Annotated in this window: 49 protein-coding genes and 1 riboswitch (1 of these 50 running past the window's edge); of the genes, 31 read left to right on the top strand and 18 right to left on the bottom strand. The window is 34.8% G+C overall.

Features of this window, described 5'->3' with window-relative positions:
* A protein-coding gene (locus A9G08_RS07870) for a hypothetical protein (RefSeq protein WP_065563156.1) crosses the window boundary here: on the top strand, positions 1-530 show its 3' portion. 619 nt of this gene lie to the left of the window's left edge; 530 of the gene's 1,149 nt are visible here — the last part of the coding sequence; its start codon lies off the left edge, out of view; the stop codon is at positions 528-530.
* A 313-nt stretch (positions 531-843) separates the two neighbouring features.
* Entirely contained in the window at positions 844-2,025 is a 1,182-nt protein-coding gene (locus tag A9G08_RS07865) for a sugar efflux transporter (RefSeq protein ID WP_065563155.1), read from the top strand.
* A gap of 54 nt (positions 2,026-2,079) precedes the next feature.
* Here A9G08_RS07865 and surE read toward each other — a convergent pair whose 3' ends face one another.
* Together surE and ypfJ are read right to left on the bottom strand one after the other, a co-directional pair.
* The gene (gene surE, locus A9G08_RS07860) at positions 2,080-2,856 is read right to left on the bottom strand and encodes a 5'/3'-nucleotidase SurE (RefSeq protein ID WP_065563154.1); all 777 of its coding nucleotides are present in this window, start codon (positions 2,854-2,856) and stop codon (positions 2,080-2,082) included.
* Between the two features lie 23 nt (positions 2,857-2,879).
* On the bottom strand, positions 2,880-3,728 hold the full coding sequence (ypfJ, locus tag A9G08_RS07855) for a KPN_02809 family neutral zinc metallopeptidase (RefSeq protein WP_065563153.1): 849 nt from the start codon (positions 3,726-3,728) through the stop codon (positions 2,880-2,882).
* A gap of 272 nt (positions 3,729-4,000) precedes the next feature.
* On the opposite strand from ypfJ, the gene proP reads away from it, so the two are divergent.
* Positions 4,001-5,479 carry a glycine betaine/L-proline transporter ProP gene (proP, locus tag A9G08_RS07850; RefSeq protein WP_065563152.1) on the top strand — a complete coding sequence of 493 codons (1,479 nt, stop codon included), beginning with the start codon at positions 4,001-4,003 and terminating at the stop codon, positions 5,477-5,479.
* A gap of 792 nt (positions 5,480-6,271) precedes the next feature.
* Positions 6,272-7,978 carry a D-lactate dehydrogenase gene (gene dld, locus A9G08_RS07840; RefSeq protein ID WP_065563150.1) on the top strand — a complete coding sequence of 569 codons (1,707 nt, stop codon included), beginning with the start codon at positions 6,272-6,274 and terminating at the stop codon, positions 7,976-7,978.
* A 58-nt stretch (positions 7,979-8,036) separates the two neighbouring features.
* On the opposite strand, the gene mutS is transcribed toward dld, so the two are convergent.
* A complete protein-coding gene (gene mutS, locus A9G08_RS07835) occupies positions 8,037-10,589 on the bottom strand; it encodes a DNA mismatch repair protein MutS (RefSeq protein WP_065563149.1) in 2,553 nt (850 codons plus the stop codon).
* A gap of 568 nt (positions 10,590-11,157) precedes the next feature.
* On the opposite strand from mutS, the gene gapA reads away from it, so the two are divergent.
* The gene (gene gapA / locus A9G08_RS07830) at positions 11,158-12,156 is read left to right on the top strand and encodes a glyceraldehyde-3-phosphate dehydrogenase (RefSeq protein ID WP_065563148.1); all 999 of its coding nucleotides are present in this window, start codon (positions 11,158-11,160) and stop codon (positions 12,154-12,156) included.
* A gap of 133 nt (positions 12,157-12,289) precedes the next feature.
* Here gapA and cspE read toward each other — a convergent pair whose 3' ends face one another.
* The 3 genes from cspE to yjgA all read right to left on the bottom strand — a co-directional run bounded on the left by cspE (position 12,290) and on the right by yjgA (position 14,021).
* Entirely contained in the window at positions 12,290-12,499 is a 210-nt protein-coding gene (cspE, locus tag A9G08_RS07825) for a transcription antiterminator/RNA stability regulator CspE (RefSeq protein WP_025315032.1), read from the bottom strand.
* Between the two features lie 391 nt (positions 12,500-12,890).
* Positions 12,891-13,415, bottom strand: a complete 525-nt coding sequence (ppa, locus tag A9G08_RS07820) for an inorganic diphosphatase (protein ID WP_065563147.1) — start codon at positions 13,413-13,415, stop codon at positions 12,891-12,893.
* A gap of 69 nt (positions 13,416-13,484) precedes the next feature.
* Positions 13,485-14,021, bottom strand: coding sequence for a ribosome biogenesis factor YjgA (yjgA, locus tag A9G08_RS07815; protein ID WP_065563146.1), 537 nt, complete (start codon positions 14,019-14,021; stop codon positions 13,485-13,487).
* A 77-nt stretch (positions 14,022-14,098) separates the two neighbouring features.
* Here yjgA and pmbA point away from each other — a divergent pair, with 77 nt between their 5' ends.
* The 6 genes from pmbA (at position 14,099) to recG (ending at position 23,135) form a co-directional block, all read left to right on the top strand.
* Positions 14,099-15,451, top strand: a complete 1,353-nt coding sequence (gene pmbA, locus A9G08_RS07810; protein WP_065563145.1) for a metalloprotease PmbA — start codon at positions 14,099-14,101, stop codon at positions 15,449-15,451.
* A gap of 6 nt (positions 15,452-15,457) precedes the next feature.
* Positions 15,458-17,194, top strand: a complete 1,737-nt coding sequence (locus A9G08_RS07805) for a SulP family inorganic anion transporter (RefSeq protein ID WP_218058448.1) — start codon at positions 15,458-15,460, stop codon at positions 17,192-17,194.
* Positions 17,195-17,229: 35 nt separating this feature from the next.
* Positions 17,230-18,444, top strand: coding sequence for a CinA family nicotinamide mononucleotide deamidase-related protein (locus tag A9G08_RS07800; protein WP_065563144.1), 1,215 nt, complete (start codon positions 17,230-17,232; stop codon positions 18,442-18,444).
* Positions 18,445-18,617: 173 nt separating this feature from the next.
* Positions 18,618-18,908 (top strand): DNA-directed RNA polymerase subunit omega, encoded by a 291-nt coding sequence (gene rpoZ, locus A9G08_RS07795; RefSeq protein ID WP_065563143.1) that lies wholly within the window; start codon positions 18,618-18,620, stop codon positions 18,906-18,908.
* Between the two features lie 19 nt (positions 18,909-18,927).
* Positions 18,928-21,036, top strand: coding sequence for a bifunctional GTP diphosphokinase/guanosine-3',5'-bis pyrophosphate 3'-pyrophosphohydrolase (spoT, locus tag A9G08_RS07790; RefSeq protein ID WP_065563142.1), 2,109 nt, complete (start codon positions 18,928-18,930; stop codon positions 21,034-21,036).
* Positions 21,037-21,041: 5 nt separating this feature from the next.
* Entirely contained in the window at positions 21,042-23,135 is a 2,094-nt protein-coding gene (gene recG / locus A9G08_RS07785; RefSeq protein WP_065563141.1) for an ATP-dependent DNA helicase RecG, read from the top strand.
* Positions 23,136-23,262: 127 nt separating this feature from the next.
* On the opposite strand, the gene ulaG is transcribed toward recG, so the two are convergent.
* Together ulaG and ulaR are read right to left on the bottom strand one after the other, a co-directional pair.
* Positions 23,263-24,330, bottom strand: a complete 1,068-nt coding sequence (gene ulaG / locus A9G08_RS07780; protein WP_065563140.1) for an L-ascorbate 6-phosphate lactonase — start codon at positions 24,328-24,330, stop codon at positions 23,263-23,265.
* 27 nt (positions 24,331-24,357) lie between these two features.
* Positions 24,358-25,119 (bottom strand): HTH-type transcriptional regulator UlaR, encoded by a 762-nt coding sequence (gene ulaR / locus A9G08_RS07775; protein ID WP_065563139.1) that lies wholly within the window; start codon positions 25,117-25,119, stop codon positions 24,358-24,360.
* A 440-nt stretch (positions 25,120-25,559) separates the two neighbouring features.
* Here ulaR and A9G08_RS07770 point away from each other — a divergent pair, with 440 nt between their 5' ends.
* The 12 genes from A9G08_RS07770 to uvrD all read left to right on the top strand — a co-directional run bounded on the left by A9G08_RS07770 (position 25,560) and on the right by uvrD (position 37,576).
* Positions 25,560-27,326, top strand: coding sequence for a PTS ascorbate-specific subunit IIBC (locus A9G08_RS07770; protein ID WP_065563138.1), 1,767 nt, complete (start codon positions 25,560-25,562; stop codon positions 27,324-27,326).
* Positions 27,327-27,361: 35 nt separating this feature from the next.
* Positions 27,362-27,835: a PTS sugar transporter subunit IIA gene (locus A9G08_RS07765; RefSeq protein WP_065563137.1), complete on the top strand. Its 474-nt coding sequence runs from the start codon at positions 27,362-27,364 to the stop codon at positions 27,833-27,835.
* Between the two features lie 3 nt (positions 27,836-27,838).
* Positions 27,839-28,531 (top strand): L-ribulose-5-phosphate 4-epimerase, encoded by a 693-nt coding sequence (locus A9G08_RS07760; RefSeq protein WP_065563136.1) that lies wholly within the window; start codon positions 27,839-27,841, stop codon positions 28,529-28,531.
* A gap of 20 nt (positions 28,532-28,551) precedes the next feature.
* Complete coding sequence (locus tag A9G08_RS07755) at positions 28,552-29,196, top strand: 3-keto-L-gulonate-6-phosphate decarboxylase UlaD (protein WP_065563135.1); 645 nt, start codon at positions 28,552-28,554, stop codon at positions 29,194-29,196.
* A gap of 65 nt (positions 29,197-29,261) precedes the next feature.
* Positions 29,262-30,152: an L-ribulose-5-phosphate 3-epimerase gene (locus tag A9G08_RS07750; RefSeq protein ID WP_065563134.1), complete on the top strand. Its 891-nt coding sequence runs from the start codon at positions 29,262-29,264 to the stop codon at positions 30,150-30,152.
* Positions 30,153-30,400: 248 nt separating this feature from the next.
* Entirely contained in the window at positions 30,401-30,541 is a 141-nt protein-coding gene (lptM, locus tag A9G08_RS11885) for an LPS translocon maturation chaperone LptM (protein WP_141673954.1), read from the top strand.
* A gap of 12 nt (positions 30,542-30,553) precedes the next feature.
* Entirely contained in the window at positions 30,554-31,807 is a 1,254-nt protein-coding gene (gene lysA, locus A9G08_RS07745) for a diaminopimelate decarboxylase (protein WP_065563133.1), read from the top strand.
* A gap of 106 nt (positions 31,808-31,913) precedes the next feature.
* Complete coding sequence (dapF, locus tag A9G08_RS07740) at positions 31,914-32,738, top strand: diaminopimelate epimerase (RefSeq protein WP_065563132.1); 825 nt, start codon at positions 31,914-31,916, stop codon at positions 32,736-32,738.
* Positions 32,739-32,786: 48 nt separating this feature from the next.
* Complete coding sequence (locus A9G08_RS07735; RefSeq protein ID WP_065563131.1) at positions 32,787-33,521, top strand: DUF484 family protein; 735 nt, start codon at positions 32,787-32,789, stop codon at positions 33,519-33,521.
* A gap of 9 nt (positions 33,522-33,530) precedes the next feature.
* Positions 33,531-34,454 (top strand): tyrosine recombinase XerC, encoded by a 924-nt coding sequence (gene xerC / locus A9G08_RS07730; protein WP_065563130.1) that lies wholly within the window; start codon positions 33,531-33,533, stop codon positions 34,452-34,454.
* The gene (gene yigB / locus A9G08_RS07725; protein ID WP_065563129.1) at positions 34,454-35,167 is read left to right on the top strand and encodes a 5-amino-6-(5-phospho-D-ribitylamino)uracil phosphatase YigB; all 714 of its coding nucleotides are present in this window, start codon (positions 34,454-34,456) and stop codon (positions 35,165-35,167) included. The genes xerC and yigB overlap by 1 nt, the downstream gene beginning before the upstream one ends.
* Before the next feature lie 180 nt (positions 35,168-35,347).
* Positions 35,348-37,576 (top strand): DNA helicase II, encoded by a 2,229-nt coding sequence (uvrD, locus tag A9G08_RS07720; RefSeq protein ID WP_065563128.1) that lies wholly within the window; start codon positions 35,348-35,350, stop codon positions 37,574-37,576.
* Positions 37,577-37,636: 60 nt separating this feature from the next.
* On the opposite strand, the gene cyaY is transcribed toward uvrD, so the two are convergent.
* The 6 genes from cyaY to A9G08_RS07690 all read right to left on the bottom strand — a co-directional run bounded on the left by cyaY (position 37,637) and on the right by A9G08_RS07690 (position 40,873).
* Positions 37,637-37,945, bottom strand: a complete 309-nt coding sequence (gene cyaY / locus A9G08_RS07715; RefSeq protein WP_065563127.1) for an iron donor protein CyaY — start codon at positions 37,943-37,945, stop codon at positions 37,637-37,639.
* A gap of 91 nt (positions 37,946-38,036) precedes the next feature.
* Entirely contained in the window at positions 38,037-38,555 is a 519-nt protein-coding gene (locus A9G08_RS07710; RefSeq protein ID WP_065563126.1) for a surface-adhesin E family protein, read from the bottom strand.
* On the bottom strand, positions 38,556-39,326 hold the full coding sequence (locus A9G08_RS07705; RefSeq protein WP_065563125.1) for a hypothetical protein: 771 nt from the start codon (positions 39,324-39,326) through the stop codon (positions 38,556-38,558).
* Positions 39,327-39,405: 79 nt separating this feature from the next.
* Positions 39,406-40,020 (bottom strand): thiamine diphosphokinase, encoded by a 615-nt coding sequence (locus A9G08_RS07700; protein WP_065563124.1) that lies wholly within the window; start codon positions 40,018-40,020, stop codon positions 39,406-39,408.
* A 21-nt stretch (positions 40,021-40,041) separates the two neighbouring features.
* Positions 40,042-40,497: a ribosomal protein S18-alanine N-acetyltransferase gene (gene rimI, locus A9G08_RS07695; protein WP_065563123.1), complete on the bottom strand. Its 456-nt coding sequence runs from the start codon at positions 40,495-40,497 to the stop codon at positions 40,042-40,044.
* Entirely contained in the window at positions 40,472-40,873 is a 402-nt protein-coding gene (locus tag A9G08_RS07690) for a DNA polymerase III subunit psi (RefSeq protein ID WP_065563122.1), read from the bottom strand. The genes rimI and A9G08_RS07690 overlap by 26 nt, the downstream gene beginning before the upstream one ends.
* A 93-nt stretch (positions 40,874-40,966) precedes the next feature.
* On the opposite strand from A9G08_RS07690, the gene rsmC reads away from it, so the two are divergent.
* Positions 40,967-42,001 carry a 16S rRNA (guanine(1207)-N(2))-methyltransferase RsmC gene (rsmC, locus tag A9G08_RS07685; RefSeq protein WP_065563177.1) on the top strand — a complete coding sequence of 345 codons (1,035 nt, stop codon included), beginning with the start codon at positions 40,967-40,969 and terminating at the stop codon, positions 41,999-42,001.
* Between the two features lie 41 nt (positions 42,002-42,042).
* On the opposite strand, the gene hemN is transcribed toward rsmC, so the two are convergent.
* Together hemN and yihI are read right to left on the bottom strand one after the other, a co-directional pair.
* Positions 42,043-43,413: an oxygen-independent coproporphyrinogen III oxidase gene (gene hemN, locus A9G08_RS07680; protein ID WP_065563176.1), complete on the bottom strand. Its 1,371-nt coding sequence runs from the start codon at positions 43,411-43,413 to the stop codon at positions 42,043-42,045.
* Between the two features lie 240 nt (positions 43,414-43,653).
* Complete coding sequence (gene yihI, locus A9G08_RS07675) at positions 43,654-44,118, bottom strand: Der GTPase-activating protein YihI (protein ID WP_065563121.1); 465 nt, start codon at positions 44,116-44,118, stop codon at positions 43,654-43,656.
* Between the two features lie 162 nt (positions 44,119-44,280).
* On the opposite strand from yihI, the gene coaA reads away from it, so the two are divergent.
* The 7 genes from coaA (at position 44,281) to pbpC (ending at position 55,518) form a co-directional block, all read left to right on the top strand.
* Positions 44,281-45,216, top strand: a complete 936-nt coding sequence (coaA, locus tag A9G08_RS07670) for a type I pantothenate kinase (protein WP_065563120.1) — start codon at positions 44,281-44,283, stop codon at positions 45,214-45,216.
* A gap of 16 nt (positions 45,217-45,232) precedes the next feature.
* Positions 45,233-45,688: a DUF1090 family protein gene (locus tag A9G08_RS07665; RefSeq protein ID WP_065563119.1), complete on the top strand. Its 456-nt coding sequence runs from the start codon at positions 45,233-45,235 to the stop codon at positions 45,686-45,688.
* A 146-nt stretch (positions 45,689-45,834) separates the two neighbouring features.
* Positions 45,835-45,879, top strand: a riboswitch (PreQ1 riboswitch).
* Between the two features lie 4 nt (positions 45,880-45,883).
* Positions 45,884-46,357 carry a preQ(1) synthase gene (gene queF, locus A9G08_RS07660; RefSeq protein ID WP_065563118.1) on the top strand — a complete coding sequence of 158 codons (474 nt, stop codon included), beginning with the start codon at positions 45,884-45,886 and terminating at the stop codon, positions 46,355-46,357.
* 16 nt (positions 46,358-46,373) lie between these two features.
* Positions 46,374-47,051 carry a 7-cyano-7-deazaguanine synthase QueC gene (gene queC, locus A9G08_RS07655; RefSeq protein WP_255305740.1) on the top strand — a complete coding sequence of 226 codons (678 nt, stop codon included), beginning with the start codon at positions 46,374-46,376 and terminating at the stop codon, positions 47,049-47,051.
* A 38-nt stretch (positions 47,052-47,089) separates the two neighbouring features.
* The gene (locus A9G08_RS07650; protein ID WP_065563116.1) at positions 47,090-47,761 is read left to right on the top strand and encodes a 7-cyano-7-deazaguanine/7-aminomethyl-7-deazaguanine transporter; all 672 of its coding nucleotides are present in this window, start codon (positions 47,090-47,092) and stop codon (positions 47,759-47,761) included.
* Positions 47,762-48,020: 259 nt separating this feature from the next.
* Positions 48,021-53,126, top strand: a complete 5,106-nt coding sequence (locus tag A9G08_RS07645; RefSeq protein ID WP_065563115.1) for an alpha-2-macroglobulin family protein — start codon at positions 48,021-48,023, stop codon at positions 53,124-53,126.
* Positions 53,127-53,220: 94 nt separating this feature from the next.
* Entirely contained in the window at positions 53,221-55,518 is a 2,298-nt protein-coding gene (pbpC, locus tag A9G08_RS07640) for a penicillin-binding protein 1C (protein ID WP_065563114.1), read from the top strand.
* A gap of 378 nt (positions 55,519-55,896) precedes the next feature.
* Here the strand turns inward: pbpC and A9G08_RS07635 are convergent, their stop codons facing one another.
* Together A9G08_RS07635 and A9G08_RS07630 are read right to left on the bottom strand one after the other, a co-directional pair.
* Positions 55,897-56,442 (bottom strand): imm11 family protein, encoded by a 546-nt coding sequence (locus A9G08_RS07635; protein WP_065563113.1) that lies wholly within the window; start codon positions 56,440-56,442, stop codon positions 55,897-55,899.
* Positions 56,443-56,726: 284 nt separating this feature from the next.
* Positions 56,727-57,317 carry an imm11 family protein gene (locus A9G08_RS07630; protein WP_065563112.1) on the bottom strand — a complete coding sequence of 197 codons (591 nt, stop codon included), beginning with the start codon at positions 57,315-57,317 and terminating at the stop codon, positions 56,727-56,729.
* Positions 57,318-57,671: the final 354 nt, after the last annotated feature.

The raw sequence follows: 57,671 nt of genomic DNA, 5'->3' as shown, positions 1-57,671 counted from the left end.
TTCGAGTTACATTAACACGTTACGGTTTAAATAGTCTATTTAGACCATCTTTACCCCAGACTTTTGAATTAGTTGGTCGTGACGGTCGTGGTAATGAAGTTGTTAAGTATGGTTTTGTGTTAAAGCAGTGGTTCTATACCTATGATAAACGTTATACTTATGATAAAGCATTATCTGGCTGTAGTGACCTACGTTTACGTTTAGCTACGGTTAAAGATTTAACTAATGCCTCTTGTAATGGGTTAAATGTTAATAGTGGGTGTATAAGAGCAGTCGGCGCAACACCTTCATCACCGAATAATTACTTTCAGCGTATAATTGGCGCAGGATTCTTTAGTGAGTGGGGTTCAATGAGCCTATATTCTAAAGCTGCTTTTGGCATAGATGGCTACTGGACTAGTGAGGGAATAGAGCATATGTTACCGGGAAAAAGCCGTAAATATACTGTTAATCCAAATAATGGCTCGGTAGGTGCTTCTCTCTTTTCATCGAATTACCTTACTGGTCTGATGGTTTGTGTCTGGCCTTAGCTTTTTTATTTTTTGAAAGAGGGAATAGGGACCAGGAACTATAGTGTTAAAAAGTATAGCTTACTTGAAGAGTCAACGATGAAATGCGATTTTGTAGAGATGCTTGAATTACTTGATATGTGGATTAAATTCTAGACGTTTTAAAAAAAAGTTGAGGAGTGGGGTTTTTAAGCCTTAAATCTACCATTTATTATTACATTTATAGTATTAATGTTGATGGATTGTTTAAAAAGCCTTTATTTAAATACGCCTATATTCCCACTAATTTTAGGGGTATAATTGATGCACTTAATTTCATGGTAAATCGGCTTTTATGACTTCTTCATTCCTTCGAAAATCGGGTGTTGTTTTTGGTGCTTTTTTAGTGGCGACCTTTATTATTGGGGTGGCGGGTGCTTTGCAATCACCTACTTTAAGTCGTTTTTTATCGTTTGAAGTTGGCGCTGACCCTCGCTTAGTGGGGGCGTTTTATTCGATTAATGCGTTAGCCAGTATTATTGGTAGTTATCTGTTAGCTAAGTATTCAGACAATAAGGGTGATAGGCGTAAGATTGTTATTTTTTGTTGTTTGATGGGGTTGGCAAATAGTCTGACTTTTGCCTTTTCACGCAACTATTATGTCTTAATTACTTTGGGCGTATTTTTTGCTGCGTTAGCGTCTGCCGCGATGCCACAGATTTTTGCTATGGCGCGTGAGTATGCAGAAAAGAGTGGACGTAATGCGGTTGCCTTTAATTCTCTGATTCGTGCACAGTTGTCATTAGCGTGGGTGATTGGCCCCCCATTATCTTTTGCTTTGGCGATCAAGTACGGTTTTACCATCATGTATTTGTGTGCAATGTCGATGTTTATTATTTCGATGATTGTGGTAGCAATCTATTTACCACCCATTGAAAAAAAGGTTATCAGTTCGTTTACTGCTAATGAGTTAGCGGTGGCAAACCAATCAATTTTTACTAATCGTAATGTCATGTGTTTGCTAATTTCTACCATTTTTATGTGGACCGCTAATATGATGTATATCATCGATATGCCGATTTATGTAAAAACGGTTCTGCACTTATCTGATTCATTACCTGGTGGGTTGATGGGGTTAGCGGCAGGGATTGAAATTCCTATTATGATTATTGCGGGTTATTTGGTCCCCGTGTTAGGTAAGCGAAATCTATTTTTTATCGCTATAATTTGCGGAATTTTATTTTATATTGGGATGATTCTGTTTAAAGATTCAACCATGTTATATGTGTTGCAACTTTTTAATGGGCTGTTTATTGGGATTGTTGCTAACATTGGTATTATCTATTTCCAAGATTTGCTACCAACTCGTATGGGCGTGGCTTCAACGCTATTTAATAATGGTATTATTTGCAGTGTCATTTTAGCTGGTATCATTCAAGGTTTTGTTTCACAAGCTTACGGGCATGAAGTGATTTATTGGATTGGTTTAGTGATGGTGACGATTTCGTTTTTATTCTGTGCTTTAGTGAAGAAATAATTTATTTACGTCTTCCTGAGTGATTTAGGAAGACGTATAGACAATATCTAAGTTTTATACTTTAAACGTTGCTTTTATTTTTTGATATAACGAGTAATTAGTACGTTCATAATTTAACGGTGTAATAGCAATATAACCATCATTAGCTGCATCAAGCTCTTTGTCGATATCAACCTTTACACTTTGGTTACGTTTAGCTCTAAACCAAAAGTAGTCATGACCTTCTGGATCTTGAGTTTCTGCAATAACAAATTGGCTTACATCCGGCTCGCCCTGTTTTGTGATTTTTATCCCTTTTATTTGATCGGCTTGGCAATTAGGGAAGTTGATATTGAAGCAAGTCTTATCTGAAAGGGGGTAGAGTTGTCTGATTATCGATTCAGCAAGATGAGTTGAACAGTGCCAATTGGTTGGTGTGTTATCTTCACTGCTGACTTGACTTAGCGCCATGGCTGGCACGCCTAGCGTCATTGCCATCATTGCTGCCCCCACTGTGCCCGATAATATTGTTTCAAATCCCAAATTAGATCCATTATTAATTCCTGACAGCACGAGATCGGGTAATTGATTAGCCATTAGTGATTTTATGGCAAATAGTGAGCAGTCAGCCGGGGTGCCGTAGACTGCGTATTCTGTATTGCTACGTTTTTGAACGCGAAATGGCGACTTTAAACTAACTGAACAAGAAACGCCACTTTGATCAACAACAGGTGCGACAATCCAAACTTCGTTTGCTATGTTTTCAGCCACGCTTTTTAAAATCTGAATTCCAGGGGCATCAATGCCATCATCATTGACTAAAAGTACTCGGTTGACTAATTTTTTTGACATATTGGTTCCTTTTTTATATTTCCTTATTGAATAAATGTATTGCACTGATCCATAGACCCACTGTCATAACCACGTTTAAACCATGTATAGCGTTGTTTTGATGTACCATGAGTAAAGCTATCAGGAACAATATAACCATTATTTTGTTGTAGGCGATCATCGCCAATTGCTTGCACAGTATTTAGGGCTTGCTCAATATCACCCGTGTCTAAAATATTTTTTACGCCATTGCCCCATAATCCCGCATAACAGTCAGCTTGTAATTCAAGTTTGACCGACAATTGGTTACGGATTAGTGTAGATTGATTTTGCGATAATTGTTCAACTTTATTAAATGTGCCAAGTAAATTCTGTACATGGTGCCCAACTTCGTGTGCAATAACATAACCTTGTGCAAAGTCACCTCCGCCACCTAGGCGTCTTTTCATCTCTTGATAAAATGATAAGTCAAGATAAACCGTTTTATCGAGATTGCAATAGAATGGTCCCATCATGGCTTGCCCGGTGCCACACATGGTTTGGGTTGCTCCGTTATAGAGTACAAGTTTAGGGGGAATATAGGTTTTGCCTAATTTTTGGAATTGTTCGCGCCAGAAATCTTCGGTACTTGCTAATATTACTGAAGTAAATTTATCTGCATCGTTAGGTTGGGTGTTGTCAATCTGGCTTGTTGATGTGGAATCATCCAAATCAATCACATTGCTGTCGAGCAAACCAGTTAAATCAACGCCATAGTAGCCTGCCACTAATACAACAACAAATAAAACAATTTTACCTTTACCACCAATTGGGATGCGTGTCCCAATATCACTTCCTGATTGTGAGCGGCGATCTTCAATGTTATCACTCTCTCTTTGGTCTCTCCATCTCATAGGGAATACCTCATCAGTTTTGGTAACATCATTCTAAAGGATAATAGATGAGGTTACTAGCACTACTCATCATAAAAAGAGGATGTGATAAATGGGTTATTTTTGCTTTTTTTAGGTATATAATTCTTACCTATACCGCATCAATTGAATAAGTAAAATTGGTGTGATTAAATTTAAAACCTCATCTGACTCGCATAATTTGATTTAGTTTATCTTTGGCATGGTAGCCGGTTATTTATTTTTATATTAATGAATTTTAAAGGCGGTACTTCATGGCACAATCGAATAATAAACCTTTGGATATTGATGATATCCCTATCATTAATGACAATCAGCTAAAAAAAGCCACTTGGGCATCGGCGTTTAGTAATGCTATTGAGTGGTATGATTTTGGGGTATACAGTTTTGTGGCGTATATTATTGGGCAGGTGTTTTTTCCTCATGTTTCACCTAGCGTGCAGATTATTGCTGCGTTATCGACTTTTTCTATTCCTTTTTTTGTTCGCCCTTTAGGGGGGATTATTTTTGGTTTAATTGGTGACAATATTGGTCGCCAAAAAGTGCTATCTATCACTTTAGTGATAATGTCGTTAAGCACATTTTGTATTGGGTTGATTCCAACTTATGAGACGATTGGTATCACTTCGCCTGTGTTGCTGTTGATTGTTAAATTAGCCCAAGGGTTTTCAATCGGTGGGGAATACTCTGGCTCAGCAACGGTAGTTGCCGAATATTCGCCCGATCGTAAACGTGGTTTTATTGGTGGATGGCTTGATTTTGGTTCAATGGTGGGTTTTATAATTGGTGCAGGGCTAGTGGTGTTTTTATCAATGTTACTCAGTCAATCAGCGCTATTTAGTTGGGGCTGGCGAATTCCGTTTTTAATAGCCTTACCGCTTGGGATCATTAGCTTTATCCTACATCATATTTCGGAAGAGACGCCAACTTTCCAACAACACCTTGAAGCCAGAGAGTCGCAAGATAAGGCTGAATCAACACTAAAAAAAGTTGTCGGTAAATATTGGCAGCATATTTTAATTTGTGCGGGGTTGGTTATTGTAACAAATGTCTCGTTTTATCTGTTGCTAACGTATATGCCGAGCTATTTAGCACATAATTTGAATTATGATACTGAACAAGGTTTGCTTATTATTATTGCGATTATGGTCGGTATGTTAATTATTCAACCTATTATCGGGTTATTAAGTGACAAGGTGGGTCGTAGACCTTTCATTTTAATTGGAAGTATTGGTTTATTGCTATTATCTTATCCTGCATTTATGTTAATTAATAGCCAACAAATACCTTTGGTTTTTTTAGGCGTATTTATTTTGGCCATGTTTATCAACTGTTTTACTGGGATCATTACCTCAATATTACCCGCAATGTTTCCAACTAATATTCGCTATAGCGCTATTGCAAGCATTTTCAATGTTGCCATTATTATTGCCGGGGTAACACCAACATTTGTGGCCTGGCTTGTTGAATCAAGTGGTAACTTATATATGCCCGCTTACTATTTAATGTTAGCAGGATTCATTGGTGTGATTACTGGGCTTGCTATGCATGAAACTGCAAATAAACCTTTACACGGCACTAATCCAACCGCAGCCAATCGAGACGAAGCGCAATCACTTCTATCTGAACATTTTGATTCCATTGAAGAGGAAGTTGAAGATATCGATGAGCAGATCGAGGCGCTACAAAATAAGCGACAAGAACTTGTCGATCAACATCCTAAATTGGATTAGTTAACTTTTTCCATTGCCTAAAATTAGTTTAATAAAGTTGAGGAAAGGGGGCTAAAGCTATTAAGCGCCCAACCTTTTACTGACTATTGGCTAAAATTGTTTAATATAAAATTATATTTTATACTGGATCGGTTTTTTAACTTAGTAGTAACGGCAAAGGAATGTTTAAAGTCACTTTTGAGCAATTTATTTATTTAAGGATTGTGGAATTAATCTTCGTATTGTTTTTTATAATGATTAATATACTCAATACTTTTGATGCCTATTTAAAAAAAAGAGAAAGTCAAAAGCGAAAGACGCCGAAAAACATATTCAAAACTGATGTTCCATTAATTAAGTCTGTACAAGAATTTAAAAAATTAAAAAAGAGTAAATGCCGTAAATTTAGTTTTCTGTGGAAGTGTTTCTATCGAATAAAGGGTTTCTTTAGAAAAAAAAGTTGAGGAGCGGGGTTTTTGAAATATTAAAATCGCTCATTTTTATATCTTTTCTAATATCAATCTGTGGTTATTTGATATAATTTTTTATACTAAACAAGTCTATTTTTAACTGGCTGTTCATCATTTTTTTATAAGCATTTTATTCAAAATTTATTCTAAACACGTTAACTTTTTGGTCTGCAAAATAGGTTAACTATTTTTTGCTTTTTTTTGATTATTTTTAGCTTTTTGTGTCAGTTTTGATATTTAGCGCTATAAAGTTTACTCCCCTCTTTTCAATAGATTATATTGGTTATAATATATCCAAAATTGGTTGAATTTACTTATAATAATTCAAAGAAGGGAAGATAAAATGGTTGCAAATAGTACATCAGATCTGATAACAAAATTAAAAAATATTGTTGGTGATAAATATACCTTAACTGATCCAAATCGGACTTTACCTTATCGTCAAGGTGCGCGTTTTGGTGTAGGTGATGCATTAGCTGTTGTTATTCCAGGCACGCTTTTAGAACAGTGGGAAGTTTTAAAGGCTTGTGTTGAGGCGGATGTGATTGTCATTACACAGTCTGCCAATACGGGGTTAACTGGTGGTTCTACTCCTGATGGTAATGATTATGACCGGCCAATAGTTATTGTTAGTACTCGAAGATTAGATGGGATTCAAGTAATTGAAGATGGTGATCAGGTGGTCTGTTTACCGGGTAGTACGTTATTCCATTTAGAAAAAGAGTTAAAAAAATATCACCGTGGTCCTCATTCTGTGATTGGCTCGTCTTGTATAGGAGCTTCGGTTTTAGGTGGCGTTTGCAACAATTCTGGCGGTGCTTTGATTCAACGTGGTCCTGCTTATACGCAAATGGCGGTATTTGCCCAGTTGGATGAGCAAGGTCAGCTACATTTAGTCAACCATTTAGGGATTGAATTAGGTGATACGCCAGAAGCAATTCTAGAAAATTTACAAAAACGTGCTTATACCGATAACGATGTTAACCCTAATGCAGGTTTAGGTCATGATCACCATTATTGTGATCATGTACGACAAATCGATGCTGATACACCCGCTCGATATAATGCCGATCCAAGTCGTCATTATGAAGCGTCAGGTAGTGCTGGTCGATTGATGGTTTTTGCGGTGCGGTTAGATACTTTTCCTTTAGAAGAAAAGACCGCGGTATTTTATATTGGAACTAATGATACCAACGAGCTGGATGATATTCGTCGTCATATTTTAGGAACTTTTAAGCATCTGCCAATTTCAGGTGAATATATTCATCGTGATGCGTTTGATATTGCAGCGGTATATGGCAAACATCTATTTTTAGCTATTCAGAAATTGGGTACCGATACGATCCCCCGTTTGTATGCGTTTAAGAATGTTGTCGATCGTATTGTGAGAAAAATCCCTTTCTTCCCTAACAGTTTTTCTGATTGGTTTGCGGTGAATGTGTGTAAGTTGTTACCTAAGCATTTGCCAAAATCGATGCGTGATTATCGTGATCGCTATGAGCATCATCTCATTTTGAAAATGTCTGATGACGGCATTGCCGAAGCTGAGGAATATTTGAAGGAGTATTTTGCAGATAATGAGAAACGTAGTGGTAGTTATTTCCGTTGTAATGATAAGGAAGCTGAGGCTGCTATGTTACACCGCTTTGCAACAGCCGGTGCTGCTACGGTTTATCGTAATGTTCATACTAAGACTGTCGAGGATTTGGTCGCTCTAGATATTGCTTTGCGTCGTAATGATAAGGAGTGGTTCGAAACGTTACCAGAAAGTATTAGTCAGCATTTTATTCATAAGCTGTATTATGGGCACTTTTTCTGTTCAGTGTTCCATCAAGACTATTTGGCTAAAAAAGAGACTGACTGTACTAAGATGAAAGAGGAGATGTTGGCGATACTTGATCAGCGTGGAGCACAATATCCGGCCGAACATAATGTTGGTCATTTGTATCATGCTAATTCTGATTTGAAAAATTTCTATCACGAGTTAGATCCAACTAATAGCTTTAATCCGGGTATTGGTAAAACATCTAAAAAGAAATTTTGGAAATGATTTAGAAACTAAACTGAACATTAAAACCGCCATTATTGAATTAATGGCGGTTTTTTATTTAGAGTAATTTTTTTAGTTGATAGATTGCTTCTAACGCTTGTTTTGGCGTTAATGCATCTGGATCGAGCTGTTGTAGAGCTAGCTCGACTTCTGATGGTTCAGTATCACTGATCAAGGTCAGTTGTGAGCTTTCAATATGGCTGTCAGCTGTTGAGAGAACTTCTAGCTCTTTTAGCTTCTGTTTGGCTCGTTTTAATATCGTTTTAGGCACACCAGCTAATCCTGCCACAGCAATACCAAAGCTTTTGCTAGCTGCACCTCCGGATACTTCATGAATAAAAGCGACAGTATTGTCGTGTTCAATCGCGTCAAAATGGATGTTGTAGACACCTTGTATCTGTTGAGGTAGTTGCGTTAGTTCAAAATAGTGGGTTGCAAATAGCGTCATCGCTTTGATTTCGTTAGCCAAATTTTCAGCACATGCCCAAGCTAACGAGAGACCATCATAGGTTGATGTTCCTCGGCCAATTTCGTCCATTAAAACTAAGCTATTTGGTGTAGCGTTATGCATAATGTTAGCGGTTTCGGTCATTTCAACCATGAATGTAGAACGCCCAGATGCTAAATCATCAGATGCGCCAATACGGGTAAAGATACGATCAACCGGGCCTATTATTGCTTTCGAAGCTGGGACAAAGCTACCAATGTAAGCAAGTAAGACGATCAACGCTGCTTGGCGCATGTAGGTGCTTTTTCCGCCCATATTAGGACCAGTGATAATTAGCATTCTTCTATCTGATGATAGTGAGAGTGAGTTGGCGATAAATGGCTTTTGTAATACTTGCTCGATCACAACGTGCCGCCCATCTTTGATTTCAATCCCCGGTTTGTTGGTTAATGTTGGGCATTGGTAGTTGAGCGTTAGGGATCGTTCAGCAAGATTAGTCAGGACATCAAGCTCGGCAATCGCATCCGCGCTGGTTTGCATATTAGCTAATTCTGGCATAAGTAGGTCGAACAGTTGTTCATAAAGCTGTTTTTCAAGTGCTAATGCACGACCTTTAGAGGTTAAGACTTTGTCTTCGTACTCTTTAAGCTCAGGAATGATGTAGCGTTCGACATTTTTAAGTGTTTGTCTTCGTGTATAGTGTATTGGCGCTAGGTGGCTTTGACCTCGGCTAATTTGGATGTAGTAACCATGTACTGCATTAAAGCCTACTTTTAAGGTGTCAATTCCTAAGCTTTCACGTTCTCGAATTTCAAGTTGTTCTAAGTAGTTAGTTGCACCATCTGCTAAATTGCGTAGTTCATCTAATTCTTGATGATAACCGGCAGCAATTACGCCTCCGTCTCGAATAATAACGGGTGGGGCTTCGACTATTGCACGATTTAAGATATCAGCAATTTGGTCAAACTGGTTAATTTTGGCGCGTAATGCAATTAGTGATGGCGCATTAAATTCGGATAGCTGTTGTTGTAGCGTTGGCAATAGGTTATAGGCATCGCGTAGGCGAGCGAAATCTCGTGGCCGAGCACTTCTTAATGCTAATCTTGCTAAAATTCGTTCAAGATCACCAATCTGTTTTAATAGCGGTTGTAGGTCGGTGATATGGTTTTGCAGTTCTTGAATTGCTAGCTGTCGGTTTTGTAATATTGCTAGATTACGGATTGGCGAATGCAGCCACCGTTTAAGCATTCGGCTACCCATTGCAGTTTGGGTTTTATCTAAGATATCAGCTACAGTATGTTCTGTTCCACCTGATAGGTTTTCGGTAATTTCTAAGTTTCTGCGAGTGGATGCATCGAGCACGACAAAATCAACTGGCGATTCTTTAACTATTGAGCGAATATGTGGCATGGCTGTGCGTTGGGTATCTTTTACGTATTGTAATAAACAGCCTGCTGCACATAATGCATAATGGCACTCTTCTACCCCATATCCAATTAAATCATTAGTTCCAAATTGTAAATTGAGTTGTTGTTTGGCGGTTTCGAGATCGAAGTCCCAAATTGGTCGCCGTCTTAATCCGTGACGATTTTCAATTAGGTTCATTGATTGAAAATCTTCTGGGTAGAGTAACTCAACTGGGTTAGTTCGCTGTAATTCTGCTTGGATAGCTTCTGGATTATCGCATTCAAATACAAAAAAACGGCCTGAACTTATGTCTAAAGTGGCGTAACCAAAGTGCTCTTTTTGTTGCCATATGCACGCGAGTAAGTTGTCTTTACGATCTTCTAATAGTGATTCATCACTCACTGTGCCTGGTGTAACAATTCGAACAATTTTACGTTCAACGGGTCCTTTGCTGGTTGCAGGATCACCAATTTGCTCACAAATTGCTACTGATTCGCCTAGCGATATAAGTTTAGCTAAGTAGCTTTCAACTGCATGATAAGGCACGCCAGCCATAGGAATTGGCTGTCCATTTGATGAGCCTCGTTTAGTCAGCGATATATCTAAGAGTTGCGAACCACGTTTGGCATCATCATAAAACATCTCATAAAAATCACCCATTCGATAAAACAGTAAAATATCCGGATTTTCAGCTTTCAATTTTAGGTATTGTCGCATCATTGGTGTGTGGTCGGTGAGGTTGTCGTATTCGGTCATATTATTAATTCTTTTTTATCTAAAACTCTGGCGATTATTATCTCTAACCTTGCTTGTATTTTGTACAATCTTCGATTTTGCTCTTTAAGTAACCCTGTTTTTAAAATGCTAAAAATTGGTTCAACTTATTATTTTATTCGATATTGTATATTTTTGGGTGATTGTATCATTTTATATGATGTAATGAAAATAAGCTGATTGGTTGTAAATAATAAAAAACAATGAATAATATAGAGTTTAAAGCGATGATTATATTTCATCTTTCAACTTTTTAAGTTAATCGATATTATCGCTTTTGAGGTTGAAGTGAGTTTAAGTCATTATCAATAAAATGAGTGTTAGTGCATTATCATCATTGATTTAAAATAAGTTTATATTGAAAATAAAATTAGATTTTTGATTTATAATATGCCTATTTAGGCTGGCTATCATCGGATGATAATTAAGATGGTTTTCTGTTAAATTTATTCTTACCAATTATTTTAATTCAGCTTGAATAAACCACAAAAATTTGGTAGTTTATTGCCAATTATTTTATCATTTAACACAAATAAAGAAGGTAATTGTTATGACAATCAAAGTAGGTATTAATGGTTTTGGCCGTATCGGTCGTATTGTTTTCCGTGCTGCACAAAAACGTTCTGACATCGAAATTGTTGCAATCAACGATTTATTAGACGTTGATTATATGGCTTATATGCTTAAATATGATTCAACTCACGGTCGTTTTGACGGTACTGTTGAAGTTAAAGACGGTAAATTAATCGTTAATGGTAAAACAATCCGCGTTACTGCTGAAAGAGATCCTGCGAACTTAAAATGGAATGAAGTAGGTGTTGATGTTGTAGCTGAAGCAACTGGTTTATTCTTAACTGATGAAACTGCTCGTAAACATATCCAAGCTGGTGCTAAAAAAGTTGTTTTAACTGGTCCTTCAAAAGATAGCACACCAATGTTTGTAATGGGTGTTAATGATAAAGATTATGCTGGTCAAGATATCGTTTCTAACGCATCTTGTACTACTAACTGTTTAGCGCCTTTAGCTAAAGTAGTTAATGATAACTTCGGTATCGTTGAAGCGTTAATGACTACAGTTCACGCAACTACAGCAACTCAAAAAACTGTTGATGGTCCTTCTCATAAAGACTGGCGTGGTGGTCGTGGTGCTGCTCAAAACATCATCCCTTCATCAACTGGTGCTGCTAAAGCTGTAGGTAAAGTTATCCCTGAATTAAATGGTAAATTAACTGGTATGGCTTTCCGCGTTCCAACTCCAGACGTTTCTGTTGTTGACTTAACTGCACGTTTAGCTAAACCAGCTAAATACGAAGATATCTGTAAAGTTATCAAAGCAGCAGCTGAAGGTCCTATGAAAGGCGTTCTTGGTTATACTGAAGATGACGTTGTGTCTACAGATTTCTTAGGTGAAGTTTGTACTTCTGTATTTGATGCTAAAGCAGGTATCCAATTAAGCGATAACTTTGTTAAATTAGTATCTTGGTACGATAATGAAGTTGGTTATTCAAACAAAGTATTAGACTTAATCGCAGTTGTTTCTAAAAAATAAGAAGCATTGTAATTGATAAAAAAGCGACCTTGAGTCGCTTTTTTATTTCTGCTAAGAATGATTATTCGTAAGCATAAAAAACGCCTATTTGAAAAAATAGGCGTTTTACTTTTATTATTTAATTAAAATTTAATTAGATAACAACAACTTCAGCCGCTGCTGGTCCACGTGGGCTATCTTGGATCGCAAATTCGACTTGTTGTCCTTCAGCTAAGGTTTTAAAGCCGTCGCCTGAGATTGCAGAGAAGTGTACAAATACATCTTTGCTTCCATCGGCTGGGGTAATAAAACCAAAACCTTTACTTTCATTGAACCATTTTACTTGGCCTGTTTTTTTATTCATTTACTAGACATCCTAACAATAATTAATAATTTGCCTTATCGGCTGTTTAGGCTTAACAAAACATTGTTTACATCAACTCAAAAACTAATCTAACCAGTTTACCACTAAATTAAAAAGTTAATCGTTTCCATAAAAATGCTTCTTTTGTTCACCCACGACTATTACCTCATAAATCATAATCGAAAGCAAGAGTTTCATGACATTTTTTTCATCTTAGGATGAAGTTTTTTATATGATTTTTTGATAATTGATCGTTTTTTGATCTATAGCAAATTACTGATATTATAACTACTTGAAGTTATTTCGAAAGTCAAAAAAAGTCTAAAAATGCGAGTCATAAAAATTTTTCTTTATGACTCGGTAAAGCGATTACTTTTTTGTAAAGAAGGGTTTATTTTGCACGTTCAAATGATTCGATAATTTCTTTTCGAGCTGCTTCTGCGTTATCCCAACCTTCAACTTTTACCCATTTACCTTTTTCAAGGGCTTTGTATTGTTCAAAGAAGTGTTTGATTTGAGATTTTAATAATTCAGGTAAGTCATCTACATCTTTAATATGATCGTATTCTTTTGAAAGTTTAGTGTGTGGTACTGCAACTAATTTAGCATCAGAACCCGCCTCATCAGTCATTTTTAATACACCAACTGGACGGCAACGAATTACTGAACCTGGTTGTAATGGGTATGGTGTTGGGACTAATACGTCAACAGGATCTCCATCTAGTGATAAAGTGTGGTTGATATAACCATAGTTACATGGATAGAACATTGCTGTTGCCATAAAACGATCGACAAATACTGCACCAGTGTCTTTATCAACTTCATATTTAATTGGGTCAGCATTCGCTGGGATTTCGATTACAACATAGATGTCGTCTGGTAATTCTTTACCTGCTGGTACATTTAATAGTCCCATTTTTGTGTCCTCTATCTTTTATTTGTTAATTGTGTTTAATGATAAATATAAAGCGAACATTATAAAAATTTACTCTGTTTCGCTCAAATCTTTTAGATATTGAAAAATTTGTCTGGCTGTTTTTGGGGTTTTGTTTGCAGAGAGTTCTTTTTTGGCTAAACGCGCTAGTGTGCGTAGTTGCTGTCTATCTGCGGAAGGGAAAAGCCCCATTATTGATTCTGCATCACCCGTTTCTATAAGTTCGTCACGCAATTTTTCTAATCGATGAAATAGGGCGACTTGTTGGTTATGGCGATTTTTAAGTTTATCCAAAGCTAATGTTATAGGTTCAATATCACGACTTCGAAGCAGTTTACCAATGTATTGGATTTGCCTTCGATAGCCTTCTTTTTTTATTTTTTGCGCTAATTCAATCGCATAAAGTAGATCTTCATCAAGGGGAATTTTAGCAATTTCATTTTTGCTTAAGTTGACAAGTTCGACACCTAACTTTTTAAGTGCTTCAGCATCACGTTTGATTTCACTTTTACTGACGTAAATAATGTCATCGTCTTGAGGATCAATGTTGAAGTCAGGTTCTAAATTTGGCTCTTGATTGTTATTCATGCTATTTCTTTTGTTAACTAAAATTGAATTCTGGCATATTATAACGTATCACTAGCAGAATTGTAGAAAATAATAAAATGAGTATTGAACAAATTAAAAAAGACGCGTTAAGCCAAAAGCAACATTTGTCAGCAATTGTTGCCGATGCTATTAACCAGGCAAAAGCTCGAGTTGATGCGGTTGAGGTATCGATTAATCAATCAACAGGTATTAGTGTTAGTACACGAGATGGTGAGGCTGAGAATGTTGAGTTTAATAGTGATGGTGCGTTAGGTATTACTGTTTATCAAAATCAGCGTAAGGGTAGTGCGTCAACCAGTGATTTGTCGCCACAGGCAATCAGTCAAACTGTGGATATGGCTATTAATATTATGCAATATACGTCAGCAGATCCTTGTTCTGGTCTTGGCGATCCCGATTTAATGGCTTTTGATGCGCCAGATTTAGATCTGTTTTATCCAAGTGATTTGAATGTTGATAATGCAATTGAACAGGCAAAACAGGTTGAACTAAGTGCGTTGGCAAGGTCTTCTTTAATAAGCTGTGACGGTGGTTATTTTAATAGTCGTTATGGTGTTTATGTTTATGGTAATAGTTTAGGGATGTTACAAGGTTACTGTGCAAGTTCGCATTCACTTTCTTGCTCTGTTATTGCTGAACAAAATGGGCAAATGGAGCGTAATTATGAATATACGTCCTCCCGTGTTGCTAACCAATTAAAATCACCTGATTGGGTTGGTAATCATGCTGCTGAAAAGGCGGTTGCTCATTTAGGTGCTAAACAAATAAAGACTATGCAAGTTCCAGTTCTTTTTTGTGCAGAAGTTGCTGTTGGGTTGATTCGCCATTTAGTTGGAGCCATTAGTGGTGGTGCTATTTACCGAAAATCCTCTTTTTTATTAGATAGTGTGGGTAATGCGATTTTTCCTTCTTGGCTGACAATTTTAGAAGATCCTTATATTTTAAAAGGAGTTGGGTCATCACCTTTTGATAGTGAAGGAACCAAAACAGTTAAGCGCAATATCATTGAAGACGGTATTTTACAAACTTATTTGTTAAGTAACTATTCAGCCAGAAAATTAGGGCTAAAATCGACAGGACATGCTGGTGGTATACATAATTGGTTAGTTTCACCAAGTCAAACTGATGCTGATTTTGATACAATGTTAAGAAAATTAGATAAAGGTGTTGTTATTACGTCATTAATGGGACAAGGTGTTAATAATGTTACGGGTGATTATTCGCGTGGCGCCTCTGGTTTTTGGGTGGAAAATGGTAAAATACAGTATCCAATCAATGAAATTACCGTCGCGGGTAACCTTAAGGATATTTACCAAAATATTGTGGCAATAGGCAGTGATATTGAGACAAGAAGTAATATTCAAACTGGATCAATATTAGTAGAAAATATGAGTGTAGCAGGGAAATAATCAAACATGGGAAAGTTTACCAGTAGCGCATTATTCCAAAAAATTATTTTTTGGATGCCAGGCCTGATGAGTTTATTGCGATATAAGCGCGAATATCTTAGTTTTGATATTAAAGCGGGATTATCAGTGGCAGCAGTTTCTTTGCCTGTTTCTATCGCTTATGCAGAGCTTACAGGCGTCGGTGCGATTGCGGGATTATATTCAACTATCTTGCCGCTTATTGTCTATGCGCTTTTTGGTTCATCCAGGCAATTGATTGTCGGTCCCGATACAGCTACCTGTGCTGTGGTTGCTGCTGTGGTATTTCCTTTAGCAGCTAATGATCCTGTTTTACGTTGGCAATTGGTGGTGCTGTTGACCATTATGATCGGTATTTGGTGCTTGATTGCCGGTAAACTCCATTTAGGTGCTTTGGCGGATTTATTAAGTCAGCCAATTTTGATTGGTCTACTTAATGGGATTTCAATTACTATTATGGTCGATCAGTTAGCTAAGATGTTTGGCTTTAAGTATGATTATTCTTATTTGATTGAACGCATTGCTTATCTACCTTTTAAAATATCTGAAATTCATGTGTTAACGGCATTTATATCTTTTTTTACACTTGCGATTTTGGTTGTATTGAAAAAATTCAAACCACGTTATCCAGCCCCTTTGTTTGCTGTTATTATTATGACGTTTCTCTCTTGGCTGTTTAATTTTGAACATTATAATGTTCGAATCATTGGTGGAGTAACGAGTGATTTTATTCCTGCTGAGTCATGGATTGATTTTGATAAGGGCTTGATGCGTAATTTAGTCGTTCCTTCGCTCAATATCGCCGTTATTTGTTTTGTAAGTATGATGATTACGGTACGAAGCTTTGCCTCTAAAAATAATTATGAGACTAATGCCGATGTTGAATTTAAAGCATTAGGTATGGCTAATATTGTTGCAGGTTTATCGCAAGGCTTTGTAGTCAGCGGTACCTCATCACGTACCGCGGTTAATGATGCCAATGGTGGTAAAACGCAATTAGTGTCAATCATTGCGGCTGTTTTGATTGGCTTTGTCGTATTGTTCTTTTTGTCACCACTACAATATATTCCAACTTGTGTGTTGGCGGTGATTTTAATATATTCTTCTTTATCTCTTATCAATTTCCAAACTATTATCCGATTTTTTAAATTCGATCGTGATGCGTTTTATTTAAGCTTAACTACGTTAATTTCGGTGTTAGTTATTGGTATTATTCCCGGTATGGCGTTGGCCGTTTTATTAGGGCTGTTTTTATTTTTACGTCGTGTGTTTAGGCCGAATGATCAATTATTAGGTGTTGATGAAAGTGGACGAATTCATTCAATTGGTTCGGATGTTAGTCCATTAAGTAACACTATGATTTATCGCTTTAATTCTCCATTAACTTATTTCAATATTGCATACTTTAAACGTAGGATTATTAATTATATAGATGAATCTCCTGAGACAATTAATTATGTGATTGTTGATGCTATTCCTTGCTTTACCTATAAAGATGTTAGTGTTTTGACCGGTATTGACGAGTTGGTTAAATCGTTGAAGGTTAGAAATGTGGTACTGATTTTATCTGGCCGACGTAAAACATTGAAGAATTGGTTTAAGCAGATGAATATTAAATTAGATACTGATTATATTGAGTTTGCTTATGATCTTTATTTTGCTGTTAGGTCAGTTCAGAGTAAAGAACATATGGAAAGCAAAAACGACGAGGATGTAAATAATTAAATTTTTAATCATTTTTTAATTAGCTAGGGATAATTATGAATCAGATAAAAGATCCACTCAAAATTGAGATGCTTAGTACTGGTGATGAGGTTTTATATGGTCAAATTGTTGATACTAATGCAGCTTGGTTATCTGATTTTTTATTTGAAGAAGGCATTTCTATCACTTCGCGCCATACAGTAGGGGATGATTTGTTGACATTGGTTGATACTCTGCAAGAGCGTAGCTTACACAATGATATTTTAATTGTGAATGGAGGGTTAGGACCAACAAGTGATGATCTAAGTGCACAAGCAGCTGCACAGGCTAATAATGAGTCTTTAGTTTTACACGATGAGTGGCTTAAAGTACTTGAACGCTACTTTCTTAATCGCGGTAGAAAAATGCCATCAAGCAATATCAAACAAGCTATGTTACCTCAAAGTGCAACGTTAATTGATAATCCAATTGGAACGGCATGTGGCTTTAAGATGGTGTTAAATAATTGTCTATTATTCTTTACGCCAGGCGTTCCTTCTGAATTTAAAGAAATGATTAGAACTTCAATTTTGCCTGACATTAAGATGATCTATCCTATAACCGAACGTAAACTCTGTTATCGATTAACCACCATGGGACGAACAGAAAGTGATTTAGGAATGGAGATCGAGACTTCATTAGATATTCCTGATTTTATTACAGTTGGTTATCGTGCAGCAATGCCTATTATTGAATTGAAATTAACTGGGCCAGAAAGTAAAAAAAGTGAAATGGATAGCGCATGGCACAAAATAAAGTCTATTGTTGCAGATAATTTACTTTGTGAAGGTGTTAATCAAGGTGTATCAGGTTTAGCTCAGGTTGTATCAAGATTGTTAAATGAAACGAATCAATCTATTGTGGTCATTGAACAACAATCAGCTGGAGTAATTGGTTATCACCTATTAGAAGCCAATGCCCCCGTGGTGAAATCAGAAGTGGTACCTTTTGTGATGGAAGAACCACTTAATTACTTTTCACAAGTATTGCAAAATCAAAAAGCCGATATTGCGCTAGGGGTAGTCAATTTTCAAGAAAAGAATACGGAATTTACTTTAGTTATTGTCACTAAAAATCAAGAATTGCATTTTAAATTGAAGTATACTGGTAGAGTTCAAAATAATAAGATCCAACAACAAATTTTATCTGCGATTGCTTTAGATGGTTTGCGTCGTTATCTTTTAAATCTGCCTATCATTGGGCCTAACGTCTGGTTAGAGTTATTGGTATAGTTTTATCGTATAGTTTTAACAAATACTTTTATAATATTGCTTCCGCTTTTAGAACGATTTTACAGGGGTTTTTCATTTGTTAGTAATATTAGTTATGGACAATTCCCTACAAAATTAAGTAAAATAGCGGATCTTTCAATTGAAGCATATAAGTTAATATATTAGAGGTAAAAATGGCTCGTGTAACTGTCCAAGATGCAGTAGAAAAAATTGGTAATCGCTTTGATCTCGTTTTAGTTGCAGCAAGACGTGCTCGTCAATTACAAGTTGAAAACAAAACGCCACTAATTCCAGAAGAAAACGATAAAGAAACTGTAGTTGCTTTACGCGAAATTGAAGATGGGCTTGTAAATAAACAAATTCTTGATACAGCTGAATTCCAAGCTCGTCAAGATGAAGAATCAGAAGTGCGTAATGCTCTTCATGAAACGGTACTTTTAGAAAATACTCCCTCATACGAATAAAGATTGCTGAGAATTGTCCATGCAATATTTTGAAAGCTTAAAAGAGGTTGTTGCATTTTATCTTCCAGCTAAACAAGTTGAATTAATTCAAAATGCCTACTTTTTTGCGAAACAAGCGCATGAAGGACAATTCCGTTGTAGCGGTGAACCCTATATTACTCATCCGGTTGCTGTAGCAACCATTTTAGCCGATATGCGGCTGGATTATGAGACCATCATCGCTGCACTTTTGCATGACACCATCGAAGATACCCAAGTCACCTTTCAAGATATAACACAAAAATTTGGCAAACATGTTGCAGTGTTAGTTGAAGGTGTTTCGAAACTTGATAAGTTAAAATTTAGAAACCGACAAGAAGCTCAAGCTGAAAATTTTCGCAAAATGGTTTTAGCCATGACCGAAGATGTCCGAGTGATTCTAATTAAGTTAGCTGATAGAACGCATAATATGCGTACTCTTGGGGCATTAAGACCGGATAAACGTCGACGTATTGCTAAAGAAACATTAGAGATTTATGCTCCTTTGGCTCATCGTTTAGGTATTCATCATATTAAAACTGAGCTTGAAATACTTGGTTTTACGGCGATGCATCCTAATCGCGCTAAAGTTCTTGAAAAAGTCGTTAAGATTGCTCGTGGCACCAGAAAAGAGCTTATTCAGCAAATTCTATCAGAAATTAAAGGGCGTTTATCTGAAGCGAATATCAATGCCCAAGTGGAAGCGCTTGAAAAGAACATTTATGCTATTTATCAAAAGATGCAACTTCGTGAACAGCATTTCCATTCAATTATGGATATTTATGTTTTCCGAATTGTAGTTGATGATGTTGATACTTGTTATCGTGCACTTGGTTTAGTCCATAACTTATATAAACCTCGACTTAATCGTTTTAAAGATTATATTGCTATTCCTAAAGCGAATGGTTATCAATCGTTGCATTCATCATTGATTGGCCCACATGGTACGCCTGTGGAAGTGCAAATTCGAACCGAAGATATGGATCAAATGGCAGAAATGGGTGTTGCTGCGCATTGGATTTATAACGAAAATGATGAGTTAAATAACACTACTACTCAGATTAAAGCCCAGCGTTGGATGCAGAGCTTGTTGGAACTTCAGCAAAGTGTTGGTAATTCATTTGAGTTTATTGAAAATGTTAAATCTGATCTTTTTCCAAAAGAAATTTATGTTTTTACACCCAAAGGTCGAATTGTTCAATTACCTGAAGGTTCAACAGCAGTTGATTTAGCATATGCTGTGCATTCTGATATTGGTTTCCAGTGTATTGGGGCTTTAGTTGATCGTAAGCCTTACCCGCTTTCTCAACCTTTAAGCAATGGTCAAACTGTTGAAATTATTACGTCTCCAGAAAGTCGTCCTAATGCAAGTTGGCTTAATTTTGTGGTTAGTGCTAAAGCAAGATCTCGCATTCGACAAGCATTGAAAACCTTGAAGCGCGAAGATGCTATTTTATTAGGTCGTAAATTGCTTAATTTAGCACTCATTAAATCGGGTGGAATTGACTCGCTAACTGATAAGCAGAAAGATCGTATTGTTAGTTTGACTAAGTTGACTTCGTTTGAGGATGTATTAGCTGAAATAGGGTTAGGCAATATTATGAGCCATTTTATTGTCAAAGGTCTTGAACATAAAGCGCTTTTATTTAATCAATCTGATGAAAATAAAACATTAGTTATAACAGGAAGTGAAGGGGTATTAGTTACTTTTTCAAAATGTTGTCATCCTATTCCTAATGATCCTATTGTCGGTCATGTTAGCCCTGAAAAAGGTTTAACTGTGCATCATGAATCTTGTCGCAATGTTAGTGGTTATCAGAATAATCCCGATAAATATATTTCGCTTAAATGGGCACCAGATATTGAGCAGTTTTTTGTAGCTGAAATTTGGGTAGATATTATTAATAATCAGGGTTCTTTAGGCCATGTTCTTTCTATCATTAATGATGAGAAAGCACATATTCAATGGTTAAACACGGAAGAAAAAGATAGGCAAATCTATACAATTATTTTGCAAATTGAAGTTAAGAATACTCAACAACTTAATGATTTAATCCGAAAATTATCACTACAACAAGATGTAGTGAGTGTGACACGTAATATTAATTAGTTATTATGGTTGATCGTTTGCTAAACCGAATACCGCTTGCAAAATTAGCTGGTATTGGGCCTAGTTTAGAAAAAAAATTCTTTGCACTTGGTATTAAATCTGTTCAAGATCTCTTATTACATTTTCCTTTACGTTATGAAGATCGTTCGACATCTTCAGCAATTAGTGATGTTGCTATTGGTGAAACGACCACAATTTTAGGTCAAATTATCAAAAGTGAAATAATTACAACTAAACGTAAAATGTTGCTCTGCTATATTCAGGATGATTCTGGTATCGCTATTTTACGTTTTCTCAATTTCAACATGGGTATGAAGACTGCCATGGCATCCGGTAAATGGGTGAGGGCTTACGGAGAAATAAAGAGGGGGAGCCATTATCCAGAAATGATTCACCCACAATTTAATATTCAATCAAAAAAAGAGGAGTCGCCTAGTTTTTCTGAACCAAACGAAGAGCGATTTACGCCGATTTATTCAACCACCTATGGGTTAACTCAGAATGTCATCCGTAAAGCAATACAATCGGCATTAATATTGTTAAAACGAAACCCACCAGCTGAAATCTTACCGGTTTCAATAAGCAATGGTTATTTATCTGTTGTTGAATCATTAGATATTATTCATAATCCATCATTAACAACGAATGTAGATCAGCTTATTGATGGAGAACATCCAGCAATAAAGCGTTTTGTTTTTGAAGAGTTGCTTGCTTATCATTTAAGTATGTTGTTTATTAAGGTTGATAATCAAAAACAACATTCTTATCCAATGCATAGTAATAAGCGTTATTCTCAGCCTTTCCTTGCTTCTTTGCCATTTGAACCGACAAATGCGCAAAAAAGAGTCGTACAGGATATTTATCAAGATATGGCTAAGTCAGTTCCAATGATGCGATTAGTTCAGGGAGATGTGGGCTCAGGTAAAACGTTAGTGGCAGCTTTAGCCGCTCTAAATGCTATTGAAAATAATAAGCAAGTTGTTTTAATGGCGCCGACCGAAATATTAGCCGAACAACATTTTCATAATTTTTGTCAATGGTTTGAGCCACTAGGAATAAAGGTTGAGTTGTTAACTGGGCGATTAACCGCAAAAAATAAAAAACGACGATATGATGATATTGAATTAGGCGAAATTTCAATGTTAATTGGTACTCATGCCGTATTTGTTGAGAAAGTTAAGTTTTTTCAATTAGGATTGGTGATTATTGATGAACAACATCGCTTTGGTGTAAACCAGCGATTAAGTCTTTGGGAAAAAGGTATTAAAGATGAGTGTCATCCTCATCAATTAATAATGACAGCAACGCCAATTCCAAGAACCCTAGCGATGACAGTTTATGCAGATTTAGATGTATCAATCATAGATGAATTACCTCCAGGACGAACGCCAATATCGACGATAGTGATACCAAATTCTCGTCGTGATGAAATTATTGAACGTGTCAATCAAGCTTGTATTGATAATCGCCAAGTCTATTGGGTTTGTACTTTAGTTGAAGAATCTGAAACGCTTGATGCTCAAGCTGCAGAAATGTTAGTTGCAGAATTACAAGAACGCTTACCGCATCTTATTATTGCTTTAGTGCATGGCAAAATGAAATCAGATCAAAAACAATCTGTCATGCAGGATTTTAAAGACGGTAAAATTCAATTATTAGTTGCCACAACGGTTATTGAAGTCGGTGTTGATGTGCCTAATGCCAGCTTAATGATTATTGAAAATGCTGAACGTTTAGGCTTAGCACAACTGCACCAATTACGTGGGCGAGTAGGGAGAGGTACTGCAATATCTCATTGTGTTCTTATGTATCAAGCACCTTTAAGTAAAATAGCTCAAGCACGTATGAAGGTGATGCGAGAAAGTAATGACGGTTTTGTTATTGCCCAAAAAGATCTAGAGATTCGTGGTAGTGGCGAAATTCTAGGTACAAGGCAAATAGGGGTAGCTAACTTCAAAGTAGTTGATTTAATCCGTGATCAACATATAATTAATGAAGTGCAAAAAGCCTCTTATTATTTACAGAAGAATTATCCCGAAAGTGCTAATCAGCTAATTGAATGTTGGCTACCTGATCGAGAAAAGTACATTAATGCTTAAATTATGATAGTAGTTGAGAACTGCAATAGCTTTTTTCCATATAATATTCAATAAAAGCAGAGCGTTATTCATAAAAAAGGACTTATAGCGATATCTATAAGTCCATAAATATTAGTGTTAATTTTATTTATAAGAATGAACGGTATGGTAATTCCGGCTCATCGGTAAAGATATCTCTGAATCCTCGATAGTGCTGATAATGCATTTTATTTTTATCAGTAGGATATGTATATTTACCACCAACTTGCCAGAAAAATGGTCTAAATTGATATTCTAGGCGGTCTTTTTTCATATCCCATAATACTTCTATTTCACGAGGATCACTTTGGAAATTAGACCAAATATCATGGTGGAATGGAATGACCACTTTAGTGTTGAGAGATTCTGCTGCGCGTAAAATATCTGACGAAGTCATTTTATCGGTTACACCACGTGGATTTTCGCCATAAGATAAAAGAGCAACATCAATTTTATAATCATTACCGTGTTTTGCATAATAGTTTGAATAGTGAGAATCCCCTGAATGGTAGAGTGAACCACCGGTTGTTTCGAATAAATAATTGACTGCACGATCATTCATCCCATCTAAAATGGATTTATCTGTTGATGAAACACCTTTAGGTAAAGTTACAAGTGATGTTCTATCAAATGAATCTAAAACATGAATCGTAATATCACCAACATGTAAGGTTTCACCTACTTTTGCAACAATACAGCGTTCTTCCGGTACACCCCAACTTTTCCATAATTCGACACAAGCTTTAGGACCAATAAATTTTACTTCTGGTGAGCAATTTTGAATAACTGCAGCTGCAACATTGACATCAATATGGTCCGCATGATCATGTGTCGCCATGACGGCATCAATTTGTTTAATAGCAAATGGATCTAAAACAAATGGGCTGGTTCTTAAATTAGGTTGTAATTCACGTACACCTCCCATGCGCATCATCTGGTGTTGTTTGTTCATTAAGGGATTGGCGTGGGTTTTTTTACCTGTACCACACCAGAAATCGACAGAAATATTGGTGTTACCAGCTGATTTCAACCAAATTCCCGTACAAGCAAGCCACCACATGGTAAACGTATTAGGTTTAACATCCGTATTTTCTATCTCTTCATTAAGCCAAGTTCCCCACTCAGGAAAAGTGTTTAAAATCCAAGAGTCACGGGTAATTTCATTCACTTTACTCATACTATGTTCCTTTTCTTCATTTAATAGTTAAACTAATATTACTTCTACGCCTTGCTCTTTTATGCAATCGATTACTTCTTTATTCGCTTGTTTACCTGTAATTAAAATATCGATTTTATTTACAGGACAAAAAAGCATACCGGAGTTGGCTTTAGTATCGATTTTGGAGCTATCTACCACCACAACTAATTTTTCAGCTTTTTCTAAAATTTGTTGTTCTGCAACTGCACCTAAGATCTCATTTTTATAAAGACCAGTTGGTGTTAATGTTTTGCCACTAGTAAACATCCATTTTGCTGCATAAGAATCAGTAAAGCTGGCAATAGGGTTGAGTATGATATTTTGTGTTTTGTTATATAACCCTCCCATAATGATGACGTTTTCATGATCGTGTTCAATTAAATAACAGGCTAATGGAAAATAATTGGTAATAATTGAGACATTTTTACCACACAATTCACGCCCTAATAAAAATGCTGTTGAACCGCAATTAATCACAACGTTTTCATCACTTTCGCATAGTTTAGCTGCACGTATCGCGATGCGTGCTTTTTCATGATAGTGATCGGTATTATTGATATCTATTGGTGCCCATATAGGTTTTTGTTCTTCTAACCGTAAAATACCATTACGTACTTTTCGCACTCGCCCATCTAAAGCAAGTTTAGTTATATCTCTTCTAGCTGTAGCCGGAGAAATGGAGAAAATTTCAATTAATTCGGTGACTTTTAACTCACCTTTTTCATTGACTAAAGCAACAATTTCGTTGTGTCGCACAATTTCATTCATTGATAACCTCTTATAACACCATGAGCTAATTTGATTATTTGTGATAATAATTATCATTGGATTTATTGTCAATCGCTGATCATGTCTCATTAAAGATAAAATAATTTAATGTATTGATTAATATAGCTATAATTTGATTTGCATGGTGTTTTTTTTAGCGATAATGTGATATCCATCACAGTTTTACAGTTGATTGTTATAGAAAAGTGATCTACGTCAAAATAATCACAAATAATCATTGAATGATTAATTGTGATTATGGAAGATGAATATCAGTTAATGAATCACGATTGATTAACTGAGTTAAGTTTTAAGAAAAAAACTAACCTCACACTAAACAACCATATAAGTGGCATCTGGATAGCGTTAATTATCCTGCATTGAAAAGTTAATAAGGATTTGTAATGCAAACAGTGTCCAATAACCAATGAGAGGGGCATATGGAAGTAATCTATAACATTTTCTATATTTTTTATAGTCAAGTCATGACGAAAGCACCTTTGTTACTAGGCTTGGTGACAATGCTTGGTTATTGTCTTTTACGCAAAGACATAACCACAATTTTAAAAGGAACAATTAAAACCATTGTTGGGTTTATGTTGTTACAAGTGGGTTCAAATGTGTTGGTTTCGACCTTTAAGCCGGTTATTGCCAAATTAGCTGAATATCATGGTATTAAAGGATCTATCATTGACACTTATGCATCAATGGTTGCTGTTGAAAACGGTATGGGTGATCAGTATTCGTGGGTAGGATATGCGGTTTTATTAGCACTAGCAATTAATATTGTTTTAGTCATTTTTCGTCGTATTACCGGTATTCGTACCATTATGTTAACAGGCCATATCATGTTCCAACAAGTAGGGTTGATTACTTTATTCTATTTCCTTTTCGGTTATGGCATGTGGGAAACAATAATCTATTCAGCAATCATTACAGCGTTATATTGGGGAATATTTTCCAATATGATGTTTAAGCCTACCGAAGCGGTGACTGGTGGTGCTGGTTTTTCAATTGGACACCAGCAACAACTTGGTTCTTGGATTGCTGTTAAATTGGCACCAAAATTAGGCGATAAAGCCAATTCTGTTGATAACCTTAAATTACCTAAATGGTTACATATCTTTCATGACAGTATCGCTGCTACAGCAATTGTTATGACATTCTTTTTTGGCATTATTTTGCTTTCTTTTGGTTTGGATAATTTGCAAACTATGGCTGGCTCTACTCATTGGACTATTTATATTCTTGAAACAGGATTGAAATTTGCTGTTGCCATACAAGTTATCGTTGGTGGGGTAAGAATGTTTGTAGCTGAATTATCTGAGGCATTTAAAGGTATTTCGGAAAAATTGATCCCTAATGCAGTATTAGCAATAGATTGTGCTGCGATTTATGCATTCTCACCTAATGCTATGGTATTTGGTTTTATTTGGGGTGCATTAGGACAATTTTTAGCGATTGCTTTATTACTTATTTTCAAATCACCGATTATGATTATTCCTGGTTTTATTCCAATGTTCTTCTCTAATGCGACAATTGGTGTTTTTGCAAACCATTTTGGTGGTTGGAAGGCGGTGATGAAACTCTGTTTTGTTATGGGCATGATTGAAGTATTTGGTTCAGCTTGGGTCATTTACATTTTTGCTCAAAATGGTACTCCTATTGACGCTTGGATGGGTATGGCTGATTGGGCAATTTTATTCCCACCAATTTTACAAGGCTTATCATTTTCTCATTTATTTATCTATTTATTAATTGCATTAGCTTTAGTTTATATGTTTTTTGCTGCAAAACAGCTTAAACAAGAAGAAGCAATGCAAAAAGATCATCCAGAATTTAACGATAATCAACAAGATGTTAATGAAGCCGTGGTAGATAAAATGGATGAAGTAGCCGTGGCTGAAGGTCGTCCGATACGTATCCTTGCGGTATGTGGAAGTGGGCAAGGTTCTTCAATGATGATGAAAATGAAAATAGCTAATTATCTAGATAAGAAAGGTATTGCAAATGTGATGGATTCATGCGCGGTAACTGATTACAAATCACGTTTACCCAATGTTGACATTATTGTTGCATCAAAACACTTGATTCACGAAATCGAAGTTAATGAAGGACAACATGCTTTAGGTGTACAAAATATGCTTAATCCAAACACATTCGGTGATGAGCTTATTGAGATTATTAAAAAAGTACTTGCTCAATAATCGATTAAATATAAAGAGAAGAAAGGAGTACAACGATGGCTTTGAAAGAATCATTAATTGAAAATAATTCAATATTATTAAAAGCAAATGCTGCTAATTGGCAAGAAGCTGTCAAATTAGGTACCGATATGTTAGTCGCTTCAAATGCAATTAAACCTTCTTATTATGACGCAATTATCCACTGCGTTAAAACAATGGGGCCTTATATTATTATTGCACCTAATTTTGCCATGCCTCATGCCAGACCAGAAGATGGAGTCAATCGTACTGCTTTTGCTTTAGTAACCCTTAATCAACCAGTTTATTTCGATGGCGAAGAAGAACCTGTTGATGTGCTTGTTACTTTAGCAGGAAGTACATCAGATCAACACATGGAAGGATTAATGGAGGTTACCCAGGTGTTAGATGATGAAACCAGTGAAACTGGAGTCAATCTTGATAAGTTAAGAGCTTGCAAAAACAAAGAAGATGTTTATGCGGTCATCGATAAGGCATTAAATGGAGGCTAATTTATGTATCAAGCATTAAAAGAAAGAGTATTAGCAGCTAATTTAACATTGCCTCAATATCATTTGGTGACATTTACATGGGGCAATGTGTCCGAGATTGATCGTGATAAAGGTGTTATTGCTATTAAGCCATCAGGTGTCGAGTATGACAAGATGAAAGTTGATGATATTGTAGTGGTTGCACTAAATGGTGACATTATCGAAGGTCATCTAAATCCATCAAGTGATACCGCTACTCATCTTGAGCTTTATAAAGCATTTAAAGATATTGGTGGTATTGTTCATACGCATTCTCGTTATGCGACTATTTGGGCACAAGCAGAGCTCGATGTACCTGCCTTAGGAACAACCCATGCTGACTATTTTTATGGTGATGTGCCATGTACGCGTCGATTAACCGATAGCGAAATAGCAAATGATTATGAAAAAAATACCGGACTTGTGATTATTGAAGAGTTTAAACGACGCGGGCTCGATCCTAAAGCGATGCCGGGTGCAGTTATTTCTGGTCATGCTCCATTTTGTTGGGGTAAAAATGCTTTAGATGCTGTGCATAATGCAGTCGTATTGGAAGAAGTCGCAATGATGGCTATTTCTACACGTCAACTTAATCAAACAATAAAAATTCAACAAGCTTTATCGGATAAGCACTATTTTCGTAAACATGGTGCGAATGCTTATTATGGTCAAAAATAGAATGCAAGAGGGCAAATAAAATGACAAAACCTAAACTACAAATCGCATTAGATCAAACAGAATTACAACCAGCTTTAGAAGTTGCAAAAAATGTTGCTGGTTTTGTGGATATTATCGAAGTGGGAACAATTCTTGCTTTTGGTGCAGGTATTGGTGGCGTTAAAACGTTAAGAGAAAAATACCCTAACCATATCTTGGTTTGTGATTTAAAAACTACCGACGGTGGCGCGATTTTAGCCAAAATGGCTTTTTCTGCAGGTGCTAATTGGTTAACTGTTTCAGCGGCTGCACATATTGCAACTATTGAAGCCTGTAAAAAAGTTGCTGATGAATTTAATGGAGAAATTCAAATAGAGTTATATGGTCATTGGACTCTAGATGATGCCAAAGCCTGGCGAAAGTTAGGTATAAAGCAAGCTATTTATCATCGTTCTCGTGATGCAGAATTAGCTGGATTTGGATGGGGTGAAGAAGACTTAGTTAAAATGCGTCAACTTTCCGACTTAGGCCTTGAGCTCTCTATCACGGGCGGTATTGTACCTGAAGATATTCATCTTTTTGCAGGAATCAAAACGAAAGCCTTTATTGCTGGTCGTGCTCTTGCTAACCAAAATGGTCAACAAACTGCACAAGCTTTAAGAGAGCAGATAGCTAAATATTGGTAATTGGTATATTGCAGTTGTCAATTCAACTGCAATGCATATTGTTCCATTTTTATTAGGTTTAGATTATGACAAAAAGAGCAATAAATATCAAAAAAACCACGCCTCGTATTGGTATTTATGAAAAAGCATTACCAAATGATTTAACGTGGCAACAAAAATTTAATGAAGCAAAAGCATTAGGATTCGATTTTATTGAATTATCCATTGATGAGTCAGACGAACGTCGTGCAAGGCTGGATTGGTCTGATGATGAAATTTATTCATTACGTCATTTGTCAGAACAAATGGGCATAGCTTTGCACTCTATTTGTTTAAGTGCTCATCGGAAATATCCATTCGGTTCCAATGATGAACATATTCGCGCACAAGCAAAAAACATAATGAACAAGGCAATAGTACTTGCTTATAAATTAGGTGTCAGAGTCATTCAGCTTGCAGGATATGATGTCTATTATGAACCAGCAAGTAATCAAACCCATCAACGCTTTATTGAAGGTATGAAGTGGAGTGCCAAACAAGCAGAAAAAGCAGGTATTATGTTAGCTGTAGAAATAATGGATACTGACTATCTTAATTCACTAAGTAAATTCGAGATTCTGAAAAGGGAAATACCGTCTTCATACTTTATGGCTTATCCGGATGTTGGTAATATTTCTGGTTGGAATTACGATGTGTGCACCGAACTTTTATTAAGTCGTGATCACATTGTGCAAATTCATCTCAAAGATACCAAAAGAGTTAAATCTAATTATTCTGGGCAATTTCGAGATTTAGTTATTGGTGAAGGCGAAGTTGATTTTCCGGCCATTTTTAATACATTAAAATTAATGGATTATTGTGCTCCTTTTGTGATTGAAATGTGGGCTAAAGATGATAATTGGAAGCAAAATATTATTACTGCTCAACAAAGCCTAAATGCTATGGCATCCCAATCAGGATATGCACTATTCTCCTAATTTATCTGTAATAAAAATGATATAAAGCTCAATTAATGTCTTATTTGGGCTTTATCTATTCAGTCGAATTAAAAAAATAGTCATCAGAACGCATCAGAATGACATGTTATTTTTAACCTTAAGATCTTATTAAACTCTTTTATAGCAACATATTAATATTAAGAGATTTTTATTTATTCTTTCCACTAATTGGCCTATCGTGTAATATAATGGTCATTATAACAAAATGAAAGAATTGCGAATATTATATGAAATCAATGATCAAATTATTCTCCATATTATTAGCCATCTTGACATTAGTTGGTTGCGGTTTAAAAGGCCCATTATATTATCCTAATGAGCAGTCAAGCACATTTGTTCAATCTAATGATGTGAGTAACATAGCTTAAAGGAATAATTCAATGAAATTTTTACATTATTGTAATGGTCAGTTATTGGCAGATGAAGTCGCTATCTCTGATCTAGCAAAGCAATATGGAACTCCGTTATATGTCTATTCTGCTGCTCATATGACAAAACAATTTCTTGCTTATCAGCAAATTCTTCAAGATAAGAAACATCTAATTTGTTATGCAGTTAAGGCTAACAGTAATTTATCGGTTTTAAATTTGTTGGCAAAACTTGGTGCTGGTTTTGATATTGTCTCGCAGGGTGAATTAGAAAGGGTGCTAAAAGCAGGTGCCGAACCTAGAAAGATAGTTTTTTCTGGTGTCGCAAAATCTATTGAAGAAATCAAACGTGCGCTTGAAGTTGGTATTAAATGTTTCAACGTTGAGTCGGAGGCGGAATTATATCGTATCAACGAAATTGCTCAACAATTAGGTAAAATTGCAACAATTTCATTAAGAATTAATCCTGATGTGGATGCCAAAACCCATCCCTATATCTCAACAGGATTGCGTGAAAATAAATTCGGCATAAGTTATCAATTAGCCCTTGATGTATACCGCAAAGCGGCTAGTTTAAACCATATTAAGATAGTTGGTATTGATTGCCATATTGGTTCTCAATTAACAGAATTATCGCCATTTTTAGATGCTGCTGATAGGATTTTAATATTGGTTGATAAACTCAAAGCAGAAAATATTCACCTTGAACATATTGATTTAGGTGGTGGATTAGGGGTCTGTTATGATAATGAAACACCTATTTCTGCATCTACACTTGTTTCAGAGTTACTCGCGAAATTAACCAATTATGCTGATCTTGAAATTATTTTTGAACCAGGCCGCTCAATTGTGGCTAATGCTGGTTTATTAATTACTAAAGTTGAATACACTAAACATCAAGATGGTAACCATTTTGCTATTGTTGATGCGGGAATGAATGATTTAATTCGACCAGCTCTTTATAAAGCTTGGATGCGAGTTTTGCCAGTCAGAGAACCAAAAAGTTCTGATAAAAAAGAATGTTACAATATCGTTGGACCAATCTGCGAATCTAGCGATGTGTTAGCTTATCAACGAGAGTTGTCCGTTGAACAAAGTGATCTATTGGTTATTTGTAGTGCTGGTGCCTATGGTTTTAGTATGGCGTCAAATTATAATAGTCACCCACGTCCAGCTGAAGTTTTGCTTGAAGGAGGAAAACAATATAAGTTAATTCGAAAACGTGAGACGTTTGATGATTTATGGCGTGGTGAATTAGTATTATAATCTTTTAAGAGTGTGTGATGCGATGGACTCATTCGCTTGGCAAATAAAGCGCTTTATTAATTAAACTTAATTAGAGTAATAGGTAATTAAAAAAAGGTAAGCAAAGATGAACTTTTCTAAAATGCATGGATTAGGTAATGATTTTATGGTTATTGATGCACTAACGCAAAATGTTCATCTTTCGAGCGAATTGATTAAGCGCATGTCAGATCGCTATACCGGTATTGGCTTTGATCAGTTACTTGTTGTTGAACCACCTTATTCGCCAGAAAGCGATTTCCACTATCGCATATTTAATGCAGATGGTTCAGAAGTAGAACAATGTGGTAATGGTGCACGTTGTTTTGCTCGTTTTGTTCGTTTGAAAGGGTTGACGAAAAAACGTGTTTTAAAAGTAAGTACTATGAAAGGTAATATTGTATTGACGGTTAATGATGATGAAACCGTACGTGTTAATATGGGAACCCCTATTTTTGAGCCGAGTAAAATTCCTTTCAAAGCCATTAAAGAAGAAAAAACTTATATTATTCGTGCACAAGAACAAACAGTTCTGTGTGGCGTTGCTTCAATGGGTAATCCGCATTGTGTTATTCAGGTTGATGATATATTAACAGCTCAAGTATCAACGCTTGGTCCACTGTTAGAGCAACATGAACGTTTTCCTGAAAAAGCAAATATTGGTTTTATGCATATTATCGATCGAAATAATATTAATTTGCGCGTATTTGAACGAGGTGTTGGTGAAACACAGGCTTGTGGTACTGGTGCTTGTGCGGCTGTCGCAGTTGGTATTAATCAAGGACTCTTAAATCCACGAGTAAATGTTAATTTACCTGGTGGCAAATTAATTATCGAATGGAAAGGCAATCAGCAACCCCTTTATATGACTGGACCAGCAACACATGTATATGATGGTTATATTTCAATTTAATAACTGATGTAATTTAGGATTTGATACTGAGTACGATAGAAATAAATTATGGTCATAAAAAAAGCACAGACAGTTAAATATAAGCCTCATCGTCGACAAAAAAACTTTGTCAAATTGAATGATGAAATGGTCAGTCAGTATATCATTGATAATCCTGATTTCTTCATTCGTAATGCTGCTCAGATTGAACGAATGCGTGTACCACATCCAGTTCGCGGAATTATTTCGTTACCTGAATGGCACATGGCTAGACAGCGTAATAAAATTAATCAGTTAGAGTCTGAAATTACCATGCTAATGGAGCATGCTAGTGCTAATGAACTGCTTTTTAATCAGTTAATGAAATTGCAATTCGACTTAATTAAAGCAAAAGATATTAATGAATTAATTGTATCTTTAAAAAATTGGGCTAAAGATTTAGGGCTCAATGGTGCTTATTTATATCTTTTCGATGATAAATGGTTACTTAGTGCGCCATCTAGCTATCATCATTTAGCCTTAAATTCATTACAATTTGATTTTATTCGTGTTCGTCATCTACAGTATAGTCAATTTTATTTAGGTCAATTAAACACAACTGAATTAGATTTTTTATTACCGCAGCATGGTTATGTCGGATCAGTTGCATTATCATTATTTGGTCAATTTGGGGACCTCGGTCTTTTGATGTTTACTAGCCCAGATCCACAACATTATCAAGTTGGGCAAGGAACTTTGTTATTAGAGAAAGTTAGTGAGATATTACCTATTTTGATTGAAAAATGGATTATGCGAAGAAAGTAAGGAACGATGATGGCTAAAACTAATCCAAATTATTCCACTTTATTAGCTGAGCCGGTTGAGCATTTCTTAAACTATCTAAAATCAGAAAAACAACTTAGCCTAAACACACAAGTTAATTATCGCCGTCAACTTTATGCCATTATCGATTTAACCAAGGATCTGGATATTGAAAAATGGCAAGCTATTGATTCGTCAGCTGTACGATTATTAATTAGCAGAAGTCGGCAAACCGGTTTACAAGCAAGAAGTCTCTCCTTACGATTGTCTGCACTGCGAAGTTTTTTCGATTGGATGGTGAAGAATGAAATGATTTCCGTCAATCCTGCTCGAGGTGTAGTTAACCCTAAATTAGGCCAGCATCTTCCTAAAAATATCGATATTGATGAGGTTAATCAATTACTAGATATTGAATATAACGATCCATTATCTGTGCGCGATAGAGCTATGCTCGAAGTTATGTATGGTTCTGGATTACGTCTTTCTGAATTAGTTAACATTAATTGTCGAGAGCTAAATTTAAGGGAAGGGGAAGTCCGGGTAATGGGAAAAGGTAATAAAGAACGGAAATTACCTTTAGGGCGAGAATCTGTAAAATGGATTGAATATTGGTTAACCATGCGAAATGAATTAAAACCTCAGGATGATGCACTATTTATTTCTAAATTGGGGAAACGAATTTCTCCTCGTAATGTGGAGAAACGATTTGCTCAATGGGGTATCAAACAAGGATTAAGTTCACATGTTCACCCACATAAACTACGCCATTCATTTGCAACACATATGCTTGAATCGAGTGGTGATTTGCGAGCAGTACAAGAATTACTAGGTCATGCTGATTTATCCACTACACAAGTTTATACTCATCTGGATTTTTCACATTTATCGGAAGTTTATGATTCTGCTCATCCACGAGCTAAAAGAGGGAAAAAGTAATGCATTTTTATCGTTCAATTGACTGCATTAAAGCGATCACTTTCGATCTAGATGATACTCTATATGATAATAGTATGATTGTAGATAAAGCTGAAGAGGAAATGATAAAAAATTTACAGAAATATGAACAGTTTCAAAATTTAACGTTAGATTTATATTTCCAAGAAAAAAGTTTGGTGCTCTCAATCAATCCGGAAGTTTATCATGATGTGATAGTTTGGCGGATAGATACTATAAAATCATTATTGAATAGAACTAGTATACCCGTGTCTCAACATCCTCAGATAATTGATGATGCTGTAGATTGTTTCAATGTTTGGCGGCATAAGATGGTTATTCCTCAATCAACACATACTTTATTAACTAAACTAGCAAAAAAATATCCACTAGCTGTAATTACTAATGGTAATGTCGATGTAAATAAAATCGGATTGGGAGACTATTTCCAATTTTCTTTACGTGGTGGACCGGATGGACGTTCAAAACCATTTCCAGAAATTTTTGATTTGGCTGCAAAAAAATTATCCATACCCAATAAATATATATTACATGTCGGCGACAATTTAGAGACTGATGTTAATGGCGCCATCAATAATGATTATTTATCGTGTTGGATAAATATCTTTGAGCAAGATATTTATCATCTTACTGATGCAAGGTGCTTACCTCATATTGAGATAAGCCGATTGATAGAATTAGATAATCTGTTATAATTATCGCATATGTGTATAAAAAGACAGTACAGTTAGATGTAAATAAGTTTGCATTTACTACCTGTCTTTATTTTTTTAATAGACTCACCAAAAATATTATAAAGAAAATGGCAATTTTAAAAAGATTCAATGTATCAATAATTAATAGTGGTTTATGTAATCGGAATGGATTAACACATAATGAACATTAAGCAATCATTATTAGAAGACCTTAACACAGAACAACAAACTGCAGTAGTTACAGATAATCAATATACTATTGTACTTGCTGGTGCCGGAAGTGGTAAGACTCGTGTACTTGTCCATCGAATTGCTTGGCTCTGTGTTGAGAAGAATTATTCGTCCGGTTCGATTTTTGCGGTTACTTTTACCAATAAAGCTGCTGCTGAAATGCAAGAGCGAATTGAATCGTTAGTTGGTGAAAGATATTTAAATGGAATGTGGGTAGGTACCTTCCACGGTTTGACTCATCGCTTATTACGCATGTTTCCTCAACAAGCTAACCTTCCAGATAATTTTCAGCTTATTGATACAGAAGATCAGATTCGACTTATCAAGCGAATTTTCCGAGAACTTCAAGTAGATGAAAAGCAATGGTCAGCAAAAGAGTGTGCTAATTATATTTCTGCGCAAAAAGAGAAAGGATTTCGCGCTAAAGACTTGGTACCAGAAGATCCAAAACAAGTTATGTGGCAAGTAATCTATCGTGATTATCAAGCAATTTGCGATAAAGTTGGCTATGTTGATTTTTCTGAGTTAATTCTGAGAGCTTATGAATTACTTTGTAGTGATGAGAATGTTTTAGATTATTGCCGTAATCGTTTTTCAAATATTCTCATTGATGAGTTTCAAGATACTAATAGAATTCAATATCGATTTGTACAAAAATTAGCGGGTAGTACAGCCAATATCATGATTGTTGGTGATGATGACCAGTCAATTTATAGTTGGCGTGGAGCTAATGCCGATAATCTTCAATTATTTATCAATGATTACCCCGACACTGAAATTGTTCGCTTAGAGCAAAATTATCGATCCACAGGGTTGATTTTAGATTCTGCAAATAAATTGATTGCTAACAATAAGAATCGGTTAGGTAAAAATTTATGGACCGATAGTGGCGATGGTGAAAAAATCTTGCTTTACAGAGGTTTTAATGATGCCGATGAGGCAAGATTTGTTGTTGGCCAAATAAAAAAATTCCATGAGCAAGGTCAAAATTACTCTAGTTGTGCGATTTTGTATCGTAATAATATTCAATCTCGGATTTTTGAAGATACATTAATGCAAAATGGCATACCTTTCCAAATTTATGGTTCGATTAGATTCTATGAAAGGCAAGAGGTTAAATTGGCTCTTGCTTATTTACGTCTATTACATGACCATAACAATGATATGGCATTTGAAGCAACTATAAATACGCCAACTCGTGGTATAGGCCAAGTTACTTTAGATAAAATTAGACATTTTGCTAAACATAAAGCTATGTCGTTATGGGATGCTTGCTTAACGTTAATTGAAAAGAAGGGACTTTCTGATAGACAACTTACAGACATAAGTCGATTTATCCATTTAATGCAATCGATTCACGCTGAAGTTAATGACTTACCTTTTTATAAACAATTAGAGAAGATTATTACATTATCAGGTGTCTTGCGAATGTATGAACAAGAGCCGGGTATAAAAGGTCAGGCAAGGTTAGAAAACCTTGAAGAACTTGTTTCTGCAGCTGAGCAATTTTACCGTGTCAATCAAAATACTGTGATTGAAGATGCTGAAACAGGTAAACCTTTAACAATTTTAGAATCATTCTTATCGGTTACATCGCTTGAAAGCCGTGATGTGGGTACTAACCAAGATTCTGTCCAATTGATGACGCTACATTCAGCAAAAGGATTAGAATTTGACAATGTCTTTATTGTAGGCTGGGAAGAGAGTATCTTCCCTACACAACGTTCTATTCAAGAAGTCGATAAAATGGAAGAAGAAAGACGTTTAGCTTATGTTGGTATAACGCGAGCAAGAAAAAACTTAACACTTTCATTGGCAGAACAAAGACGACTCTATGGGCGAGAAGAACGAAATTTACCTTCGCGTTTTTTAGATGAGTTGCCAGTTGAAAACTTAAATGAAACTTATTACCAAGGTAGTTTCTCTTCATTTGGAGGGCGATCTGGTTACCAAAATAAAGATGATGAGTTTTATCAAGAACGTAAAAAATCTTATTCTAAAAAGAAAAAGGAAGATGATGGTTATACATTAGGTAGAAAGGTTAAACATAACCGTTTTGGTGAGGGCTCAATTATCAATCTTGATGGTGAAGGTGATCATAGGCGAGTTCAAATCGCTTTCGTTGATGTTGGTATTAAATGGTTAGTAATAAAATTAGCAAATCTGACATTATTATAAATGCCATCTATTTTAATAAAATTGGCGCTAAATATTAATTTACCGCCTTTTTTATGAAAATTATTCAGCTTGTTCTTCTACAGCTTGGGTGAAAATATCTTCAAATGTTTGATCTGATCGATTACAAATCCATTTGTTGTTAATAAAGTCAAAGTGATAGCCTTGTTTTCTTGTTGCTAACCAAACTTGAAATAAAGGTTCTTGTGTATTAATGATAATTTTACTGTTATTTGGAAAGCTGATATTAATAACATTACCATTAGTTTCGTAATCTAAATCGATATCATGCTCATCAACATAATCATCAAGGTATGATTCAATTTGATTGAAAAGTTGATCTGTTAGAGTATGAAATTGAGTGACGTTCATATTGGTGTGATTATATTGAGCAATTAATATAGGAATAGTAGCATAAATAGAGAGACTCCGCCACAGCTAGGTGGCGAAGGTAAATTCAGTGTTACTGATTGAGAGGTAATGAACAAACCATTATTAATAATTTATAATTTTCATCATTTTTTTCGGCTCGCATCCAACGATTTGGAATATTGATATTATTAATTAATTTACCCTCTGCGAAGTTTTTTTCAACTAAATCAAGTTGTCCTTTAGCAATTTCTTTTTTGTCACAATTAGCATAATAGTTAACGACAATAGTGCGATAGGGTGTTTTCACATTATCTATGTTTTGTACTAATGCAGGAGTATAATTGATCACTTCTTTAAAGACACGAATTCGAGGATTGAACGGGTGTAACTTTATCGATTTTTTATCAAGGAATGAGTAACCAACCTTATTATCTTCATCATTTTTTGAAATAGGTGTAAATTGCTCACCGATTTTAGGATTGCTCAACATTTCCTTAACTTCTTTTGCTTGAGTAGCTTTCTCTTCTTCAGTAAGTGGCCGCTTTTCATCTGTTGCATAGCTTATAGTTGCAAAAGAAAAAAGAATTAAGACTAAGCATAATTTTTTCATTTAAATGTTATCTCCCTCTTTTGAGCTCTTGCCTTCACTTGATTCTTGTGTTGCATTATTTTTTTCTTGTTCTTTTTTTAATTTATAAGCTTCGATCTTTTCTTGCTGTTCTTTTTTTATCTGTTCATCAAATGGCTTTATATCTGGACGATCTTTATAAAGAATATCTTTCTTTAAATCGCCCTGAATAGAGCAAAGAACGCGATTATAGTTGTTGTCTATGTTCTCTAAGTATAGAGATTTTTCAATTGTCCCAAGTCTTGGCACTACGCCATCAATTGCATAAAGGTTCTCTTCCCATTCAGGGGATTTAGCATTGCGATCATAAATTTTAGCATTAGCAATATAAACATTTTCATTATAATTTGACCATTTTATATTTTTTAATGCATTGATAATTTCTTCTTGGCTATTATCAAAAATAAAACCCCAATAATAATATTTTCCAGATAAATTTGTTGGAATATATATGTCTTGATATCCCGTAATAGTTAACCCACGATATTTAAGTGGTTTTTTAAAAATAACTTTATTTTTATCTTGTTGATAAATTGATTCTACAGGAATAAATGTCACGTTATCTTTTGTGGTTAAATCAACATACTCGCTAAATGTTTTTTTATTTTCAGCTAGATTTTGGAAAAATTGATTATCACATGCAAGAAAAGTATCGACTATCTTATCTGTTACACTTGCTTTATTGTCTTGAGCAAAAGCCATGCAAGACATGAGCGAAGAACAAGCAATAACAGTAAGTTTTTTGAAAAGCATGGGCTGTTCCTTTAAAAAATCGCTAATAAAACGTCACAATATTGTAAAGCAATGTAAGTTGATGTCAATCTAAACAGTTTTAATTTTGAACAAAAATCAATAAATGACCAGCATTAAAAGAAATTTTGACAGTGTCATTAATAGCTTTATTACGTAGACTAGTAAAACTACCTAAAGATAAAGTTTGATTATGTAATGGGTATTCAAAACCGGTTATAGTTAACCCTGTAACTTTGGATAGAGGCATTAATGAAATAATATGGTATTTAACATGACGGATAATTTGATGATTAGTTGCGAAGAAAAAGTGACAATAATCATCATAAAACAGCATTTTTAATTGTTGATGATATTGCATAGCAACCGATAAGTTACCTAGAAAGTGGTCACTGGCTCGTCCTGATGCACCATATATGGTAAATGATGTGACTCCTTTACTATTTAAAAACAACAAGGCTTTTTCAAAGTCAGTTTTAGATTGATCTGGTGTATGAATGATTTGGGTTTTATCGGGAATCGTCATATTGGAGTTAATGCTATCTAAATCACCGATTATAAAATCTGGTTTAATTGAAGATTTAGATAGATAACTATGATATGCACCGTCAGTACATGCGATATAATTATAATTACCTAAATGGGAAGGTAGATTTTTAGGTGGTTCGCCATTTACAAATAACAGTGCTGTGAACATTATTACTCCCATTAAAACATTTTATAACGCTAAAGTATAAGCCATAATAATTGCATCTTCTTTATTACCATCGGTGGTTGGGTAATAATTTTTTCTAATAGTTATTTGATTGAACCCTATTGAGTGATATAACTCAAGTGCTGGCGAATTTGATTTTCTTACTTCTAACCAGATTGTCGAAATTTTACTTGGCATTGCCATTAAATCATTAATCAACTGGTTTAATAATGTTTTTGCTAACCCTTGATTCCGGTATTTAGGATGTATGGCAATATTAAATAAACTTGCTTCATCAGCTACTTGTTGGCAAATACAAAAGCCTACAATTTTATTATCAACGGTTATTTTAAGGTTTAAATAACGTTCTCCTTGATTTGAAAAGAAAGTCTCTTTAGACCAAGGAATAGGGTAGCATAATCGCTCTAACTCATAGGCTTCTGCTAGATCATTTTCATTTAGGATGGAAATCGTTTTCATATTCACATAATTGTAGCCAAAGCTGTCGCTTTTGTTGTGGATCTTTGGCTAGCGAAACTAAATCGCTGGTTTTAATCGTTAATTTATTTTGCCATTGTTCATGGCTGTTTATGTCAATAAACCAAGTTACAACTTTTACTTCATTAGCCGGTATTATTAATTGCGAAGGCGTAAGAAATAAAACTTGCTCTTCAGTTAAATCAATAGCTTTTAAAATATCATAATAAATTTTTTGTGTTGGTTGCTTTTTAGCAACGACGATTAAACGAATTTTATCGTCGATATGTGTAGCAAGTTCACCTTGAAAAACGGCAGAATTGCGTAAAACATATTGGGTAATATCACATTGCTTTAGATACCAATCAGTTGCTGTCATTGTCGGATTACTGTTTTTATTAGGGATTAAAGAAAGTTAATTGTATAATCTTCGCTTCAATTTATAAAGGTTTTTCATTGAGGCATTATGGCAATATCCGCATTTACTCCTGCTAGCCAAGTACTTGAACGTCATCAATCCTTTTTTGATGATAAAAATATTCTTATTGCAGGTGATATCCAAGATAATTACCCAGCTGTTATATCAGCTAATTTGGTTAAGATTCACTGCTCGCAGTATCACACATTTTTAAATTTTAAACACTCGAAACGAGCTGAAAGCTCCAATTTTTCGCTCTATCCTGACGAGTCTTTTTATAACAATGTTAATACACTCATATATTATTGGCCTAAAACTAAGAGTGAAGCGCAATTTCAGTTATCATTTTTATTAAATAATATGCCTAAAGAGAGTGATATTTTTATTATTGGTGAAAATCGGACTGGTGTAAAAAGTGTTGAAGGATTATTGGCTGATTTTGGCTCTATACAAAAAATAGATAGTGCAAGGCGATGTGGTCTGTATCATTTTCGTGCTGATAGCCGTTTAGCTTTTGAACTAAAAGAGTGGTGGCTAAGTTATCATTTAACCATTGAAAACCAAGATATCGAAATTAAAAGCTTACCAGGTGTATTTAGCCAAAAAGGATTAGATGCGGGTAGTGAGCTTCTGTTAAATGCATTGATGGAACAGAGTGATATTATTAAAGGTAATATCCTAGATGTAGGCTGTGGCTCAGGCATATTAACAACAGTTTTAGGTAAGTTATATCAAGATATAAGTTTAACATTAACCGATGTCAGTAGTATGGCGTTAGAGTCAAGCAAAGCTACCTTAGCTTGTAATAATCTTTCTGCAAATGTTATTGCTAGTGATGTATTTTCAGATATCAACGATAAATTTCACTTAATCATCTCTAATCCACCTTTTCATGATGGTAAAGAGACAAGTTATACAGCAGTAAACAAACTGATTAAAGAGGCTAAAAAACACTTAAAATTAAATGGTTATCTTTGTATTGTGGCAAATTCATTTTTGCCTTATCAATCGATTTTGGATGAAACCTTTAAAAGTGTTGAAATTATTGCCCAAACAACAAAATTTAAAGTCTATTTAGCCAGTCATTAGTAAGTAATGATAATCAAATATTCATGCGTGAGTAGAGTGAACTAGATCACGCGTGAAAATTGATGTTGTCGAACCAATCGTCGCATATAAATATCAAAACACATACAAATATTTCGAATAAGCAAATGCCCTTTAGGTTGGACAACGATGCTATCTTTACCAACTAGGACTAAACCATCTTGTTCCAATGGTGCTAATAGTTTTAAATCTTCAGTAAAATAGTCATCAAATTTAATCGCATAAAGTTGTTCAATTTGTTTTTTATCAAGGTAAAAATGGCAAATAAGTTGCTTAATGATGTCTCTTCTTATTTTGTCATCTTGATTTAAGGTAAATCCTTTCCATAAACCATTACCTTGTTGTTTAACTAAAGTTTGATAATTTTTTAGATCTTTATGGTTCTGTGCATAACTATCACCCAACATACTAATAGCTGACACACCAAGACCCAATAAATCTGAATCTCCTTTAGTTGTGTATCCTTGAAAGTTACGATGCAATTTATTTTCCTGTTGAGCAATAGCCAACTCATCGGTTGGTTTGGCAAAATGATCCATACCGATAAATTGATAACCGGCTTGAGTTAATTTTTCTATACTAGTTTGTAAGATCTTTAATTTTTGATTAGCGTTAGGTAAATCATAATCTTTGATTTTACGTTGCGCAGCAAAACGACTAGGTAAATGGGCATAATTAAAAACGCTTAATCTATCGGGTGAAATATCAATAACTTTATTTAAAGTTTCGGTAAAACTTTCAACGGTCTGTTTAGGTAATCCATAAATTAAATCGAGGCTAATTGATCGAAAATTATTTTTTCGTGCTTGAGCAATCAACGAGCGGATTAAATTTTCATCTTGTTCTCGGTTAATTAGATTCTGAATTTCATGATTGAAATCTTGAATTCCCATACTTAACCGATTAAAGCCTAGTTCAGAAAGATGATCGATTGTTTGTGTACTGATTTCTCTGGGGTCTATTTCAATTGATAATTCAGCATCTTGAGTAAAGTTAAAGTGTTGCCTGATTGATGTGATTAATCGTGTCATTTCATCATCAGTCAAAAAAGTAGGCGTGCCTCCGCCCCAATGCATTTGGCTTACAATACGATTTTTGAATAATTCTGACCGTTTAGCAATTTCAATATCTAGTATATCGAGATACTGGGTAACTTTATGGGTTTGCCGGGTAATAAGTTTATTACAACCGCAAAAGTAACAAAGTTTATGGCAAAACGGAATGTGGACATATAGTGATAATGAACGTTCAGGATAACGTGTGGCAGCTGAAAGAAAGTTTTGTTCAGTGAACTGCTCATTAAATTCAAGCGCAGTTGGATATGAAGTATATCTTGGGCCGGAATAGTTATACTTTTCTATCAACGCTTGGTCCCATAGCTGAGATTGAATCATATTGTGTTTATTTAATCCTGCTTTTGACATTGTTGTTTCCATCACATTTTGCTTTACTACGCTTTTTAATTTGCGCTTTAATTTTAATACGATTGATTTTTTTCAAATACAATAATGTGCAGATAAATAATCCCAAATATAAACCGAGCATAATAAATATTGGCATGGTTAATGACTCTTTATTGACATTATTTGGAAAATGAAATTATAAATTTCTAGTTCATATTAAATAAATCTAACTTAATTACGTTTAAGTAAGCTGACAATATCTTCTTTAGGCTCTTCTAACTCGTCATCAAAATCATTATCTTCATAACCTAATTGTTTCATCAGTTGATCAATGCGATCTAGTTTATTATCAAGATAAGATTGTTGTTCATTAGTCAATGTTTTGCCTTGCTCAACTAAATCAAGTAAATGGTCAAGTTTAGTATCATTTTCAAGCTGGTCTAATTCTTGTTCTGGTGTTAATTTGACCTTTTTAGGTTGATTAACTTTTATAATTGGATCATCCGTTTGCACTAATGAAATTGGTTTTTTACTACCAATTCGCGGATCTTTAATGATATTTGACGTTTTTTTATTGTTTGGTTTGCCGTTAAAACGAGAGCCACTAGGTAAACCTTTATGTTTACGTTTGCGCTTAAGTTCTCGAGACTCTTCATTAATCTCTTGACGGGTTTTTTTCGATTTATTTTTTAACATACAATCTCAATTTAATATCTGGTTATAAATTTACTTAAACATATTTTACCAGCAAGTCATTAATATAGCTATGAGCAGAAGTTAATGCGAATTTATGATTGTAAAAAAATAGATTTAGTATAATCTGAGCCAAATAATTTTTAAATATTGAGCAAATAAAACATGAAAAATCATTTGAGCCCTTATATGCAATTTACCCGACAAGAGTGGGCTGGCTTGCGTAATGCGGTACCGATGACTTTAACTGCTGAAGAATTAACCTCGTTACAAGGAATTAATGAAGATTTGTCTATGGATGAAGTAAGTGAAATTTACTTGCCTTTATCTCGATTACTCAATTATTATATAAGCAATAGTTTTAGCCGTCAGGCAGTCTTATCAAAGTTTCTAGGTAAAAGTCAGAAAATACCTTATGTTATCGGTATTGCTGGTAGTGTTGCTGTTGGTAAAAGCACCACAGCTCGTGTCTTACAAGCATTATTAACTCGTTGGCCGGAACATCGCAAAGTTGCGTTAGTAACGACCGATGGCTTTTTATATCCCAATCGTTATCTTGAAGAACGTGGTATCATGAATAAGAAAGGATTTCCTCAATCTTATGATATCAAAAAGTTAATTAATTTTGTTGCTGATGTAAAGTCAGGTCAGTCAGAAGTTAAAGCACCCGTTTATTCTCATTTGGTTTACGATATTGTTGAAGACGAACAGATTACTATCGACAGTCCAGATATTTTAATTCTTGAAGGATTAAATGTTTTACAAGGCACCATAAATTATACACAGGCTAACAATCGGGTGTTTGTTTCCGATTATGTAGACTTTTCAATATATGTCGATGCACAATTACCCTTATTACACGATTGGTATGTGAATCGATTTTTAAAATTTAGAGCTGGGGCATTTAGTGATCCTAACTCTTACTTTAACCACTATTCTAAGCTTCCCGAGGAAGAGGCTGTGAATATTGCTAACCGCCTTTGGCGAGAAATTAATGAATTGAATTTGATCGAAAATATCCTGCCAACACGGGAACGAGCAAGTTTGATTTTAACCAAAGGTAAAGATCATAAAGTAGATTGTGTTCAATTAAGAAAATAAACTTAGGGGAATCAATATGAAATCAGCAATTAGGTTATTAAGTAAGTTAAGCATTATCACTTTAGTTACTGCATTTTCTGTAAACAGTTATGCAACAAATAATGATGAATACCAAGGGTTAAATTGTGACGGAAAAAAACAAGCAATCCAAACTAAAATAGATCAAGCTAAGAATGCCAATAATGCTAATGAAGTTGCAGGTCTTGAAAAAGCACTTCAAGAAGTTAATACCAATTGTAAAGATGAAACATTAGAAGAAAAATATAAAAGATTAGTGGTTGAAAAAACTAAAGATGTTACTGATAAAACTAAAGAATTAGCAGAAAAGACTAAAGAATATGCAAAAGACAAACTCAATGCAAATCAAGATAAAATTGATGCATTAAAAGCTAAATTAAATGATGCTGAAAAAGAGTTATCTGATGCTAAAGATAAACTTGCTGATTATTACAAACAAATGACTAGCAAATAGAGTAAAGTTAAACGCAAAAAAGTGCCTTCCTCAACTTTTTTGTTAGATAAGCACCATTAATCGAGCGTTAATGGTGCTTTTTTATTGATAAAAGATAATGTGCTTAAACTAGACTTTTCTGCCTAAAAAGAGTAAGGTGTGCGCCTTATTACGTGGTTCGTGAACCTCCCACGCTAAAAAACTAAGGAAAATTTAATGAGCAACATTACACTACTTGGCGACCAATCTGTTCGCTATCCAACTGACTATTGTCCAAATATTTTAGAAACCTTTGATAATAAACACCCCGGTAATGATTATTTTGTTAAATTTAATTGCCCGGAATTTACCAGCCTTTGTCCTATCACTGGTCAACCTGATTTTGCGACGATTTATATTTCGTATGTCCCCAATATAAAGATGGTGGAAAGTAAATCGCTCAAACTCTATTTATTTAGCTTTCGTAATCATGGTGATTATCATGAAGATTGCATTAATATCATTATGAAAGATCTGATTAAATTAATGGATCCTAAATATATTGAGGTTTGGGGGAAATTTACACCACGTGGTGGTATCTCTATCGACCCTTATGCTAATTACGGTAAACCTGGTACTAACTGGGAACAAATTGCGCTTAATCGTTTAGCTAATCACGATCTTTATCCTGAAAAAGTCGATAATCGTTAATTTTTTTCGTACACAAATTAAATCGGAACCGTTAAAAATGCAAAATCGTAAAGCACTAGTGATATTTTCTGGTGGGCAAGATTCTACTACCTGTTTACTGCAAGCCATTGCTGATTATGGGCGTGAAAACGTTGAAACAATCAGCTTTCAATATGGTCAACGACATGCCATTGAGCTTGAAAAAGCCAAATGGATTGCTGACGATCTTGGTGTAAAGCAAACCGTCATTGACACTTCAGTGATCAAACAAACAACTAATAATGCCTTGATTGATGACTCGCAAGAGATTAAATCAGCCCAAGAAGGGGATTATCCCAATACCTTTGTTGACGGGCGTAATATGCTATTTTTATTGTTAGCTGGGTGCTATGCCAAACAGCACGGTATTAAAGATATCATTATTGGGGTATGTGAAACCGATTTTAGTGGTTATCCGGATTGTCGAGATATCTTTATTAAATCCATGAATGTTTCGATGAATTTAGCCTTGGATTACACGTTTAACATCATCACCCCATTAATGTATCTAACTAAAGCGCAAACATGGGAAATGGCTGATAAACTCGGTTATCTTGATTATATCCGGCAACACACTCACACTTGTTATTATGGGGTAGAGGGGGGATGTGGTAAATGTCCAAGCTGTATCCTTCGAGATAAAGGTTTAACTCAATACCTTAATCAATCAAATTAACACTGGGTTCACTCACCCCATTAAAAAAGGAAAAACTTATGTATCTGAACACTAATTCAGAACAAACGAGCAAATTTACTCATACTCAACAAATGAAGGCTCTTGGCTGGCTTTCGTTTTTTCATATTTTAGTTATTGCTTCGAGCAATTATCTGGTACAAATCCCATTTGATATCTTCGGTTTTCATACCACTTGGGGAGCATTTACCTTTCCATTTATCTTTTTAACCACCGATTTAACCATTCGGGTATTTGGTGCAAGTCTTGCCAGAAAGATTATCTTTGTAGTGATGATACCAGCATTACTGTTCTCTTATTCCATTTCGGTTGTGTTTTTTGAAGGGCATTGGATGGGATTTTCAGCTTTATCTGATTTTAACAGTTTTGTTTTCCGTATTGCTTTAGCCAGTTTTGCCGCTTATTTAGTCGGGCAATTGATAGATATCACTGTGTTTAATTATTTGCGTAAGAATAAAGCATGGTGGGTTGCGCCTTCGGCGTCAGCGGTGTTAGGTAATGGTATAGATACTATTGTCTTTTTTGCCATTGCCTTTTATCAAAGTAGTGACGAATTTATGGCCAATCATTGGATCGAGATCGCCGCAATTGACTATAGTTTTAAAATTTTGATTTGTGGATTATTTTTCTTACCGCTTTATGGCATTATTTTGAATTTTATTTTAAAAAAACTGCTTATAAAGTCACTATAACAACCTGATTAATTACTTAATTATTCAGAATAATTGTTAATATTTAGAGCTTATCAGCGTTATGATAAGTTCTAAATGCCAATACCCCTTTCAAAAACCCCGTTCCTCAACTTTTTTTACCAATTTAAAAATTTAATTATCTCAAAATAAATTAAAAATCTTAATAAAGATTCTTTGCTAAAGTTTTGGTGAAAGTGCATAATATGAACAAAAAAATAAGTAGTATTTTTATCAGGAATAGAAAGGATTAGGTGAAACAATGAGATTGATAAAACACTTAGCTGTGTTGGGTTTGTTTTTGACGTTATGCGCTTGTGATAATCAAAAAGATAAATCGACAGATTCAGTAAGTAATAATAAAACCGAGTTAACTACAAATAATACCATTAATACCATTAATACCATTAATACCAGTAATACAACGCATGATTCGAGTACAAATTCGCAATCTCATAACCCATTTAATCCAACACCTGAACTAATCGAAAAATATAAAGGTAAAAATCTAAAAGTTCTCGATAGTTCAGAATTAATCATTGATGGTTCAAGCACATTAGTCGTGACGTTTTCTGTCCCTCTCAATCCGAAATTGAATTTTTCAAATTTATTAAGATTGGTTGACAAAGAAAGTGGTGTGGTTGATGGCGCTTGGGAGTTGTCTGATAATGGCCTTGAATTAAAACTTCGCTACCTTCAGCCAAATCGTAAATTGGTTTTAACTATCGATAAGATGTTATCAGCGATTAATGATAGCCATTTGTCATCTGTTTATGAAGCTCAAATAACCACCCAAGATCGCCAACCTATGGTTGGTTTTGCTAGTACTGGATTTTTATTACCAAGTAAATCCATGAGTGGATTGCCGATTAATACGCTCAATGTTGATAAAGTTGATATAAACTTTTTCAAAATTAAGCCAGAAAAATTACCTATTTTGCTTGATAATTATGGTTTTATTGATATGTTGTCAATTTGGCGTTCGCAAAGTATGAGTGAATATACTGATTTAGTTTATTCTTCAAGATTTGATCTTAATCCTAGACCGAATGCTCAAGAAACCATTATCGTTAACCTTTCTACAGTTTCTGAACTTAATCAAGAAGGTGTTTATATTGCGGTAATGAATGAAGCGGGTACTTATAATGAATCAAATCCTGCAACAATATTTTCAATAAGCAATATCGGGGTTTCATATCATCGTTATGATAATGGTAAATTAGCGGTAACGACTCATGCTTTAGATAACGGTAAGCCACTAGCTAATATTAATTTAACATTATTATGCGAATCTAATAATAAGCAGTGTAAGAATATTAAGGCAACGACAGATAAAGATGGCTATGTTGAAATCGATGGCAACAACAAGGCATATAGCGTATTGACTGCAACCGATGGCGAGCAAACTTCATTTTTGATGGTTAATCGTGCTGCGCTTAATTTAACTGATTTCAATTTATCGGGCAAACCTTTCTACCAAAAACAATTATTTGTTTTTGGCCCTCGTGACCTTTATCGTCCGAACGAAACCGTCTATTTTAATGCACTATTACGTGATGCAGATGGACAGCCATTACCTGATCAACCAATCGTCGCTGAAGTGTTTTCTTCTAATGGTCGAGTTGTCAAAACTTATCAACTAAAAAGCAGTGTGAATACCAATGGTTTATATCAACAACAATTTGTTATCCCTGCTGATGCAGCAACAGGTAATTGGTTAATTCGTTTCAATTTAGGTGATGACAACTATCGCCAGTGGAATTTTAAAGTTGAAGAATTTTTGCCAGAACGTATGGCGATGGAAATACACAGTTCATCTGATGGTCCAATTTTAAAGAGTGAAGATGTTTCTTTTGATATAAAAGGTTGGTATTTATATGGTGCGCCAGCATCGGGTAATCGCTTAGATGCTAATCTTTATTTAAAGAAAGTTGATACCATTGCAGGATTAGATGACTTCAAAATTGGATCAGCTACTGAAGAAAATCCATATCGCGAACTTGATTCTTTAGAGTTAAAGTTAGATAGCGATGGTTTAACTGAAATTGATATTGAGAATAATTATTGGTCTGGAAGCTCATCACCTCTTAAAGTCGTTTTACAAGCTAGTTTGCTAGATTCTGGTGGTAGACCAGTTACGCGTTATGCAACACAAACTATTTGGCCTGCACCTAAATTGCCGGCAATCCGAGCATTATTTGAAAACTCAGAATATTATGATTGGAATAGCGATAATTATTTTGAGCGTCCAACTGTAGACATAAATAGTAATGCTGAATTCGAAATCGCTTATGTTGATTTGGATGGGAAAAAATTAGGTACAAAATCATTAAAATCTAGACTAGTTCGTGAGCGTAATGATTACTATTGGGTTTGGTCAGAGGAAGATGGTTGGCGTCAAAGTTCCAACTCGAAGGAATTTGTGGTTTCTGAAGATCAGTTATCTATTGAGGCTGGCAGTACCACAAAAATAGCCTATCAACCTACTGATTATGGTGCTTACCGAATTGAAGTGGTAGATACAAACAGTAAAGTCGTATCAAGTCTCAGATTCTGGGCTGGTTATGATTGGGAAGATAATACTCATGGTACTAAATCAGTACGTCCAGACCAAGTTAAGTTAAGTATTGATAAACCATCTTATAATCCTGGAGATGTCGCTAAAGTTAATGTTCAAGCACCTGTAGCTGGTTCTGGTTATATTTCTCTCGAAACCAATGATGGGACGATTTGGAAAAAAGCCATTACGGTGGGTGAAGAAGGTTTAGATGTCGAAATTCCTATTGAAAAATGGGGGCGACATGATATCTATATTAGTGCTATGATTATTCGCCCTTCGACTGATGCTTCCGTGCAAACAGTTAAACGAGCAATTGGTTTACTTTATTTACCAATTGATACGTCTAATCGTCAATTAAATGTGACAATTGATACACCGGTACAAGTAGAACCTGAAACTGTTGTGCCAATTAAAATTAAAATGGATAAGCCATCTGTCCAAAAAGATAAAAAAGTGACTGTATTGGTTTCAGCTGTTGATTCAGGTGTTTTAAATATCACTGATTATGTCACACCAGATCCTTATGCTTGGTTTTTAGGACGTAAACGTTTTAATGTAGATATTAACGATGTCTATGGCAGCTTAATTGAAGCTACTGGTCGTAATGTAAATATGAGCTTTGGTGGTGATGCGATGGGCGCTGGCGGTAAAAAACCATCAAATGAAGTTCTAATTGTTGCACAACAACTCAAAACCATTCAATTAGATGACAATGGCGAAGGTGTGATTAATTTACCTTTACCTAATTTTAATGGTGAGCTACGTATAATGGCTCAAGCATGGGATGATAATCGTTTTGGTAAAGCTGATAAAAAAATGAAGGTTTCAGCTCCGGTTATAGTTGAATTATCAACTCCTCGATTCTTATCTGGTGGTGATCGCGCTGTATTAGCGTTAGATCTTCATAATTTGACAGATAAAACACAAAATATGAAAGTTGAAGTATCGACTAATGGTTTGATTCATCAAAATGAAGCCAAAACGATATCAGTCAAACTTGATAGTAAACAAAAAGATATCATTCAAATCCCTGTTATTGCAGATTATGGTTATGGTACTGGTTCGGTAACGATAGCGGTCAAAGGTATTTTACTTGAAGATAATTCTGACACTAAAATTGAAAGATCATGGTCAATTGGAGTAAGGCCTGCATATGCCGGAACAACGAGATCTTATGTGTTAGCACTAGATGCCAATGAGAATTGGGAATTACCAAACGATGCATTAACAGGATTAATTGATAACACTGTTGAAGGGCAATTGGTCATTTCTAATCAGCCACCGTTAAATATTGCTCAATATATCAAAGATTTATTTGCATATCCTTACGGTTGTTTGGAACAAACAACGAGTGGTTTATTCCCATCATTATATGCTAATAGTAAACAACTCGCAGAACTAGGTATTAAAACTGATTCAGATGAGAAGCGTCGTGAAAAAGTGCAATTAGGTATTTCACGTATCTTATCAATGCAACGAAGTAATGGTAGCTTTGGGCTATGGAATAGTCATAGTGAAGAAGAGCATTGGTTGACAGTTTATGCAACAGATTTCTTGTTGCAAGCTAAAGAACGAGGTTATCAAGTTAGTGATAAAGCGCTTGATTCAGCAATGACACGTCTAGGTCAATATATCTATGATACGTCTGCATATAATAATTTTGATTATTATGGAGATTCACGTAGTTTTGAGTTTTCTAAGTTGTCAATTAAAGCCTATGCATTAATGGTTTTAACTAAACAAAATAAAGTTACCTCAGCAATGCGTAACGAGATAAATTATTTATCAGACAAGATAAGTAATGATAAGTCATTTATCTATTCGCCATTACCTATAGCTCAACTAGCGGTTGCTGCTAAATTAAATGGTAATCAAAATGTTTATGAAAAATTATTACCTTTAGTTTTTAGCACTTCGTATCAATACAATAATCACTGGTTTGGTAATTACGGTAGTGAAATACGTGATGAAGCATTAATTCTATCTTTATTAATAGAAAACAAAATAGCTCAGAATAAACAAGGTACTTATTTGTATAATTTATCAGATTTATTAAACAGTAAACGATATTTCTCAACACAAGAATTAAATTCATTGTTTATTGCTGGTTGGTCATTAGAACAGCATAGAAGTGGTAATAAATTTAAAGTATCAGTGAATGGAAAAGTTAATGAAGTTGATTCAGTATTTTCTCATTCATATGATTTTGATAAATTAACCCAAGGATTATCGATTGATAATTCAGAATCAGATGAGCCACTATATGTTAAGTTCTCTGTAACAGGTTATTCTAAAACACCTCCAGCGCCAACCTCAGCTGATGGTTTCTTTAACATCAGTCGTACGTATTATGATTTGCAGGGTAATAAAATATCACCAGCAGATTTAGATGTAGGTTCTATGATGGTTGTGGTTTTAGATGTAATAGCTAAAGAACAAGTTCATGATGCGTTGGTTGTTGATTTCTTACCAGCTGGTCTAGAGCTTGAAAATCAAAACCTTTCTAATAGTAGTGTGAATTTATCATCAATTCCTGGTATAGCTAAATTAATGGGAGATGATGATGCTAGTAATATTAAATATCAAGAATATAGAGATGATAGATATGTTGCCGCTGTTAACATTAATAATTATGTGGGGCGCAATAAATATCGAAAACGTTTAGTGTATTTAGTTAGAGCAGTAACTACTGGCGATTACATGATTCCTTATCCTTATGTAGAATCTATGTATCGTCCAGACCGTTTTGCTATAGGACAATCACCTGATTTCATGACTATTTCAAATCCTAAGCAGGAAGAAAATTAATTAGATATTAATATACGTTACTAATTATTCCGCCAATATATTTGGCGGAATTTTTATTTATAAATACATTTGGCTGGGTCACATAATAAAGATAATGAAAAAATGCTTTTATAAAATATTTAAATTTTTTTTGATATTATTAGTTTTATTGAGCAGTAGTTTTTTTATTGCTGACTCTCTTTTTCCTTTATCTATTTTACAAAATAAAACTACACAAACCGTTGTTGCAGAAGATGAAACGCCATTATGGCGATTTGCTGATCAAAATGGTGTTTGGCGTTATTCGGTCAGTCTTGATGAAGTGCCAGACTATTATCTTGAAGTTTTATTAAATTATGAAGATCGCTATTTTTATGAACATATAGGTATTAATCCGATTTCTTTATTTCGTGCAGCTTGGCAAAATATATCAAATGATAAAATCGTTTCCGGTGGTAGTACTATATCTATGCAAGTGGCAAGATTATTATATCCACACGATCGAACGCTAACGGGTAAGCTAAAACAGATCTTTCGAACCCTCCAGCTTGAATTACATTATAGTAAAGATGAAATCTTAACTTTATATATTAACCACGCACCCTATGGTGGCACAATAGAAGGTATTGGGGCGGCAAGTTGGTCTTATTTTGGTAAACAGCCCAAAGAGTTAACAAGAAGTGAGGCAGTATTATTAGCAGTGTTGCCTCAAGCCCCAAGTCGATTACGACCCGACCGATTTCCTGAAAGAGCCAAACAAGCTCGTGATAAAGTATTAGACCGATTGGCAGAATATAAAGTATGGTCAAATGATTTAATCGAAACCGTTCGGCGCGATGAGGTTTGGGTATATCCACGAAAAGCACCACAAGTGGCTCCCTTACTGGCTTATCGTTTAAAAAATAAATACCCTAATGAGGATATTATTCATTCCACTATTGATGTTTCAATTCAATATAATTTAGAAGATTTAGCCATCAATCGTGTGAAACAACTACCGCCTAAAACATCATTGGCTATTCTAGTAGTCGATCATAATGATATGACAGTAAAAGGTTATGTCGGTTCAGCTGATTTTAATGACAATGAACGCTTTGGCCAAGTTGATATGATTAGTGCGTTACGTTCTCCTGGCTCTACACTAAAACCTTTTATTTATGCGCTTGCTCTTGATGAAGGTATGATTCATTCTGAATCGCTGTTGCAAGATGTTCCTCGTATTACTACCGATTATCGTCCGACCAATTTCGATGATGGTTTCTATGGGCCGGTTAGTGTGTCTGACGCATTAAGTAAATCATTAAATTTACCAGCGGTTCAATTAATTGAGTTATATGGCCCAAAACGATTTGCAGGTAAATTGGCTGGTATTGGGTTACCTTTATCTTCGATAGGCAATGAACCTAATATCTCCTATATATTAGGTGGTGCTTCATTAAGGATGGATAATCTTGTTAGTGCATATAGTGCATTTGCTAGGCATGGCGAAGTGAGTCCATTGCGCTTTACTCAAAAAGAGCCATTGATTAATAAACCCTTTATTTCAGATGGTAGTGCTTGGATAACAAGACAAATGTTAATTAATAGTAATCTATTAGCTTATAAAACAGGAACCAGTTATGGCTATCGGGATGCTTGGGCAGTTGGTATCAATCCAAGATATTTAATTGGCGTTTGGGTAGGGCGTCCTGATGGTACTCCCGTTGTTGGGCAATATGGTTCAATGTCTGCAATGCCAATTTTACAACATGTTAATTCTATTTTGTTAAATAGAGAAAATCGTTTAAATCGTCCACTTACTACTTATGAAAAACCAGCATCAGTATCTTCTACGAAAATTTGTTGGCCATTAGGGCAACCTCTTCCAGAATCTGATGTAAATTGTCACCGTCAAAAGACTGCATGGGTTTTAAACAATATGACACCGCCAACATTAAGTACCTATGGTGAACTAAAAAATAATATCTATCGTTCTGGTTGGATAACGATTTGGGTTAATGAACGAGGTGAACGTGTTGCTGCTGATTGCCCCGGAGCACAAAAAAAACAACTTGCCCTATGGCCAGTATCATTAGAAAACTTTTTGTTAACAAAAGAGAAAAGGCGGACTTTATTACCACCAATTGATAAAAGTTGCCCTGTAATGGGACAAGATGTTTTTGCTTCACTCAATATTGTAGGTTTACGTGATAAACAATTGATTAGAGCATTACCAGGAAGTCATCAAGTCACAGTTGATTTAACTCCAGAGGGTGGATATGGGGAAAAATGGTGGTTTTTAGATGGAAACTTAGTTGCTAATTCCAAAGATAATGAAAAAGTGGCCTTAACTATTGCTAAAAAAGGTGTTCATCGTTTGCTATTATTAGATGAAAGCGGACAAATATTTCGATTAAAGTTTATGTCAGATTAATTAAGTAACAAACTCAGTGGTTAAATTATTGCCCATTAAATTTGTAACGGATCGTTATCTGAGGTTTATTTTAATCGGGATTAACAGAAATATCTAATGTGGCAGAAACTATTAGCATTTATACAATATGTCAGCGTCAATGTGATTGAAAGATAGGTTTAACAAAAGTATATAATCGTTTCACCGTTTGTTAACTATAATAGTAGAATATTATGCATCTTCTAAATGTATTTTCTGGTATTAATTCAAGTAGATAATTGTTTTTTTCAGTATGCTAGAATAACTAAATAGATAAAAAGCGGGGTTTTACCCCACTTTTTTCAAATCTAGGAAGGATGTTTTAAATACTTAGTTTAAATATAGCCATGGTCAATAATATTAATTTACTTCTAACGGTTTTCCATCGGTTTCAATATTAATAAATTCCATACCGGTAGGGTTTACCGCCATTATGGCTTTGGCTAATGTTTCATGAAAAACGATATGAAGCGATTCTCTCAATAAAAAAACTAATCTTTGTTCTAAAGGAATTTCATTTAAAATTTTTCTGTCCAAAATGAGTTTTTTTATAAAATATGTTCTTCTAGGCTTTTCATAATCGGATTTATCTTTATCTAAAGCCTCGATTATATTGTCAGAAAGTAGACAAAAATAGTCTTTAATGAGTTTACCTTGTGGGGTTGTTAATTCAGTGTCAATAATTTTAATCCCTTTAGGCTTAAAGCTTTTAATGACATTGGCAATTTTATCGGTAATAAAAATCTCAGGGCCAGACAAAAAATCAGACATAACGGGCTGAGAGGGTATTGTTCCATTAAATTCCAAATTTATTAAAGTGGGGTTTAAGTGATCATCACGATTGGTTATTCGAATCAATGGATAGGCTTGGCCTGATTTTCTCTGTATAAAATAATAATTTTCCATGTTTTATTTCTCTTCAAAGGGTTGTATTTTTTGGGGGGATATAATAGATTTGCTGATTGTTGGTTAAATAGTAGCATGAAGTATGTTTTCTGAAGCGTTTATTTTTGTAATTATTTTACCTATCTATTATGTTTTCCAAAGCTTTGAATAACAAAATAGATAGAAGATTGGATTTATTCTCCTTCTAAATGCTCTCTGTTGATATATTCATGAACGCTATTTGTTAGTCATATAACTGTTTAAATTGCGCTAAATGATAGGCTAATATTTGGCTCAGTAATGGCTTAAATATGCCAATCTTCTACTTTAATAAATTTTAAACCAGTTGGTTTAACAGTCATTAATGCTTCAACTATAGATCGGTGATAAAGCATTATTGTGTGATCTTCTCCTAATTTAAAAATTAATCTTTCTTCTAACGGGATATTTTTTAAAATATTTTCATCAAGCTTAAATTTATCGATAAAATAGCAATCATCCCCTTCGTCGAATTTAGAGTTTAGTTTATCCATTGCATTAATAATATTATAAATATGTATATAAAAGTAATCCTTAAAAATATCACCTTTATTACTTGTAATCATAGCTGGAATTAGTTGAATTCCAAATATATTGAGTGAAGACAATATTTTTTTTAACTTATCTGAGATTACTGATTCAGGTTGGGAAAAATAATCACCAATGACTGGGCTGGCAAAATAGGGTTCACTAAATGTAAATTCCATCACTTTCGGTTTGAGAATTTTTTCATTTTCGTAATCATATAGATATTCTTCCGTATGTTCCGAATCAGGATCACACATAATTAAAGGATAGGCTTTATCTCCTGCTCGGTCAATAATGTAATATTCAAACTCGTCATTTGTGCTATTCATGTTTCTTATTCATTTTATTTAATGTTATTGGATTTTATTGATTATTGTTGAATTTATTCTAATTTTCAATCAATATCATATTTTTTTATAGTTTTAAATTAACTCAATAGTTTCTTTTAAATCTTTTAGTTGGCAGAGAATTTGGATCTCAATAACCCTATTTATTTTTTTGAATATCAAATCCATTAGTGGTGAGTGTAAAGAGAGAGCTTTTATCAATTCAGATGATTTTTAGCTTACTATCTATTTTACACGTATATCCCTTTTATTATTCTTCGACTGGTACCTTTCTACAATCCAGCTGGCACAAAAGTGCAAAGACACTCAGCTTAATTTTATGATGTGTACAGGTAT

Origin of the sequence: Gilliamella sp. wkB195 (assembly GCF_001690445.1) — a bacterium.
GTDB lineage: Bacteria > Pseudomonadota > Gammaproteobacteria > Enterobacterales > Orbaceae > Gilliamella > Gilliamella apicola_E.
The sequence above is the reverse complement of the archived record's forward strand: the minus strand, read 5'-3'. Positions and strand labels throughout refer to the sequence as shown.

Coding starts and splice junctions, on each gene's coding strand:
- pmbA (WP_065563145.1), top strand. CDS start 14,099: ATGAGTATTGAACAAATTAAAAAAGACGCGTTAAGCCAAAAGCAACAT.
- A9G08_RS07760 (WP_065563136.1), top strand. CDS start 27,839: ATGTATCAAGCATTAAAAGAAAGAGTATTAGCAGCTAATTTAACATTG.
- dapF (WP_065563132.1), top strand. CDS start 31,914: ATGAACTTTTCTAAAATGCATGGATTAGGTAATGATTTTATGGTTATT.
- A9G08_RS07770 (WP_065563138.1), top strand. CDS start 25,560: ATGGAAGTAATCTATAACATTTTCTATATTTTTTATAGTCAAGTCATG.
- lptM (WP_141673954.1), top strand. CDS start 30,401: ATGAAATCAATGATCAAATTATTCTCCATATTATTAGCCATCTTGACA.
- surE (WP_065563154.1), bottom strand. CDS start 2,856: ATGTCAAAAAAATTAGTCAACCGAGTACTTTTAGTCAATGATGATGGC.
- uvrD (WP_065563128.1), top strand. CDS start 35,348: ATGAACATTAAGCAATCATTATTAGAAGACCTTAACACAGAACAACAA.
- lysA (WP_065563133.1), top strand. CDS start 30,554: ATGAAATTTTTACATTATTGTAATGGTCAGTTATTGGCAGATGAAGTC.
- A9G08_RS07735 (WP_065563131.1), top strand. CDS start 32,787: ATGGTCATAAAAAAAGCACAGACAGTTAAATATAAGCCTCATCGTCGA.
- A9G08_RS07800 (WP_065563144.1), top strand. CDS start 17,230: ATGAATCAGATAAAAGATCCACTCAAAATTGAGATGCTTAGTACTGGT.
- A9G08_RS07750 (WP_065563134.1), top strand. CDS start 29,262: ATGACAAAAAGAGCAATAAATATCAAAAAAACCACGCCTCGTATTGGT.
- gapA (WP_065563148.1), top strand. CDS start 11,158: ATGACAATCAAAGTAGGTATTAATGGTTTTGGCCGTATCGGTCGTATT.
- rimI (WP_065563123.1), bottom strand. CDS start 40,497: ATGAAAACGATTTCCATCCTAAATGAAAATGATCTAGCAGAAGCCTAT.
- ppa (WP_065563147.1), bottom strand. CDS start 13,415: ATGGGACTATTAAATGTACCAGCAGGTAAAGAATTACCAGACGACATC.
- spoT (WP_065563142.1), top strand. CDS start 18,928: ATGCAATATTTTGAAAGCTTAAAAGAGGTTGTTGCATTTTATCTTCCA.
- ulaG (WP_065563140.1), bottom strand. CDS start 24,330: ATGAGTAAAGTGAATGAAATTACCCGTGACTCTTGGATTTTAAACACT.
- yigB (WP_065563129.1), top strand. CDS start 34,454: ATGCATTTTTATCGTTCAATTGACTGCATTAAAGCGATCACTTTCGAT.
- mutS (WP_065563149.1), bottom strand. CDS start 10,589: ATGACCGAATACGACAACCTCACCGACCACACACCAATGATGCGACAA.
- A9G08_RS07710 (WP_065563126.1), bottom strand. CDS start 38,555: ATGAAAAAATTATGCTTAGTCTTAATTCTTTTTTCTTTTGCAACTATA.
- ypfJ (WP_065563153.1), bottom strand. CDS start 3,728: ATGAGATGGAGAGACCAAAGAGAGAGTGATAACATTGAAGATCGCCGC.
- queF (WP_065563118.1), top strand. CDS start 45,884: ATGAGCAACATTACACTACTTGGCGACCAATCTGTTCGCTATCCAACT.
- cyaY (WP_065563127.1), bottom strand. CDS start 37,945: ATGAACGTCACTCAATTTCATACTCTAACAGATCAACTTTTCAATCAA.
- yihI (WP_065563121.1), bottom strand. CDS start 44,118: ATGTTAAAAAATAAATCGAAAAAAACCCGTCAAGAGATTAATGAAGAG.
- A9G08_RS07650 (WP_065563116.1), top strand. CDS start 47,090: ATGTATCTGAACACTAATTCAGAACAAACGAGCAAATTTACTCATACT.
- A9G08_RS07865 (WP_065563155.1), top strand. CDS start 844: ATGACTTCTTCATTCCTTCGAAAATCGGGTGTTGTTTTTGGTGCTTTT.
- A9G08_RS07630 (WP_065563112.1), bottom strand. CDS start 57,317: ATGAATAGCACAAATGACGAGTTTGAATATTACATTATTGACCGAGCA.
- A9G08_RS07690 (WP_065563122.1), bottom strand. CDS start 40,873: ATGACAGCAACTGATTGGTATCTAAAGCAATGTGATATTACCCAATAT.
- A9G08_RS07645 (WP_065563115.1), top strand. CDS start 48,021: ATGAGATTGATAAAACACTTAGCTGTGTTGGGTTTGTTTTTGACGTTA.
- cspE (WP_025315032.1), bottom strand. CDS start 12,499: ATGAATAAAAAAACAGGCCAAGTAAAATGGTTCAATGAAAGTAAAGGT.
- A9G08_RS07765 (WP_065563137.1), top strand. CDS start 27,362: ATGGCTTTGAAAGAATCATTAATTGAAAATAATTCAATATTATTAAAA.
- yjgA (WP_065563146.1), bottom strand. CDS start 14,021: ATGAATAACAATCAAGAGCCAAATTTAGAACCTGACTTCAACATTGAT.
- ulaR (WP_065563139.1), bottom strand. CDS start 25,119: ATGAATGAAATTGTGCGACACAACGAAATTGTTGCTTTAGTCAATGAA.
- A9G08_RS07805 (WP_218058448.1), top strand. CDS start 15,458: ATGGGAAAGTTTACCAGTAGCGCATTATTCCAAAAAATTATTTTTTGG.
- xerC (WP_065563130.1), top strand. CDS start 33,531: ATGGCTAAAACTAATCCAAATTATTCCACTTTATTAGCTGAGCCGGTT.
- proP (WP_065563152.1), top strand. CDS start 4,001: ATGGCACAATCGAATAATAAACCTTTGGATATTGATGATATCCCTATC.
- A9G08_RS07635 (WP_065563113.1), bottom strand. CDS start 56,442: ATGGAAAATTATTATTTTATACAGAGAAAATCAGGCCAAGCCTATCCA.
- coaA (WP_065563120.1), top strand. CDS start 44,281: ATGAAAAATCATTTGAGCCCTTATATGCAATTTACCCGACAAGAGTGG.
- dld (WP_065563150.1), top strand. CDS start 6,272: ATGGTTGCAAATAGTACATCAGATCTGATAACAAAATTAAAAAATATT.
- rpoZ (WP_065563143.1), top strand. CDS start 18,618: ATGGCTCGTGTAACTGTCCAAGATGCAGTAGAAAAAATTGGTAATCGC.
- pbpC (WP_065563114.1), top strand. CDS start 53,221: ATGAAAAAATGCTTTTATAAAATATTTAAATTTTTTTTGATATTATTA.
- A9G08_RS07665 (WP_065563119.1), top strand. CDS start 45,233: ATGAAATCAGCAATTAGGTTATTAAGTAAGTTAAGCATTATCACTTTA.
- A9G08_RS07755 (WP_065563135.1), top strand. CDS start 28,552: ATGACAAAACCTAAACTACAAATCGCATTAGATCAAACAGAATTACAA.
- recG (WP_065563141.1), top strand. CDS start 21,042: ATGGTTGATCGTTTGCTAAACCGAATACCGCTTGCAAAATTAGCTGGT.
- A9G08_RS07705 (WP_065563125.1), bottom strand. CDS start 39,326: ATGCTTTTCAAAAAACTTACTGTTATTGCTTGTTCTTCGCTCATGTCT.
- hemN (WP_065563176.1), bottom strand. CDS start 43,413: ATGATTCAATCTCAGCTATGGGACCAAGCGTTGATAGAAAAGTATAAC.
- A9G08_RS07700 (WP_065563124.1), bottom strand. CDS start 40,020: ATGTTCACAGCACTGTTATTTGTAAATGGCGAACCACCTAAAAATCTA.